Here is a 57,671-nt window from a genome sequence, read left to right on the forward strand (position 1 = left end):
GGTACGGGTGCCCGGCGGCCGCAACGCACGGTTCGACGAGCTGACCCGGCACACCCGCGACGTCGGTCCGGGCAACTACCGGAAGGAGACGGCCGACCTCAAGGACGACGGCGCGCCCATCGGGTTCGTCGTCAACTCGATGCTGCCCGCCGACGACGTCGACCAGATCCCCGAGGTGGTCCGTGCCGTCACCGAGGGACTCGCCCCGGGCACCACAGTCGCGTTCGTCTTCGGCGTCAACACCACCGCCGAGGTGCCCGACCTCGCCTTCCGGGACGCGGTCGCCCGGGCCGCCCGGCTCGCCGAGAGCCTCGACGTGCCGGTGGCGGTCAACGGCTACGCGGTCGGGACGAAGAACGGGAAGTTCCCGTACGGCCGGACCCGCAACCAGGTGCTCCGCGACCCAGACACGGTCGCCGCGATCCAGGGCCTCGCGCAGGGCGGTCCGGACGGCGAGGCCCGGCGCTACCCGTACGTGTCGATCCAGGACTTCGACATGGGCGCCCGGACGACCTCCGACGGCACCCACGTCTTCGACCGCATCGACAGCCGGACCCGCTTCGACCCGGACGCGACCGGACCGCAGGACGAGCCACCGGCCCGGCCCATGATGATCTCCGGCGGTTACCGCGTCGGCGACACCGAGGAGCTGATCCGGCGTACCCGGGAACGGCTGGAACGACGCGCACGCGACCACCGGGCGAGGATCGCCGGCCTCCCCGCGGGCAGCGAACGCACGACCGAGCAGCAGAAGCTGGCCGCCGTGCACAACGGCCTCGCCAAGCTCGACACGCAGGCCGGGCGGGACGCCTTCGTCCGGGACTTCACCACAGCCGTGGACGAGGACATGCGGTCCCGGGACCGGCAGGCCAGCGTCCACCCGATGCTGCCGTACTCGCCGGAGCCGAACCTGTTCGTCGACGGCCTGCTCACCCTGGGCCGGCCCGAGGTCCGGTTCGGCGACGCGGGCGCGGAGTTCCTCCTGCTGGCCGAGAGCCTGCACCGGGCGTACGGCGAGGAGCTCGCCGTCGCCCACGGCGCGGCGACGCCGGCCGGCCTGCCGGCGGACGTCCTCACCGTCGACGTCCAGGTCGACTCGCAGAACAACAGGCATCCCGACCGCGACCTGGCCTTCATGACGGACTTCGTGGGCGCCGCCACGCCCACCGACCTGTCCCGGCTCGCGGCCGACTTCGCCGTCGGCAACTTCCTGCCGCAGTCGCACGCCGTGCCGACGAACGTCAACCGGCAGCTGTTCTACACCGAGGGCACCGGCTTCAAGGAGTACCGGGCCGAACTGCGCAGGCCGGACCTCGCCGCCCCGAAGCCGTTCGCCGCGCCCACCGACGTGGGGCCCGGCCCGTCGTGGACGTGGCAGCAGACGCTCACGCCGCAGCAGCTGCGGCAGCTCGGCGCGCAACCACACAACAGGTACGTCACCGCCGTCTCGCTGCCGGCGCCGGACACCACCACGGCGCCGGACGTCCCACCCGAGTTCGATCCCGACCTGGACCCGGCACGGCCGGCCCGGACCGTGGGCCTGCCGGACAGCCAGCGCCTCGTCGCCGCGCACCTCGTCGCGACGTCGAACGACTCCGGGACCATCCAGCAGGAGTTCGCCGCCGCCACCGCCGTCGCCGACCGTGGCGGGCTCGACCGGCAGTCCGGCTCCCTCTACGACGCGATCGCCGCCGCGCTGCCCGACGGTGACGCCGACGCCCTGCGGATGAGCACGCTGCACGCCGGCCGGGACACGATGAGTCTCGACGAGGCCGCGGCGATGCGGCAGCGCAACCCGTACGACAACGGCCACTTCGTCCGGGCCGTACTCGCCCCCGACCCCGGGGGGCGACGCCGCGACACGCCGGTCGACGACGCCGAACGGCAGCGCAGCGCCAACGCGCACGACGTGGTCGAGTTCGCCGCCGCCCGCGGCACCCAGGTGCACCTCGTCGTGTACGACGACCCGGCCGGGACGCCGCGCGACTACCCGGTGGTCGGCGCCCGGCCCCGTGGACGGCTGGAGCTGCTCCGCACGATCGACCCGTCGGGTCACGTCACCTACGCACGCCATGTGCCACCTCCGTCGGCCCCGGCGAGCGACACCGACAGCGACAGTGACAGCGATTCCGGCGGCTTCGACCTGTTCGGCGACGACGACGGCTACGGAGGCTTCGACGGCGGCTTCGACGACGACAGAAGCGACGACAGCGACGACGGTCTCGCCACGTCCACGCCGGCCGACGACCCGGCCACCCGGTCGGCCGCCGACGACACCACCACCGCAGAAGAGACCGCCGCAGAAGAGACCACCGCCGCGGAGGACACCGCGGGCGGGACGTCGTCGGCCACCGGGACCACCTCGGCGCTGCCGTCGCCCGACGCGGTACGCCGGGGCCTGCCCTCCTACCTGCGGGAGAGCCGCACCCTCGGCCTCGCCGAACAGTTGCGCGCCACCGAGAACGCGGCGCTCGGCGCGGCGCTGCGGACCCTCGACCCCGGCCTGTCCGACGACGTGGTCGCCGCCGTGGAGGCGGACAGCCGCGACGACGTGGACCAGTTCCTCGGCGAGGGCCGCCCGTACCCGGTCACGATCGACGGGCATCCGGCCGAGCTGCGGGTCACCGCCGTCCTCGACTGGGACGCGCTCACAGTGGACCGGGCCCACGACGACCCGCGCAAGGTCTCCGCCAAGAACCGGGAGAACCTCACCCACACGCTGCGCCACAACCGGGACCGGCGGGTCGAGCCGAAGGTGACAGTCACCGCGATACCCGGTGTCGTCGTCGGCGTCGGCGGTTCGGTGCCGACGGCGCCCACCACCGAGCACTCCGCCGCCCACAAGGACACCTACACGTCCACCACCACGGTCAAGGTCACCGGGCTGACCGAGGTGACGGTGCCGATCCGGTTCGTCGCAAGGCTCGTGCGGCCCGGCCGTCCCGCCGCCGAACCGGTCGAGACGTCGGGCAGCGTCGCTCTCGCCGTACACACGGGGTTGCGGACGGCAGACGCGACAGCGCCGGCCGCCGCGGACCGTGCGCTCGGCGCGCCCGTGCCGGCCCGGTTCGGGGTGGAGAGCGTACGCAGCCGGCCGGCCGATCCGGGCGCCACGTTCTTCGACCAGGTGGAGGCGATCCTTGCCGAGGACGGCATGGCCGACCTCGTGCGGATCGGCGCGCCCGGCCGCCCGGTGATGCAGAAGCTGCTCAGCGACGCGACGTTCTCCGGCAGCCTGCCGGCGATGGTGGTCACCGACCCGGCGAACGTCCACGACGGCTGGGTCCGGTCGGGTTCGCTGCCGCGCGCCGCGCGCAGCGGCTGGCGGCGTTTCTTCCCGGGCCGCGCCCGGCAGGTCGAGGTCCGCCTGGTCGCCCGGCACGTCGAGGAGGTGGAGCGGGTCGACGGGCTCACGCACGTCGACACGTCCGCGCTCGCCGCCGAGAGCACGAGCGCCGCCGCCACCAAGCGGCAGTGGGGGCTGTGGGGCCTCGCCGGCGCCGGAGTGGACGCCGCGCCGCTGAGCCTGGTCGTCGGGCCGCGGATCGGCGGCGGCCGGGAGCGTGGCGCCACCCGGACGATCACCGAGCGGACCGGCGGCAAGCAGACGGTGACCGGCACCGCGCCGGGCGTCCGCTACCGGGTCGAGTACGGCGTCCAGGTGCGCGTCCTGGGCCGCGCGCCGCGGATGCTGTCCGGTTCCGTCGACGCGCTCCAGTGGACCACCGGCGACCGGCTGCCCGGCACCGCCCTCGACCCGGACGGCCGGGAGTGGCGCGGACGGCGCGGCACCGACCGGACCCACTTCGCACCGACGCGCATCGAGCGGGGTGAGTCGTTCGGCGGCGCGTACCTGACCCGGGTCGGCGACCGGAGCCTGTACGAGACGGTCGCCGACGCGGTGCGGTCGGTGCCCGGTCACGACCGGTTCCGCCTGGCCACCCGCGACGAGACGCTGCGGCACTTCGGCGACCAGCAGCTCGCCGACGGGCTGACCCCCGAGCTTCAGGCGGCACTGACCCGGGCCACCGACCTGCGCACGCAGCTCTCCCCCGACCAGCTGCGCCACCTGGCGGACCGGATCGTCGGCCCGGGGTTGAAGATCCCGCTGATCCGTACCGGCACGTTCCACGACCACGTCACGGTGGTGACGATCAAGGGCAGCCTCGGCGAGGTGTCCGACGGCGACCTGCTCGACCACGACAAGATCGGCACCGCCGCCAAGCGGACCGCCAGGTCCACAGTCACCAGCGCCCGCGACGACAGCCGGTCGGCCGAGCTGAGCCTGGAGCCACGCATCCTGGGCCCGCTCGGTCAGGCCGCCTCGACGCTGCTCGGCGGACCGCGCGCCGCGGTCACCTGGGGCACCACCGACGAGAGCGCCGTCACCGGCGGGCAGTCCACCGAGAGCGACCACGGGCCGGCGCTCGACGACGAGGGCAAGCCCACCGGGGTACGGCTGCGCGAGTTCGCCGCCACCCTCGACCTCACCGTCACCACCACGTCCACGGTGCGGGTCAACCAGGCGGGCCGGCAGCTGTCGTTCGGGGCGTACGGCCGGGACGTGCCCACCGTCGTAGCCGCATCAGAGCAGCGCCCCCGCACGCACCGCCTCGACGTGCGCATGCTCGTCCCGGAGTCGCGGGTCTCCCGGCAACGCCCCGGCGCGGAGCCCAGCCCGGTCCCCCGCGACGTGGAGACCATGGCGTACCCGCCGCCGCTGAGCCGGATGACCGGCGGGCCGCACGACCTCGACGGACGCCGGGTGGAGTCGTTCGTCGGCGCCGACCGGTTGCAGGACGCGGTGGTCGAGACGCTGCGCGAGGCGAGCCGGGACGACGTCTACGCGGTCGAGGACGGCCGGATCTCCACTGTGGTCGCCGACGAGCTGTCGCCCGAGCGCCTCACCGGTGACGCCGAGCTGTTCAGCCGCCCGCTGGCGCTGAGCAACCTGTGGCACGGCCGCCGGGCCGCCGACGCCCGCGCCGACGTGCGGGTACGGCTGCGCCCGACCAACCCGGCGGTGCTCGACGGCGCCGAGTTCGCGCGCGTCAAGCGGACCTTCGCCAGCGGCACCGCCCGCAAGACCACCGACGCGCGGGCGATCGAGGTGAGCGTCTCCGGCACCGGCGTCGCGTCGGTCAGCGGGCCGGTCGCCGACCACGGCGGCAGCACCGGCCGGCCCGGGGGCGCTGTCATCCTGTCCGTCACACCGTGGCGGCGGGCGTGGGGCCGGATCAGCGAGCGCAGCGCCTCCGGGGTCTCCAAGCTGCGTCTCGGCGGTGGCCGGGCCGAACGCGAGCTGCTGGTGCGGGTGGACGTCGAGGCCGAGGTGGTCGCCGAGGCCCGGCACGACAGCAACCTGCGTCCGCTGGGCCGCTGGCCCGGCACACCGGCCCGGCGGGCCGGCCGGCGGCTCACCCTGCCCGGCGCTGTCGTCATGCGGATGACCCCGGCGGAGCTGAAACGACTCCAGGACCGCGACCGCGCCCGCCGGCACGGCACCGCCGACGTGCGGCTGCACCTGCGGCACGCCGAGAACGCCGAGACGCTCCGCGCCGAGCAGCGCGAGCAGCTCGCCCGGATGGCGCGCGAACAGGCCACGGAACTCGGGAACCTGCTGCGGCGGCAGCACACCGACCTGCGTGACGTGCAGGCCTACGTGGACCGGGTCCGGCGGGACCGCCGCATCAGCCCGGCGGGCCGGCAGCTCGCCGACGACTACCTGGCCGATCTCCAGGAACGCCACCGGCGCGAACGCGAGGATCTGGCCGCGGCGCACGAGGCGGCCACGGACGCGCTGCGGACGGCGCAGGAGCGGGAGCGGGCCGAGCAGGCCGAACAGCAGCAGCGGGAACGCGACCTGGTACGCGAGGCACAGCAGCGGCAGAACGAGGACGCCGCCGGCCCCGGCGCACCGGCCCACGCGGCACAACCGGAGTTCCGGGCCGGACCGGAACGGTCCCTCGGCATCGGCGGCGTCACCACCCACATCGACCTCACCGATCGCATCCCGCACCTGCGGCGTGCCCTGGCGCGGGAGTCGAGCGAGGAGCTCGCCCAGGCGATCCTGCCGTCCACCCGGGACCGCGGCCCGGACGACCCGGTCCGAGGGCTCGGCAGCACCGGTTTCCTCGGCGCCGCCCACCTGCACCTGGCCGACGCGCTCAACGGCGGCCGGAGCGAGACGGTACGGCTGGAGCGGCGTTTCCGGGGCGCCACGTACGACGTCACGCTCACCGCCGAGCCGGTGGGCGAGCCGAGCTTCACCGGCATCGACCTTGTCGACGAACTGTCCGTCACCGACCGCGCGGTCGTCGGCGAGGCGCAGACCCGCACGACGTCGCGGACGGCGGCGCAGGTCACGCTGACCGGACGTGCGCAGGGCACCGAGACCGACCGGGTTCAGGACGACGCCACCCGCACCACCGGGCACGGCCCGGCCTCCGGCACCGTCGCCGCCGGTCTCACCGGCACCGCCGCCCTCGGCAACCAGGCCACCAAGGCGATCGAGCGCACCGGCCGCACGTACGAGCAGTCGCTGACCGTGTCCGGCCCGGTGCCCACCTACCGCGGGGCGGTCCGCCTGACCGTCACCGTCACCGGGCGCGGGCTGCCCGAGGGCGGCGTGTCGGTCCACGCGGTCCACGACGTCACCACGTACTCGGCGACCGAGGGCAGGAAACTGGCCCCGTCCGGCCCGGTCACACTGGTCGCCGCCGGGCAGACCACCGACGAGGGCCGGCGGCGATGGCGCGAGGAGGCCGGCTTCGACCGGCTGCCCGAGCCGGGCCGGTTCGCCGTCGAGGACGTCCTGGTCGACCTGCCCGGCCTGCACGATGCGGCCCGGCAGGCGCTCGTCGCCTCCGGCGCCGCACCCGGCAGGGACGTCGACGCGGCGCTGCGCGACACACTGACCGTGAGCCGGATCAAGGCGTTGCCGGCGATGTTGAACGGCGCGTTCCCGCTGCCGATGCCGGCCGGGCTGGGCCGCGACCTGTTCCTCGACGCCCGGCTGGTGGCCCGCCCGAAGCTCCTGCGCGCGGACGCCACGGTGAAGATCGGCGGCTCGGCGAAGCGCGCCGCGGACACCGAGTACGAGCAGACCGCCGGACGTTCGTTCGCGCTGAAGACGGCCGGGCCGCTCGTCGTCGGCGGCGTCGGCCATCCGGGCGGCGCGAGCCGGGTGGGCGAGCGGCAGGACTTCGCCGCCGTCAACGCGGCCACGCTGGTCGAGCAGCAGCTCTACCGGACCGACCCGGGCGCCCAGGTGAAGGACGAGGGCAAGGTCTCGGTCAGCACGACCGGCAAGCCGGCCCGGCGCACCGACCCGGACGACAAGCTCACCGCCGCGGTCGAGTACGACGTCGAGTTCCGTTTCGTCGCGCGTTCCCGCGACGCCGCAGGCAGGCACCGGGCCGGCACGGAGGTCCGGGTGCCCGGCGGTTTCGTGGTCCGGCTGGACGAGGCGGCGGCCCGGGACGTCATCGGCCGGGACCTCTCCCCCGGTCTGCGCGCGTCCGCGCTCGCCGTCGCCGACGCGGCGAAGAAGCTGTCGGCGGCGGCGGCCCGCCTGGACGGCCTGGCCTCCCGGACGGACGCGGACGCCGACGCCGCCGCCGAGGCCGAGCAGTCCGTGACGGAGGCCGAGAACGCCTGGTGGGACGCCTACCGTGCGCACGAGGCCGAGGTGGCCCCGCCACCACCGGCACCGGCTCCGCCGGTGGACGTGCCCGCCGCCGAGGTGGCCACGCCCACCGCGCAGGCCCCTGTGGTCGGCGACCCGGTCGACGTCACCACCGGCCGGGTCCTCTACACCGAGGTCGACGCCCGCCTGCCGGGGCTCACCCTGGAACGGACCCACCGCTCCGACTACCGGTGGGGCCGCTGCTTCGGCCCGACCTGGGCCTCCACGCTGGACCAGCGCGTCGTCACCGACGACACGTACGCGCGGTTCCTGGCCGCCGACGGCTCGATCCACACGTACCCGATGCCGGCCGAGGGCGACGAGGCGCTGCCGGTCGCCGGCCCCGGCGGGCCGCTGCGCCGGCTGACCGGCGGCGGCTGGCTGCTCACCGAGCCGGGCCGGTCGCTGCTGTTCGCGCCGGCCGACGCGCACGGCGACTCCTGGCTCACCGACGTGGTCACCGACCGCACCGGGTGGCGGATCGAACGCTCCGCCGACGGCACGCCCGGCCTGCTGCTCTCCGCGTCCGGCCCGGTCGTGGTGCCGCACCTGACCGGCGGCCTGGTCGTCGGCGCACACGTCCGCGCCGCCGACGGCACCGTCCACCTCCCCTCCTTCGGCTACGACGACAGGCGGCGCCTGGTCGAGGTCCGCAACTCCTCCGGCCACGAGACGCGGCTGCGCTACGACGACGCGGGCCGGCTCGTGCGCTGGCAGGACCGCAACGGCGAGTGGTTCGGCTACGACTACGACGAGGCGGGCCGCTGCGTCCGGGCCGGCGGCGGCGGCGACGTCCTGCGCTACTCCCTGCGGTACGACGACGGCGTCACGCACGTGACGAACTCGCTGGGCGAGGTGACCCGGTACGAGTTCGACGAGCGCCACCTGGTCACCGCGATCGTCGACCCGCTGGGCGGGACGGTCCGGCAGGAGTGGGACGCGGCGCACCGGCTGCTGTCGCGCACCGACCCGCTCGGTCGCGTCACCCGCTTCGACCACGAGGCGCGCACGCTCACCCTCCCGGACGGCTCGACCCACCCGGTCCCGCCGCGCCCGCCCGCGCACGCGGACGACATCGAGTTCGACGCGCTCGGACGGGTCCGGGCGACCCGGGCCCCGGACGGCGCGGTCACGACGTACGGCTGGACCGCCGAGGGGGATCTCGCGTGGCGGGTCCGCCCGGACGGCTCCACGCAACGGTGGTTCTACGACGGTGAAGGGAATCTGGTGGACGTCATCGACGCATCAGGAAGGGCGGTGAGCTTCGAGTACGGCCCCTTCGATCTACCCACGGCACGGGTGGATCAGGCGGGGAACCGCACCGAGTTCACGTACGACACGGAACTACGGCTCGTCGGGGTGACGAATCCGGCGGGCCGGACGTGGCACTACGAGTACGACGCGGCAGGCCGGCTGTGCGGGCAGACCGACTTCGACGGCCGTACCCAGCGCTACGAGCACGACGAGGCGGGCCGGCTGGTCGCGCACACCGACGCCGCCGGCACCGTCACCCGCTACCGCTGGGACGCGCGGGGCCGGGTCGTGGAACGCCGGGTCGGCGACGCCGTCACCCGCGTCGAGTACGACGCCGACGGCCACGTGGCGGCAGTGCTCAGCCCGGACGCGCAGGTGCGGTTCACCCGCGACGCCGAGGGCCGGGTGCTGTCCGAGACGATCAACGGCCGGACCGTGCGCACCTCGTACACCGCCTCCGGCACGGTCGAGGCGCGCACCACGCCGTCGGGCCGGTCGAGCCGGTGGACGTTCGACGCCGCCGGCCGCCCGGAGAGCCTGACCGCCGGGGAGCACCTGCTCGGCTTCACCCACGACGACGCCGGCCGGGAGATCGGCCGGACCGTCGGCGGCCTGGTCGCGCTGCGGCAGACCTTCGACGCGGCCGGGCGGCTCACCGGGCAGCACATCGCCGACGCCGCCGAGCGCCGCTACACCTACGACGCCGCCGACCGCGTCACCGCGATCGCCGACTCGCTCGCCGGTGACCAGTCCTTCACCGCCGACGACACCGGCCGCATCCGGGCCGTCGACGGCGACGTCCCGCAGCGGTACGACTACGACGAGGCCGGCAACCTGGTCGGCGCCGGTGGCGGGCGCTGGGAGTTCACCGGCACCATGCTCGTGCGCTCCGACGACGCGACGTTCTCCTACGACGCGAAGGGCCGCCTCACCGGCCGGGTCGACGACGCGGGCGCGTGGCGCTTCGAGTGGGACGCCGAGGACCGGATGGTCCTGGCCGTCACGCCCGGCGGTGACCGCTGGCGCTACCGCTACGACGGCTTCGGCCGGCGTATCGCCAAGCAGCGTCTCGGCGACGGCGACCGGGTGCTGGAAGAGGTGTCGTTCGCCTGGTCCGGTGACCTGATGCTGGAGCAGACGCACCGCGACGCCGCCGGCGCCACCACCACGACCACGTGGGACTACCGTCCGGACGCGGCGGTGCCGGTCGCGCAGACCGACGACGGCACGCTCCGCGCGGTGATCACCGACACCATCGGCACCCCGACCCACCTGGTCGAGCCGGGCGGCGGGCTGCGCTGGTGGTCGCGGGGCGACCTGTGGGGACGCGGCGCGGACCGGACCGCGACGCCGCTGGCCTTCCCCGGCCAGTACGTCGACGCCGAGACCGGCCTGCACTACAACCGGTTCCGCTACTACGACCCGGCCACCGGCCGGTACGTCAGCCCCGATCCGCTGGGCCTGTCCGGCGGGCCGAACCCGACCGCGTACGTCAGCAACCCGCTGACCGTGGCCGACCCGCTGGGCCTGACCAGTTGCACGCCCGCTCCGACGACGCCGCACCCGCTGGCCGCTGTGGAGCCGGCGCTCGCCGCGCCCTCCGACCAGACGCCCAGCAGCCTGCCCACGAACGCGGCGCCGCCACCGCCGAGCGCGCTCTACGGCATGCCGACCTGGGTGCGGGAGGCCAGGCGCAACCCGGACGGCACCGTCACCTACGAGTACGTGGAGCGCGACACCCCGTCGCCGCCGCCGCTGAGCACACCGGTCGGGCAGGTCACCGCGCAGGCCCAGGCCTGGTTCGACACTGTCGGTTTCGCCTCGCAGACGACGCTGGCCGACACGTCCTCGACGGCGTACCAGAGCTACCAGAGCATCCGTTCCGACCTGTACGCGAGCACCGGGCACCGCCCGCGTACCGGGCCGCGGAGCAACCGGGACGGTCACTTCAACGAGCCGATGGTCGGCAACCGCCCGTACAACAACGCGGAGGGGACCGGCCTCGGCGACCGGATCGGCGCGGAGGCAGACGGCGGTCGCCGGACCGCCGGCCAGATCGCGAACTACCTCCGTGGGTTCACGGCGCTGGACTCCATCACCAGCGCCGCCGGCCGGGAGTTCGCCACCGTGGTCACATTCGCGGAGCAGGCCCGTGGCTACGCCCAGGAGCGCCACGAGGCGGCGAACGCGCTCCAGGAGATCCACTCACTGGCGAGGAGCGAACGCGCACAGCACTACTGGGAGAACGTCGGTCACTGGTACGGCCCCGCCCGTCGTGGCTACGCCAGCGAGGAGGACTACGTTCCGCCGTCGCAGCGGCCCCGGCCCGATCAGCTGATCACCGGTACACGCAGGCCGCAGCGGACCACGACGCACGCGTTCGCCGTCGACGGCGAGCCGAGCGGCAGCCGTGACCGCAGCGACCGGTCGCGCAGCCCGCGGGACCGGAGCCGCCCCAGCGGCAGCAGCCACCGGCGAGGCCGTCGCCAGGAGTACGGCTTCCAGGGGCAGCAGACCGGCCCGGTCAGCATCGGCACCGCCTCTGCCGCGACGCAGGCGGACACCACGACGCCGCTGGCCGAGCAGCTGGCAGCGGCGCAGGGCGACCCGCAGGCACAGAACCGGATCCTCGACACCTTCCGGGACGCGCTGTCCCGGGACGTCCCGTTGAGCAACGGGTCGACGTTGCAGATCATGGCGGCGAACTCGCACGGCGGCACGGCCAACACCGCCGCCGACCTCGAGACGCTCAACGACGCGGACCGGCGGCACCTGCGGCAGATCCACCAGTCCCGCGACGCCGGCAACCAGAACGACTGCATCACGCTCACGATGGCGGTCGACAGCTACAAGCAGTCCGGGCTGATCACCCAGATCCCGTCGCAGACGCAGCCGAGGGAGCTGAGCGACCTCCAGAAGCAGTACCCGGGGCGCACCACCGAGGAGGTCGGCACCCTCCAGGGGCTGGTGGACGCGCTCGGCGCCATGCCGAACGGCACCAACGGCATCGTCGGCTTCCGCACGGGCGGTCCCGGCACCGTCGGCCACGTGGTGAACGTGTCGAAGGACTCGCGGGGCCGGGTGACGTTCGAGGACTCGCAGGTGCCCGGTCTGGCGACGCTGCCGCAGATCGGACCGGACGGCTCCGTCGTCCTGATCCGGACCAGCGACCCGGTGCCCGGCCCGTCCAGCGACGTGGACATGGCCTCGGTCCGCGACGCCGACTCCGACGTCGACATGGCCTCGGTCCGCGACGCCGACAGCGACGTCGACATGGCCTCGGTCCGCGACGCCGACAGCGACGTCGACATGGCCTCGGTCCGCGACAGCGACTCCGACGTGGACATGACGGACTTCTCGCCGACCACCGAGACGTTCGCCGGGGTGGCGCCCGAGGCGGTGGCGAAGACCACCGCGGAGACGCCGACCGTGGGTGACCCGATCGACGTCACCACCGGCCGGATGATTCTCACCCACACCGACGCCGTGATGCCGGGGCTCACGCTGGAGCGGACCTACCGCTCCGACTACCGGTGGGGCCGGTCGTTCGGCCGGGCCTGGGCCTCCACGCTCGACCAGCGGATCATCGTCGACGGCGAGCAGGTCCGGTACCTGGCCGCCGACGGCTCGCTGCTCACCTACCCGCTACCGGCGGAGGGTGAGGTGGCGCAGCCGGAGACCGGCCGGACGCTGCCGCTGCGCCGACTGGTGGGCGGCGGGTGGCTGCTGACCGATCCGACGTCCGGCCGCAGCCTGCTGTTCGCCGCGGCGTCGCGCACCGAGTCGCTGCTCACCGACGTCACCGACGGCGGCGTCCGCTGGACGATCCACCGCGACCGCCGGGGTACGCCGACGCAGCTGCTGTCGTCCACCGGGGCCACCATCGCGTTCACCTCGTCCGCCGGACTGGTCACGATGGTCTCGCTGCCCAACGCGGCGGGTGACCTGATGGCGGCGTCGCAGTTCGGCTACGACGGCGACCTCAACCTGATCGAGGTGACGAACTCCTCGGGCGACCCCGAGCGCTTCACGTACGCCGACGGGCGGCTGGTGCGATGGGAGGACCGCAACGGCGAGTGGTACACGTACACCTACGACGAGGCCGGCCGGTGCGTCGCCACCGACGGCAAGGGCGGCTACCTGCGCTACCGGTTCGACTACCAGCCGGGCCGTACGGTGGTGACCGACTCGCTCGGCGCGGTGCGCGTATACGAGCTCAACGACCGATTCCAGGTGGTCGCGGAGACCGACGCGCTCGGCGCGACCACGCGTAACGTCTGGGACGAGGCGTACCGCCTGCGGTCCACGACCGACCCGCTGGGCCGCACCACCGCGAGCGAGTACGACGCGTACGGGCGGCTGGTCGCGGTCACCCGGCCGGACGGCAGCCGGTCCGTCACCACGTACGACGAACTCGGTCGCGCGGTGTCCTGGACCGACTTCGACGGCAGCACCCGCAACCGCCAGTTCGGCCCGGACGGCCTGCTGATCGCCGAGGTGGACGCCTCCGGTGAGGTGGTCCGGTACGAGCAGCCGGCCGCCGACGGCCGGGGCACGACCACCCACGTCGGACCGACCGCCGTCGTGCACGACCCGGCCCGGCAGATCACCGCGGTGAGCACCGGGCAGGGCGAGACGGAGTACACCTACGACGCGCTCGGCCGCCTGTTCAGCATCCAGGACGACACCGGTCTCACCGAGTTCGGCTGGACGCTGGAGGGTGACCTGGCCTGGCGGGAGAACCCGGACGGTTCGGTCGAGGAGTTCCTCTACGACGGCGAGGGCAACCTGGTCGAGTGGGTCGACGCCACGGGCCGCCGGACGATCCGCGAGTACGGCGCGTTCGACCTGGTCACGGCCGAGATCGACGACGAGGGCAACCGCACCGAGTACGCGTACGACACCGAGCTGCGGCTGGTGCGTGTCACCAACCCGGCGGGTGCGACGTGGAGCTACACGTACGACCCGAACGGGCGGATGGTGTCCGAGACCGACTTCGACGGCCGCACCCAGCGGTACGTCTACGACGCCGCCGGGCAGCTCGTCGAGCGCACCGACGCGGCCGGCGAGGTCACGCACTACACGTACGACCTGCTCGGCCGGGTGGTGGAACGGCGCACCGGCGAGTCGGTGACGCGCATCGCGTACGACGCTGCGGGCCGGGTCGTCCCGGCCGAGGACGGCGGCTCGCAGGCCCGGCTGGAGCACGACGCCGCCGGCCGGGTGGCGAGCGGCGCCACAATGTCCACCTCGTCCGGCGGTTCCCTGCCGGAACCGCACACCGCTCCAGTACCCCGGCGGTGACCCGCCGCCCGCCCCGGCCGTCACGGCGGCCGGGGCGGGCATCCCGTCAGACGAACCACGACAGAGAAGGACTACCCGATGAACGCCGACGACGCCCGCACCCGGGCGCAGACCGCGCTGCGCCGGCTGGAGAACCCGGAGCAGCCGCTGACGCTGCTCGCCCCGGACGCACCGGCCGAGTACGAGTGGTGCTGGGTGTACCCGTTCAACACGGTCCGGGCCACCGAGACCGGCGACATCATGGACACGCTCGCGGTGGGCCCGCTGGTCGTGCCGAAGAACGGCGCCGAGCCGTGGGTGGCGCCGTCCGGTCCGCCGCTGGAGCGCTGGCTCAACGAGTACGCCGCGCGGGAGGGACTGCCTCCGGTGCCGGTCCCGGCCGCACCGGACCCGTTCGCCTGAGCCGGACGGACGGCCCGCCGTGACCGTACCGTCGCGGCGGGCCGCCGCCACCTGGAGGAACCATGACCCACAGCGCCGAGCCGCTCGACGTGCTGCTGCACCGGATGATGCGCGGCGACGCCGCGATCGAGCAGGTCCAGTCCGCGCTGCGCGCCTCCCCGCTCGACCTCGCGATGAACGGCGACGGCCGTCCCCTCGTCGTCCGCTCCTTCGACGACCTGCCGTGCGTGGTCGTGGCCACCTCGGCCGACGAGCGCGCCCGCACCTTCGCGCCCGGGTGGCGCCGGGTCGAGGCGGCCGAGCTGGCCGAGCTGCTTCCGGACGGCATCGACGTCCTGGTCGACCCGAACCGCCCCGAGCCGGTACGGCTGGCCGCCGCGATCGTCTGGCACGCCCTCCGGTTCGCCGACGAGGACACGGACGGATGAGCGACGACGAGTTCCTGTTCCTGCTCGACCCGCAGTGGCCGGCAGGCGAGGACGACGAACCGCCGTTCGAGGCGGTCGTCGGGGTGTGGCAGGTCGGCGCGGACGGCGAGGTGGGCGAGTTCCGGCGCAACCCGGACTACCGCCCGCACTTCCCGGACTCCCCCACCGACCCGGTCGACGCGCTGCTGCGCCTGGTCGCGGCCGGTGCGGCGCAGCCGGCTCACCTGCGGTCGGTGCTGCGCGCGTCCCCCCTGCACCTGGCCGTGAACGGCGACGGGCGGCCGCTCGTCGTCAGCGCCCCCGACGACGAGCGGTGCGTGGTGGTCGCCACCGGCGAACCCCACCGGGAGCCGGTGCCGGCGCCCGGGTGGCGGCTGCTGGACCTGGCGGAACTGGCCCGGGTGGCCGGTGACGGTGACGTGCTCGTCAACCCGGGCGGCCCGGCGCCCGCCCGGCTGGCCGCCGCCTTCCTGCACGAGACGGCGGCGACGCGATGAGCACCGGTCTGCTGCACCTGCTCTGCCTGCGTGCCGCGGGCCGGATCCCGGACGGCGACCTCGCCGGCCTGCGTGGCCTGCTCGCCCACGGCGACCACGGCGCCTGCGCCGCACGGCTGCTCGGCGCGTTCCCGCAGTCAGCGGCGGAGATCGCGGTGCTCACCGCGCTGCTGCCCCCGGAGACGCCGCTGCTGCCCGAACCGGCTGCGGACGAGAACGTGGACGCCGAACCGACGGCCCTGTTCGTCCCGTTCCCGCCGGCCGACCTGCCGCTGTACGCGACGGCCGCGCCGCCGGTGGTGGACGAGACAGCCGGTGGCACCGTGGACGACCTCGACCGGGCCCTGCTCGACGTGCTGGACCCGGCGCGCACCGCCGGGGTGTGGCGCTGCTGGCGGATCACCCGGGGGCCGGACGGCACCGTCGACGCCGTGCGGGTCTACCTGGTCGAGGCGACGGCGCCCGACGACGAACTGCCCGCGATCGCCGACCGGGGGCAGCAGGCCCTCGCCGACGCCGGGCACGCCGCGCCGGTCGAGGTGTACCGGCCCGACCTGCCGCTGCCCGCGTACCAGTGGGCGGCCCGGTCCCGGTCCGCGCTGATCTGGGCTCCTCAGCCGCCCGGCGAGGTGCACCTGGCCGCCGACGGGGACGCCCGGCTCCCGGTCGACGACGACGAGATCGCGGCGTTCGTCACCCACCTGCGGTCGGCGCCCGCCCTGACCGCGCACCTGTGCACCGACGGCACCTGGGTCTGGCCGGCCGACGTGGCCGACCGGCTGCTCGACGAGGGCGCGCTGGCCGACGAGGGTCTGCTGCGGCACCTGCGGCGGAGCCGGGCCGACCCGCCCGCGCCCGCCGACGCGGTCGCCGTCCACCGGGCGTTCGCCGCCCTGGTACGCGCGAGGGCGCTCTGACCGGTGCACGAACGCCTCGGGTCGCGGTGTCCTTCGGGCACGAGCCCCGGCGCTGCGCGGCGCTCCCGTCGGCCGCCGTGGTCGAATGCGCCGACGCCCGCCGACGAGGACGCGAGGAGGCCGGGAATGACGGACCAGGACGAGCTGCACATCGCGCTGCTGCACCTCGGTGGCCGGGTGCCGGACGCGATGCTCGCCGAGGCGCGGCTGCGGCTCGCCGACACCGGCACGGTGTCTCTCCCGGAGCCGCCCGGACCGGTCGACCTGCCGTTCACGTTCGCGTCGGCCGTACCGAATCCGCGTGTCTTCGGTGGCCGGGTGCCGCCACTGGCCGACCTCACCGGCCGCGACGGCCTGATGGACGACACCGACCGGGTCGCGGTCGCCGCGGCCCGGCAGCAGCCCGGCGCGGTGGCGCTGTGGCGCGGATGGCGGCTCGCCCCGGAGTGGGCGGCCTCGGTGATCCCGCCCGCGCCGGTCTACGTGCTGGAGACGAACGGGCCGCAGGCGGTGACGGCGGCGACAGTGATGCGGGCACTCGCCGGGGCCGGGATCTCGGCGCCGCTGGTCGAGGTGTACCGCCCCGGCGACAAGCTCCCGCCGTACGCGGCCGCGGCCCGCCGGTCCGGCGCGCTGCTCTGGGCCGGCCGGGACACCGAACCGCTGCGGATCGCCCGCGTCTTCGACGAGGTGGACGACGACGGTGCTCGCTTCGCGCCGGACCGGGAGCGGCTGTCCGGCACCGACCTCGAACGGGCGGCGGCGTACCTGGACGCGGGCACGCCGGTGCTCGCCACCACCGCGCGCGGGCCCGACGTGGTGGAGCCCGGACGCGGCCGGGTCGTGCCGATGACCTACCGCACCGACGGGCGCTGGCTCTGGCCCGAGTCCGTCGCCTACTACCTCCAGGCGTACGGGCTGGCGCCGGAGCCGGACCTCCTGGCCCACATCCGGTCACGTGGTGACCGGCTCCCGGTCACCGACCCCGCCGACGAGCACCGCGCGCTGGCGCTGCTGTTCCAGTCGTACGCCCTCGTCCCGGCGGAGGCGGACGCGGAGGCGGACGCGGAGGCGGAGGCGGACGCGTGACGATCTTCGTGGCGGTCGCGTCGTACCGGGACCGGGAACTGGTGCCGACGGTGCTGGACTGCCTGGCCAAGGCGGCGCACCCGGAGGACGTCCGCATCGGGGTGTGCTGGCAGCACCTCGGCGACGAGGACATCTCCGCCATCCGGGACCTGCCGCAGGTGGACGTGCAGGAGTACGACGCCCGGGACAGCCGCGGCGCCTGCTGGGCCCGGGACAAGACGTTCCAGCAATACCGCGGCGAGGACTGGCTGTTGCAGGTGGACAGCCACACCCGGTTCGCGCCGGGCTGGGACGTGCGGATGATCCGGATGGCGCGGGAGACGGGTGCGGCGAAGCCGGTCCTGACCGCGTACCCGGCAAGCTACGAGCCCGATCAGGAGTTTACCGGCGCGGGCGCGCCCGCCGAGATCGTCGTCAGCGACTGGACGACGTTCGGCGTACCGGTCTTCGGTCAGCGCCTGATCGAGGGGGCCGCGCCCGGCGTACCGCCCAAGCCGGCGCTGTTCCTGGCCGCCGGGTTCCTCTTCGCGCCCGGCTCGTTCGTCGCCGAGGTGCCCTACGACCCGGGCATCTACTTCCACGGCGAGGAGATCACCCTGGCCCTGCGCGCCTACACGTGGGGCTACGACCTGTTCCACCCCACCGAGGTGCTGACCTGGCACTACTACATCCGGCAGGACCGGCCGCGGCACTGGAGCGACCACGTCGAGCAGGACTGGTCCCGCTACGAGGAGCTGAGCCGTCGCCGGGTGCTCTACATGCTGCACACCCCGCCGGTCGACCGGCTCGGCATCGGGCCGGTACGCACCCTGGAGCAGTTCGTGGCGCACACCGGCTGCAACTTCACCCGGCGCACCTGGACCGACATGCTGGCCCAGGAACTCGTGCTGCTCTGATCAGCTGCCCCGCGCCGGCTCCCCGGCGCCGCTCGACCAGCGGGTCTCGGCGATGGCGGTGGCGAGCCGGTCCAGTTCCGGATGCTGCTGCGCGTACGACGTGACGTGTTCGGCCAGTTCGTGCTGGGACTGCCACCGGACCTTCCCGGCGCGCACCAGCGCCCGGTCCAGCGCGAGCGGGTCGCCGCGCAGGTGACGCCGGACGTCGACCAGGACGCCGGTGAGCGATTGCTCCTGCTCGTCGGTGCCGGGCAGCGCCGTCACCATCGCCGGCAGCGCTGCCACCGTCTCGTCGTCCATGCCCGGCACCAGGCCGATGAGCGCCTTCTCGCGCGCCTCCGGCCGGGTCTCCGCCAGGTACGCCATGCCCGCCTCGTCGGCGGCCAGGTGCCGCAGCGCGGGGTCGCGGCTCAGCTCCGCGACCGCCGCCGTCACGTCCGGGGCGGCGACGGCCGGATCGGTCGGGGGCGGGGCGGCGACGGCCGGATCGGTCCGCGTCGCGGCGGCGTCCGCCGTGACGGTGGGGACGGACGGGGCTGCCGTCCCGGTCCCGGCGGGTGCCGCCTCCGGCCGCCCGGCACCGGTCCGCGCCGACCTGCGGGCGCGCAGGCCCAGCAGGAGGGCGGCGAGCGCCGCCGGCCCGGCGAGCGTCAGCAACGCCGCCCGGCGGCCGATCCCGGCGGAGCCGGACGCCTGCGCGGCCGCCTGTGCCCGGGGCGCCTCCTCGGGCAGCACGGCGGTGACGGAGGCGGTCAGGTCGATCTCCGGCGCGACGCCGCCGGTGGTCTTCGCGGTCTTCAGCACCCGGTTGCGGACCTGCGCCGGGTCGAGATCCGGGTACGCCGACCGGATCAGCGCCGCCTGCCCCGCCACGTACGCGACGGCGAGGTGGGTGCCGGCGCCGTTCACCGGTCGCGCACCGGTGATGCCGAGGCTGGTCACGTCGACGCCGGGTGCGACCACGTCCACGCCGCCGGACCGGTAGCTGTCGGCCGTACCCCCGTCCGGCCCGATCCCCCCGACGCGCAGCACCGCGTCGTTCAGTGGCACGTCCGGGTCCGGTGGCGCCGACTCAGCGGCGGCGCCCACCACGACCACCACGCCGTCGTCGACCGCCTCGTTGACGGCGGACACCACCTCGGCCTGGCCGAGGTCCACCTGCGGCCCGAGCGCGACGACGGAGGCGCCGGAGCCGACCGCCGCCCGGATGCCCGCCACGCTCGCCGCGGTCGAGGCACCGGGTGTCCGGCCGGCTACCCGGACCGGCATGACCGCCGCGTCCGGCGCGATGCCGGCCACCGCCGACCCCTTCACCGGCTGCGCCACGATCAGCGCGGCCATCGCCGTACCGGTGCCGAGGCAGTCGGTATCACCGCGAGCGCCGCCGGTCGCCCGGTCGACACCCGTCGTCACCCGGCCGGCGAGCGGGGGCAGGCCGCCGGCGACGCCGGAGTCGACGACGGCCACGAGCTGGTCCCGGCCCCGGCTGTGCGGCCACGCCTGGTCGGCGGCGACGCGCGGACCCGCCCACTGTGACCGGGCGCGCGACGTCGCGGCGGTGCGGCACCCCTTCGGCGGGCGGACGGCCGCGTCGCCGTCGGCGGCGGGCTGCCGTCCGGCCGGCGTGGACGCGCCGGGCGCCGGCTTCGCGGCCGGCGGGACGCCCCGGCGGACCTCGCTGCCGTACGCGTCCCACGGCAGCACCAGCACCCAGCCGGCCCGGAGCCGGGAACCGTCGGTGAGGGTGGTGCCGTCCGGCTGGATCCGCCCGGCGTTGAGCGCGAACAGCTCGGCCGCCCGCGCGCCGTCGCCCAGGAACCGCTCCGCGATCTCGGTGAGGTTCTCCGGCTCGCCCTGGTGGGCCGCCTCGACCGTGTAGTACTTGACGTGGTCGCCCTCGGCGCGGGCGGCCGGCGCGAGCGGCGTCAGCGCGAGCACCGCCGACGCGACGACGGCGGCGAGCGCGGCCCGGGCGGCTGCCGGTGCGGTCCGGGTCATCCGCGACCACCTCGGCTGCCGACACCGGTCACGGGTGTGGTCCCGGACGTTGCGTGGTGCCGCGAACGCCGGGCGTCCGAACCATCCGTCATCGATCCACTCTTGAACCCGGTCGAGAAGACTGTCCTTACCAGACGGGCAGGCTAGCATCGCGGATCTCCGATGCACGAAGGGCCGCCGGAGGGTCCGGGCGCGGCATCACCGCGACCCGCTTCGGCGGACGCAGGCGAGAGGCGGCCGCCTCGGGTGCCGCGCCGTTGTGGAATTCCCACCGCGACACATTCTCGTAAACGCGTGATGACGCGTGATCGGAAGGCGGTCAATTCGGTTTCCGACAGCCGGACCGAAGAGACCACTCCGAATCATCCTTTCGATGCCGGCGATTCGCCGATAACTCATCCGCAAGCGGAGTGACAGCCGCCGGAAGGACGGTTGGCGAGTTGCGTCACACGGCATCACTGCGGGAAACGACTGTCGGCTACCGGGTAGCGCCACACGCCCTCATGGAGTAATCGCCACGAGCACGCGCCGGCCGGGCGGAGACATCCCGCGACCACCCGTCCGGCCCGGGTGAGCGGCACCTCCGGCCCGGTCCGACCCGGCAGGGTGGACAGATAGCGCGGATCCGGGTACGGACGGCCAGGTCCGACATCGCCGATCCGGACCGGGTCGGCCGGGAACACCGGAAAGGCGAGCCGGCCGCGTCCGCACGAATCGCCGCAGTGCCGCATTTCCGACTGACACGCTCAGTCGTACTGCCGTCACCCGCCGAGTCGGAAAAGCATTGACACCCCCGATCGCGGTTCGGCAAAGTTCCTTCCGCCGACCGCAACCGGAGGACACTTTCCGGCGGCTTATCGCGATCCCCGAAATCCTTTCCGCACCGATCACCATCGCCGGCGGACAACCGTGCGCCCACCCGGGCGATTCCCAGCCCGCTCGCGGGCCGGTTCCGGCCGCCTCCGAACCGAACGAAGGAGCATTTCCGTGCCCATCCAGGAATCCGAGCTCATCGACACCGTCAAGCGCGTGCTCGCCGACGTGACGCACGACGACGCCGTCCTCGAGATGGATCTCGACACCCAGCTCCGCGAGGACCTCGGGATCGACTCGATGACGTCGTTGACGTTCCTCATGGCGCTGGAGGACGCGGTCGACGGGTTCTTCGTGGACGCGACGACGCTGGAGGCCGAGCACTTCCAGACCATCGGCAGCATCTACGAGTACGTCCGGACGCAGCTGAGCACCGCGAAGATCGCCTGACCGATGACCGGCCTCTACGTACAGGCGGCGCACCACGCGGTGCTGCCCACCCGCGACGACCGGCACCCACCCCGGCCGCGCTTCGTCGAGTACCAGGCGGACCTGCACCGGATGGCCGGCGTGGTCCTCGACGAGGCCACACTCACCCGGGGCGACCAGTACACCTTCGTCGACCTGGCCGACGCGCTGGCCGACCGCACCGGACCCGGTCTCTTCCGCGACCTCGGTGTGCTCGTCACCAGCTACTGGACGCCGGAGTTCGACCCGGACGTGTCCGCGTTCGGCCCGTACCTGCACCACCGGCACCGCCTCGACTGCACCTCGTTCGACCTGGTCGACCAGGGCAGCATCTCCCCGGCGCTCGCGTTGCTGGTGCTCTGCGACTTCCTGCGGGCCGGTCCGGCGGACCGCGACGGCCTGCTGCTCAGCGTCGAGCAGACCACAGTCCCGGCCCCGGTCGGCGCCCACTTCCCCGGCCCGAGCCGGTCCACCGCCGGGGCGGTGCGGATCGGCCGCCGGCCGGCCGGAACGGAGATCCTGACCGTCACGGCGCTCGGCGAGCCGGCGGTGCTGGGCGACGACGGGGACCTGTCCCGCCTGGTCGCGCGCTGGTGCGCGGAGTACGACGTGGACCCGGCGGAGCTGACCGTGCGGGTCAACCGGGCCACGTTCCTCTACCGGCGGTGGGCCTACGCGTACGGGCCGGACTCCTGGCCGTGCCGGGTCGAGTTCCTGCCGCCCGAGCGCACCTGCACCGGGCTGTTCCGCTGGCTCGGCGCCGAGTCCACCACCCCGGCCGGCGGTTACGTCGCCTACGTCGAGGAGGACGTGGAGAGCCTGTCCGCCGCCGTGGTGCTGACCCGGGCGGTGACGCCGTGACGAACGTGCTGCGACTGCCCACCCGGCCCGCCGGGCCGGCCACCGACCCGGTCGCCGTCCGGTTCACAGTCGGCGCCGCCGTTGCCCGGGCCTGCGAGACCGGCGCGCTGCCGGCCGGATCCGGCCAGGCCGCCGGGTACGCCGGGCTGGTGCTCGCCGACCGCGACGCGGCGCCGGTGGAGGCGTTCGACCTCACCACGGGCGCCGTCCTCGGGGCGGAACGGCTCACCGTCGTACCCCATGAGCTGCTGACCCGCGCGGGCCTGGTGGTGCTGCGGTACCGGGCGGCCGGCGGACCGGCCGACGCACCGGCCCTGCGGCTGTTCCGGCAGGCCCTCGCCGACGCCGAGCGGGACGCGCTCGGCGAGGCGGTCCGCTGGTGCCGGCGGTTCCTCGCCGGCCGGCGTTCGGCCGGTCAGCGGCTCAGTGCCCACCCGGTGGTGGCCCACCAGATGGCCGGGCTGGTGGCCCGGGCCGCCGCCCTGCGCCAGACCGACGCGGCCGCCGCGCTCGCCGAACCGGCGGGCCGGGCCTGGTGGGTCCGGGAGGTCGACGGGCTGGCCCGCGACCTGATCCGGATGGCCGGCGGCCGGTCCGTCCTCGCCGGGCAGATGGCGCAGATGCGCACCGCCCTGCTCTACGCCAACCGGATCTACCTGGACGGTGCCCCGTGTTCCGACTGAATCCCGACCGCTTCGCCGCCCGCTACGGGCCGGAGTGGCTGGCCGCGGCCAGCTGGTACCGCGAGAACTCGCCGGCCGTGCCGGACGATCCCGACCTGGTGCTGCGGCACCTCGACCACCCGGCGGTCGCGCAGAAGATCGAGGCCGAGTTCGCGGCGGACACCCGCCGGCGGGCCGCGATGTTCGAGGCGCTCAGCTACGGCAGCGCGAGTTTCCTGCTCACCACCCCGGGCCCGTCGCTGTCCGGTGTGCTGCTGGACGCGCTGGGCACACCGCGGCAGCGGGCCTGGTTCCGGGAGCTGGTGTCCACCACCCGGTGCCGCACGTTCTTCGCGGTCACCGAGCCCGGACGCGGCTCCGACGCCGCCCACCTGGACACCACGCTGCGCGACGGCCGGCTGACCGGCGAGAAGCTGCTGTTCGGCAACGGGGCGGTGGCGCCCGTCGGCACCGTCCTCGCGCGCACCGGCGACGGTCCGCTGGACCTGGTGGCGGTGCTGATGACGCCGGAGCTGATCGAGTCCGGCGCGGTACGACGACGCGTGCTCCCGATGTTCGCCCTGCCCGGCGCGCAACTGTCCGAGCTGCGCGTCGACGGACTGCGGGTGCCGCCGGAGGCGGTGCTCGGCAGCCACCTGAAGGCCACCGAGCGCGGCATGATGGGCATGCTCAAGACGTTCCACCGCTTCCGGCCCGGGGTGGCGGCGATGGCGCTCGGCCACGCCCAGGCCCTCGTCGACTACGTCCGGGACCACGTCGGCGCCGCCCGCCCGGAGCTGGACCGGTTCGACCAGATGCTGGAGCGGTCGCGTGAGCTGAACGCCGCCGCCGCCCGCGAGGTCGACGAGGAGCCGCTGCGCGGCGCGCTGGTGTCGCTGGCGAAGCAGCGGGCCACAGCGGCGGCCGAGGAGGTGGCCGCGGTCCTCGCCCGGGAGCTGCCGGTGGCGGCGCTCGTCGACCACCCGTGGCTCGCCCGGTCCCTGACCGACGTGGTCGCGTACGAGTTCATGGAGGGCACCACGCCCATCCAGCTCGCCAACGTGCACGCCGGCTATCTGCGCCGGGAGGTGCCGGTATGACAGCCGTCGACCAGTCGCGCCCGGCCGGGGACAGCGCCGCGCCGCCGGTGCTCGGGCCGGTGCTGGCGATCGCGCTGCCGGTGCTGCTCGCGTCGCTGGCGAGCCTGGTGGCGCCGCTGCTGAACACCGCCGTGATCGGCCGGCACGATCCGGCCTACCTGTACCCGCTGGCGCTGGTGCTGCCGATGATCCTGTTGCAGAACTCGGTGAACGAGAGCCTGCGTGTCGCGTCGGTGGCGTTCGCCGCCCAGGCGTCGGGCAGCGGCGACCTCGACACGTACGCGCGGCGGCAGCGGACCGTGCTCGTGCTCGGCGTGGCGGTCAACCTCGGCGTGGCGCTGCTGTTCCTGGTGGCGCACCCGCTCTTCCTCGACCTGTACGCGGTGCCCGCCGGTTCGCGCACCCTGGTGTACGCGTTCGTCCAGCTCAACACGCTCACCGGCGCGGTGCTGGCGGTGAGCGTGGCGCTGATGTCGAGCCTCTACGGGCTGCGGCAGGTACGCGCGGTGACCGTCGGCACGCTGGTGAGCCTCGGCTCCGGGGTGGTGCTCACCGCCGCGCTCGTCGGCTGGCTCGGCGTGTTCGCCCTGCCGGCGGCCACCGCCACCACCGCGACCGCCACAGCGGTCTGGGCGTCCCGCCGCCTGGCCCGCTGCGGGGTGCGGCCCTGGGCCCGGATCGGGCTGCGCGCACCGGTCCGCCGGTCCTGGCGGGAGGTCTGCCGGATCAGCGTGCCGGTGAGCCTGGGCTACCTGCTGCTGTTCGGCAGCGGGCTGGTGCTGACCCGGATCCTCGCCGGCTACTCCCCGCTGACAGTGGCCGGGTACGGCGTGGCGTACCGGGTGCAGAACCTCGTGCTGCTGCCGGCCATCGCACTCGGTGTGGGCGCCGGCATCACCGTCAACCGGCTCGCCGCGCAGCGCCGGGGCGGGCGGGTCGGACCGTCGGTCGTCGCCGCGGTCGGGCTGTCGGCGGCGGTGTTCGCGGTCGTGGCCGCCCTGGTCTGGCTGCTCCGCGGGCCCGGGACCGGGCTGCTCACCGGCGATCCGGCGGTGGCCCGGGCCGCCGCCGACTACCTCGGCCACCTGGCGCCGGCCTATCTGGTCGCCGGTCCGCTGCTCACCCTGTCGATCTTCCTGGAGGAGACCGGGAACGGGGTCCGGGCGCTGGTCGTGAACGCCACGCTCACAGTCGTCCAGCTCGCCCTGGCCGCCGGGCTGGCCCGCGCCGGGCATCCGGTGTCCCACGTCTACCTCGCGCTGGCCGTGGCCCACCTGCCGGCCGTCGGCTTCGTCGTCCACGAGCTGCTCCGCGCCCGCCGCCTCGGTGGGCGGGTCAGCGCCATCCCCACGAGCTGAAGGAAACACGATGCACCGAACCCTGTACGACGTCCTCACCGCCACAGTGGACAGTCATCCCGACAAGCTCGCCCTGATCGCGGGACCGCACCGGCTGACCTACCGCGACCTGGCGGCACGCGTGGCCGGCCTGGCCGGCCGCCTCCAGGCCGACGGCGTGCGCCCCGGCGACCGGGTGGTGATCTGCGCCGGGAACCGGGTCGAGACGGTGACCGCCTTCTGGGCGGCGCTGGCCGCCGGCGGGGTGGCCGTGGTGGTCGGCCACGAGCAGCGGCCCGAGCGGGTACGCCACGTGCTGGCCGACTGCGCCGCCACCGTCCTGCTCGCGCTGGAGCCGATGGCGCGCTCCCTGACCGGCCTGGGCCTGCCGGCGTCGGTCCGGGCGGTGCTGCCGGTCGGCGCCGAGGACACCCTCTTCGCCGGTACGCCGGCACCCGTCGACGTGATCAGCGAGGATCTGGCCGCGCTGGTCTACACGTCCGGCTCCACCGGCGACGCCAAGGGCGTGATGCTCAGCCACGCGAACATGCTGACCGCGCTGGACTCGCTCAACGAGTACCTGCGCAACGGCCCGGAGGACGTGTTCCTCTGCGCCCTGCCGCTCGCCTTCGACTACGGGCTCTACCAGATGATCATGGCGTTCTCGCAGGGCGCGACGCTGGTCCTGGAGCGGGACATGAGCCTGCCGTTGCAGGTCGTCAAGGACATCGCCCGCTACCGCTGCACAGTCGTGCCCGGCGTGCCGGTGCTGTTCGAGCTGGTCGAGCAGTTCAGCCGCTTCGGCATGCCGGACGTGAGCAGCGTCCGCTGCCTGACCAACACCGGCGCCGCGCTGCTGCCCCGGCACATCGCCGCGATCCGCCGGCTGTTCCCCGGCGCGGACATCTACTCGATGTACGGCGTCACCGAGTGCAAGCGCTGCACCTACCTTCCGCCGGAGCTGCTCGACGCCAAGCCGGGCAGCGTCGGGCAGGCCATCCCGAACACCCAGATCCTGGTGGTCGACGAGCAGGACCGGCCCTGCCCGCCGTACCAGGTGGGGCAGCTCGTGGTGCGCGGCGGCACGGTGATGCAGGGCTACTGGGGACTGCCGGACGAGACCGCCCGCAAGATCCGCGAGCACCCGGTACGCGGCGGCCGCTGCCTCTACACCGGCGACTACGGCTACCTCGACGAGGACGGCCACTTCTTCTTCAAGGGCCGGATCGACGAGGTGATCAAGGTCCGGGGACGCAAACTGATCCCCCGCGACGTCGAGGAGGTCCTGCGGTCCGTGCCGGGCGTCGCCGAGGCGAGCGTGGTCTGCACCGCCCTCGACGACGGCGACCACGACATCGCCGCCTTCGTCGCCGCCGACCCGGCCGCCGTCGACGCGTCCGCGCTGCGTGCGGCCTGCCGGTCCGGCCTGGAGACCTGGCAGCGGCCCACCCGGTACGAGGTGCTCGCCACGCTGCCGCGCAACAGCAACGGCAAGGTGGACAAGCCCGAGCTGCTGCGCCGGTACCCGGTGCCCACTGCGGCCCTGGCACCGGCCGGTGCGCCGTGCTGAACCTGACCGCCGTGCAGGCCGTCGTGCCGGACGACCGGCCCAGCCTCTTCGCCCTCGCCGGCCGGTACGACATGCCGCGCGCCGAGCTGGCCGTGTTCCACCGGATCTACGGCCTCGACCGGGTACCGGTGTGGTCCGGCGACACCGCCGCCCTGGTCGAGGAGACGGTGGCGAACCTGCTCAAGGAGTCGGGTGTGGACTCCGGCCGGGTCCGCTGGCTGGTGCACGCCCACACCGGCACCCACCAGGACGTGGTGGGCCGCGCCGGCCTGGCCCGGATCTGCCGCCGGCTCGGGCTGGACCGGGCGCAGTCGTTCGGCATGACCACCAACAACTGCGCGTCGACGGTGTCCGCCATGCGGGTGGTCGACCGGCTGCTGGCCCGGGGTTCGGCCACCGACGTGGCGATCGTGGTGACAGCCGACGTCGCGTTCACCCCGATCATGCAGGTGATCCCGAACAGCTCGGTCACCGGCGACGCCGGGGTCGCCTGCCTGTTCAGCCGCCGCGACGCCGGTCACCGCGTCCTGGCCGCCCGGATCGACACGTACGGCCGGCACGCCGCCTGTCAGTGGCAGGACGAGGCGGCCAACGCCGAGTTCGAGGCCGAGTATCCGGCGCGGCTCGCCGACGTGATGCGCCGCGCGCTCGACGACGCCGGGCTGACCTGGCCGGACATCCGCATGGTGCTGCCGCACAACGTCAACACATTCTCCTGGAAGCAGGTCGCGGCGCGCGCCGGCATTCCGTTCGAGTCGGTCTACCTGGACCAGGTGCCGCACACGGCGCACTGCTTCGGCGCCGACATCTTCCTCAACCTCGCCGCCGCCGACCGCGCGGGCCTGCTGCGGCCCGGTGACCGGCTGATGCTCGCCACGGTCGGGCTCGGCGCGGTCTTCGCCGCCGTGGTGCTGGAATACGGGAGTCACACATGACCATCGGATACCGCGCCGAGCTGCGCGACCGGCTGCTGGCCGCCGCCCGGCGGCACCCGGAGCGTACGGCGCTCTGGGTCGAGGACCGCGCGTACACGTACCGGGAGCTGTTCGCCCGCGCCGACACCCTGGCCGGCCGGCTCGACGAGCGGGACGAGCCGTTCTGCCTGGTGTACTGCGGCCGGAACCTGACCCGGTACGTCGCGATCCTGGCGAGCCTGCTGGCCGGCAAGGCGTTCGTGCCGATGTGCCCCACGTCGCCGCCCGCCTACTGCGAGAAGGTGCTCAAACGGCTCGACGGACAGGTGGTCGCGGTCCTGGACAGCGGTGACCCGGACCAGGACGACCGGCTGCGGACGATGATGGCGCCGCCGGCGCCGGTGCTCGACCACGGCCCCGGGCCGCGGTGGGAGGGCGAGCCCCGGCGGCCGCAGGGCGGCGCGTACCTGATGTTCACCTCCGGCAGCACCGGGGTGCCCAAGGCCGTCCTGGTCACACTGGACAACCTCACCGCGTACCTGGACGGCGCGATCGAGCTGTTCGGCCCGACCTGCGAGGACCGGTTCGCCCAGGTCAACAACTTCACGTTCGACCTGTCGGTGCATGACATCGCGCTGCCGTGGACCGTCGGCGCGGCCGTGTACGCGCTGCCCGACCAGGCCGTCTACAAGCTCCCCGCGCTGGTACGGGAGCACGCGCTGACCTTCTGGCTGTCCGTGCCCACCACCGGCGTCAGCCTGCTCGACCTCGGCCTGCTCCGGCCAGGCGCGCTGCCCAGCCTGCGCCGGACGCTGTTCTGCGGGGAACCGCTGCCCCGGCGGCTCGCGCAGGCGTGGCACGCCGCCAACCCGGACGGGGAGCTGTTCAACGTGTACGGGCCGACCGAGTGCACGATCGCGGTGACCTCCTTCGGCTGGCGGCCGGACCAGGACCTGCCGGACGTCGTGCCGATCGGATGGCCGTACCCCCGGCAGGAGGTCCGCGTCGTCGGCGCCGACCTGGCCGGGGTGGCCGCCGGGCAGACCGGCGAGTTGCTGCTGCGTGGCAGCCAGCTCGTCCCGGGCTACCACGGCGACCCGGAGCAGACCGCGGCCCGGTTCGTCGAGCTGCCGGACGCGCCAGGACGCTGGTACCGCACCGGCGACCTGGTCGCCCACGACCCGCGCTGGGGGCTGGTGTTCAAGGGCCGCCGCGACGACCAGATGCAGGTCCGCGGGCACCGGGTGGAACGGCTCGAGGTGGAGACCCTGCTGCGGCAGGTGCTCGGCACCGAGGCCGTGGCGGTGGTCGGCTGGCCGGTGGCGCCGGGCGGCCTCGTCCAGGGGCTCGTCGCGTTCGTCGCGGACACCGCGACGCCGGTGCCCGAGATGCGCCGCCGGATCAGCCGGGAACTGCCCGAACACCTGTGGCCGAGCCGGATCCACGTCGGCCCGCTGCCGCAGAACCGCAGCCTCAAGGTGGACTACCCGCAGCTGCGGCGCCGGCTCGAGGAGGAAGCGTGACCGCCGCCGTGCGGACACCGGCCGCCGGGCTGGACCGGATGCTCGCCACCTACCGCCGGCACACCCCGATGACCGAACCCGGACCGCACGCCGAGGCGCTGCGCCGGCTGCCGGCCGACGTGCCGGCCCTCGTGGAGGTCATCGGCGGCCTCTTCGCCCACTACGAGCTGGACCCGCCCGCGGCCGGCTGGAAGCCCGGACCGGACCGGCTCGCCGAGGTCGACCTGCGCACCACCCGGCGGATGCTCGACCGGGTGCTCGCCCTCGACCCGGCGCCGCTGACCCGGGCCCGGCCGCTGCACCGCCGCTGGCTGGGCGTCTGCCGGGACGCGAGCCTGCTGCTCTGCGCCGTGCTGCGGGAGCAGGGGGTGCCGGCCCGGCTGCGGTACGGCACCGCCCACCACCTGTACGTGCCCTACCGGCCGATGCACGACCACGTGGTGGTCGAGTACTGGTCGGCCGGCGAGGGCCGGTGGCGGTACGCCGACGGCCGGATGTACCGGACCGCCCGGGACACCTTCCAACTGCCCGACCACTACCGGGACGACGTTCCGGAGTCGGTGTTCCTCACCGGCGCCCGCGCCTGGCGCCGGGCCCAGGAGGGCGAGCGTGCGGCGCTGCGCCTCAGCGGCCTGATGCTGAACGCCGACGCCGGCCGCTGGCAGGCCCGCAACCTGTTCCTGTACGACCTGGCCGCCCTCGCCGGCTGGGAACCGCTGATGTGGGACGCCTGGGGCTACATCCGCCGGGCCCGCCCGCAGTCCCGCCCGCGCGGGTTCCTCCAGTACCGCAAGCTCGGCCGGCTCGCCGCGCTCGACGACCGCGATCCGGAGCAGTGGCGCGAGCTGCTGCTCCGCTACCGGGCCACCCGCCTGGTCCGGGTGCCGGCCCGGGTGCTGTCGTGCAGCCCGGTCAACGGCCGCCGCGTCGTCGCCGCGCCGCCCGCCCGGAGGACACCCGATGATCGCGATTGACGCGGTGGTACGCGTGGAACCGGAACGACGGCTGTCGGTCACCGACGACCACGCGCTGCTCGGCCTCACCTCGGCCCGCGCCCGGGTGTACGGCCGGCTCTACGGCTACGACCGGATCCCGGTGGCCGCCGCCGGGCAGGAGTTCCCGATGCTGCTGGACGCCGTCCGGCGGCTGCTCGACGAGGCGCGCGTGACACCGGACCGCGTGGCGGTGGTGGTGCACGCGCACACCGGCCCGTACATCGGACCGGTGGGCGCCGGCCTGCCCCGGCTGGTCGCCCGGCAGCTCGGCGGCGACACGCTGTGCTTCGGCACCCAGTCCAACAAGTGCGTCTCCAGCATCAGCGCGCTGGACCTGATGGACCGGCTGCTCGCGGGGCGGCCCGGCGACGCCGTCGGCGTCCTGCTGATCGGCGAGACCGCCGACAGCCCGGATCTGCGGGTGCTGGACACCGGCATCGCCGGGGACGTGGCGTGCGCGGTGCTGCTGCGCCGAAACGGGCCCCGCGACCGGGTGCTCGCCCACGCGGTCGCCACGCACGGCCAGTACGCCGGCGGCATCTACACCGAGCCCGGCGCGCCGAGCCGCCAGGAGTACGAACGCCGCTTCCAGGAGCATCTCGGCGACGTGGTCGACCGGACGCTGCGGCGGGCCGGACGCCGTCCCGACGAGCTGACAGTCCTGTTGCCGCACAACGTCAACGTCAACGTGTGGCGGGCGGCGGCCGGCGTGATCGGCGTACCGGCCGATCGGATCGTGCTCGACAACGTGCCCCGGTACGGCCACTGCTTCGGCGCCGACATCTTCCTGAACCTGGACACCGTCCGGCCCCGGCTGCGCCCGGGTGACCTGGCCCTGATGGCGTCCGTCGGGGTCGGCGGCACGTTCGGCGCCGTCCTGCTCGAACACTGACCCGCGAGGAGAGTCGCGTGAAGAAGCTGTACGTCATCCTCATCAACGACAACGTGATCCGATCCGGCCTGGCCGACCTGGGCCGGCTCGCGGACGCGGAACTCTGGCTGGTCTCCAGCCCGCACTACGCGCGCCGGCTCACCGACGAGCAGCGCGCCGCGTACGCCCGGATCGTCGTGCCCGACGACATGGAGACGACCGACCTGGTGGCGTTGCTGGACCGGGAGCTGCCCCGCCCCCGGCCGGAGCAACTCCGGTTCCTCACCAACGACGAGTCCTGCGAGCTGATCTGCGCGCGACTCGCCGAGCACCTCGGCACGGCCGGCTGGCCGGCCGCGCGCCTGCTGCCGTTCGTGGACAAGATGGCCAGCAAGGCCGCGCTCGCCGGCAGCGGGCTGCGGCTGCCGCGGCACCTGCGCTTCGACCGCGACCGGCACGCCGCCGACCCGCGCGGCTACTGCGAGCGGATCGCCGCGGAGATCGGCTTCCCGATGGTGGTCAAGCCGGTCGACAGGTACGCCAGCATGGACGTGCGGCGGCTGGACGGGCCGGCGGCGTTGCGCGCCTGGGCGAGCTGGGCGTCCTCGCCGAAGGACCGCAACAGCTACGAGGTGGACGAGTTCGTCTCCGGCACGCTCTACAACTTCGACGCGCTGGTGCAGGACGGCCGGGTGGTGTGGAGCAACGTGTGCGCCAACCTCAACCCCTGCATGGAGTTCGCCGCCGGACGGTCGCTCGGCGTGTGGACGCTGCCCGCCGACGACCCGACGGCCGTGCGGGTGTCCGGGTTCGGCCACCGGGCGCTCGCCGCGCTGCGGCCACCGGACGGCGGCGTACACATGGAGGTGTTCGGCACGCCCGACGGCGAGCTGGTCTTCCTGGAGGTCGCGGCCCGGCCGCCCGGCGGCGAGATGCGCGCCGTCTACCTGCGCACCCACGGCGTCGACATCGACCTCGCGCACTACCTGCTGCGGGCCGGCGAGCCGTACGACGTGCGGGCCCGGCCGACCGGCGAGCTGGGGGCCTGGGTGATCACCCCTCGTCACGCCGGCCGGGTCAGCGCCGTCGACCTGCCCGCGCTGCGCAGCGAGCACACCGTGCAGGTGCACGTGTCGGTCGGCGAGACCGTCGCGCGCGCCAGCGCGCACATCGTCGAGCCGCCCTCCGCCGTGTTCATGGTCTACGGCGCCGACCGGGTCGCCTTCGGCCACGACATGGACCTGCTGCGTGACCTCACCCTCTACCGCGTGGAGCCCTGATGGACCTGAACCTCGCCGCCGACATCGCCGGCCGCACGCCCTTCTACCTGTACGACTTCGCCGCCGTCCGCCACCGGGTCGCCGAGCTGCGGGCGGCCCTGCCCGACGGTGTGCTGCTGCACTACGCGATCAAGGCCAACCCGATGCCGGCCCTGGTGCAGCGCCTCGCGCCGCTCGTCGACGGACTCGACGTGGCCAGCCACGGTGAGCTGCTGACCGCGCTCGGCACCGCCGTCGACCGGGAGCAGATCAGTTTCGCCGGGCCGGGCAAGCGCGACCCGGAGCTGGCCGCCGCGATCGCCGCCGGCGTGGTGGTCAACGTCGAGTCCGGCGACGAGCTGGCCCGGCTGCGCCGGATCGAGACGGCGGTCGGGCGGTCCGTCCGGTTCGCGCTGCGGGTCAACCCGGACTTCCAGCTCTCCGGTTCCGGGATGACGATGGGCGGCGGCGCGACCCAGTTCGGCATCGACGCCGAGGCGGTCGGCGAGGTGCTGCGCGGGCCGGGCCGGCGCGGACTGTGCGGGCTGCACATCTTCGCCGGGTCGCAGAACCTGCGCCTGGACGCGCTGACCACGGGGGTCAGCCAGACGTTCGAGCTGGCCGACCGGCTGGTACGCGAGCACCGGCTGGACCTCGCGCACGTCAACATCGGCGGCGGGCTCGGCATCCCGTACTTCCCCCGTGACGAGGCGCTGGACCTGGCCGCGTACGGCCGGCACCTGGCCGTGGAGGTGGAGCGGTGGCGCCGCCGCCACCCGGACACCGCTGTCGTGCTGGAGCTGGGGCGGTACCTGGTCGGCGAGGCGGGTGTCTTCGTCAGCCGGGTGGTCGAGCGCAAGCACTCGCGCGGCGAGACGTTCCTGGTGGTCGACGGCGGCATGCACCACCACCTCGCCGCCTCCGGCAACTTCGGCCAGGTGGTACGCCGCAACTACCCGGTGTCCGCTGTGACCGCGAAGCCGGCCGACGAGCGGGAGACGGTCACAGTGGTCGGACCGCTCTGCACGCCGCTGGACACGCTCGGCCGGCGGGTGGAGCTGCCCCGGTGCGAGGTCGGCGACCTGGTGGTGGTGCACCAGTCCGGGGCGTACGGGCCGACCGCCAGCCCGGTGCACTTCCTCGGCCATCCGGCGCCGGTCGAGGTGCTGCTCTGAGTGGGCACGGCGCTGCGCTGCACCGCGACGGCCGGCACACCCGCCAGAGCGTCCTAGGACATTGGTGTGCCGGCTGCCGCGGGAGGTCGGCCTGTGGGTAGGCGTGTTCAGACCGGCCGGACGCAGCTCACGGGCAGGGTCCGCCCGCGCAGACGTCGATCACCTTGCCGGTGAGCAGGAACACCGCCTTCTGCCGCTGCGCGCCGGGCTGAGCGCGCGGGAACTCGTGCGAGTCCTCGCCGTACTCCGGTCCGGCGGGGGCCAGGTTGGTCGGCGGCGGCGCGTACGCGGCGCCGCTGTTCCAGACCACCATGGCCGAGCCGGCGTACGGGTACCTGCGGATCGGCGCGATGCCCCAGAACGGCCGCACGTCCGGTGACCAGCCGTCGGCCAGCGCCGGGGCGTGCAGGCGGGCGCCGATGGTGCGGGCCTGGACCTCCGCCGCGGCGGTCGAGACCTGCTGGTCGGCGAAGGCCACGTGCATCAGCACCCGGTGCGCCGGGGTACGCGGCAGCGGCCGGCCGGTCATGTGCTGGGCGTACCCGTTGGCCTCGGACCGGTCCCACAGCATCTGGAGCAGACCGAAGATGAGCTGCTGGTCGATGCGGTCCGGGTAGTAGCCGTCCATCACGGACTGGAACGGGGCGAAGTCGACGCTGCGTTGCAGCAGCGTGGAGTAGTTCATCGCGGGCACGCCGAGCACCGAGCGGGTCCAGTCCTGGGCGACGGCGGTGAGCGCGCCGCCGTTGATGCCGCCCTGGCTGTTGCCGTCGTAGTGCAGCCCGCCGGCCACGTCGATCAGCGGTCGCCCGGCGGCGTCGCGGAACGCCGGGTGGGCGGCGAACCCGCTGCGGTGGATCATCGTCCGGCCCAGGAAGAGGAAGTTCAGGAAGCTCTGCTGGAGCCGGTCGGCCACCGCGGGGAAGGCGCTGAGGTCGGTGAAGGCGCCCGCCACGTACGGGACGTCGGCGGCGGCCATGCCGATCCAGCTCGTGGCGCAGAAGGTGAAGTCGTACGTCTGCGACATGGTCTTGACGTTGCCGGCGTTGACCTCGGTCGGCCGGCCGAGCAGGCCGTGGCCGTAGAGCGAGAGGTGGGCCGGCTTCGCGGCGGACGCGCTGCGCGGGATGTTGCAGACGAAGTCGGCCGCCACCGTCGTGCCGGACGGTGTGGGCAGCGCGTCCGGCGCCGGCGAGGTGCCGTCGCCGCCGGGCGGCCCGTAGTGCAGCCGGGAGCCCGGTCCGCCGTCACCGGTCAGGTAGGACGGTACGGCGACGGTGCCGGTCACCTGCCGGGCGATCAGCGGATCCTGCTCCGGCGTGTAGTCGGTGACCTGGTTGACTGTGAACGAGGGCGCGCGGCGGCCGAGCGCGGCGAACGCGCCGTCCCGGACCGCGAGCATCCGCCCGGTGAGGCCCTGCCGGCTGGCCACCGTGAAGTCCCAGGCCAGGTACAGGCTGTGCCGCTTGACACCGGCCCGGCTCAGGTCGGCGAGGATCCGCCTCATCTGCGGCGCGCGCGGGTCACGCCGGTCCAGGCCGGCGCCGGTCACGTACGCGCGGAACGCCTTCGGCGCCGGGATCAGCGCGCCGTCGCCGTCGCGCATGCCGCGCAGGCCGACGACGTACCTCGTGCCCTCGGTCAGCGCGACCGCCGGCCGGATGATCAGCGCCTGCCGGTCCGGGTTGCCGGCGGCGTGCGCGTCCAGTTCCGCCCAGTAGGGCGTGCGCCTGCCGGTGCGGGCGTCGAGCAGCACGATCGGCGCGTCCGGCGCCAGCGAGCGGCCCACGTCGGTGACCGGCGCGATCCGCGTCCGCTCGGCGTCGAGGCCGGGTACGCGCGCCAGGATCGGCGATCCGGGGCTGAACCCGTCCTGCCGGTTCCACTCCGCCGGGTCGATCGGCACGCCGAGCACGTTGGCGGGCATCGCGGAGGCCGCGAACCGGACCCGCTTGCCGGTCGGGGTGCTGCGGTCCGGGACGGTGAAGTAGTCGTTGGGGAACGGCAGCAGGCAGGCCGCCGGGTCGATCGGGTCGCAGGACCGCTGCCCGGCCGGTGCGGGAGGCGCGGACGGCGCCGCGGCGGCGCCGGAACCGAGCAGCACGGCCGATGCGGTCACCAACGCGGACACGGCGAGACGGAGCCGTCTGGGGGTGGGCACGCGTGTCTCCTTCGACAGCGGACGGTGGTGTTCTTCCTACGCCCGTGACCGGATCTCGGCAAGGGCCCGCACATCGACAGGGTCGCGAAGCACTACGTGGTGTGACGGGCGCGGCCTCCCGCCGTCCGCCTCTTCCCGGCGGCGGACGGCGGGAGGGGCGCCGGGCTAGCCGACGACCACGACGCGGCCCTGGTTCAGCGGTTGCAGGTGCGCCGGGTCGAGATCGTCCGGTGCGCCCCGGCCGCTGTCGTAGACGACGCGCCCTCCGTCGCTCTCCCAGATCCTGATCCGGAACCGGTCCACGTCACGTCCGTCCGGGGAGTCGGCGACAGTGAGCTGGTACGCGTACCCCGGCCGGCCGTTCACCGTGCCCTCACCCTGGTACCGGCCCACCGATCCGGCGACGGTCAGACGCTCGTGTGTCGTACCGGCGAACGTGAACTCGCGTCCCGGCAGCCGGAAGGTGGTCGCGCCGAACGGCGTGGGTGAACCCTTCACCAGGCCCGCGACGAAGGCGAACTCCCCCGGCCCGGTGGCGGCCACGTCGGCGCTGAGCGCGCCCGCCGGTGAGACGATCGCGCCGGCGCCGGCCACCGTCACGTCCGACGGGTCGTAGACCACGATCCGTACCGTCTGCTGCCCGGTTCCGCCGTCGTCGCCGGTCACCGTGAGGCGCGCGACGTGCACGCCGGGCCGGAGATCGCCGGTGGCGACGCAACCGCCCTCGTTGCGGTCCTCGCTGACCGCACCGGGCGTGGCCGGGGCCGGACCCCCGCCGTCCCAGTCGACCGCGCAGCGGTGGGTGTCCGGCACGCCCGGGTCGGTGAACGTGGCCCGCACGGTGACCGGACCGGCCACCCGCAACTCCTCGTCCAGTGCGATCGGGCTCACCTCGATCGGCCGGTTCGCCACGGTGACTGTCACCGTGTCGGTGGCGGTGCCGTGGCGGGCGTCGGTGGCGGTCAGTTCCAGCCGGTACGTGCCGGCCCGGTCGGCGCGGAACGACGGCGTGCGGGCCGGACCCTCCAGCCGCAGGCCGCCGCCGAGGCCGCCACCCTCCGGCTGGGCGAGCACCGTCCAGGACAGGGTCACCGGATCGCCGTCCGGGTCGGTGGTCCGGGTCGCGTCGAGGGTGACGGTGTCGCCCTCGACGGCGGTCCGGTCCGGCCCGGCGTCGGCTGTGGGCGGGCCACCGGCCGGCAGGACCCGGCCCACAGTCACCTCGGTACGCGCGGTGGCCCGCAGGCCGTCGGCGTCGGTGGCGGTGACCGTGAGGACGTGCCGTCCCTCGCTGAGCTGCCCCGGCGTACGGGTGGCGCCGGTGCCGAGGTCACCGTCACGGTCGGAGGTCCAGCGCACCGCCGACCCGTCCAGGTCGCCCTGTTCCGGGTCGGTGACGGACGCGGCGAGCGTGACCGTCTGCCCGGTGGCGAAGAACGTGCCGCCCATCGGAGCGGTGATCCGTACCGCCGGGTTCTTGCCGGCGACAGTGAGCGGACCGCTCGTCGCGTCGGCGGTGTGCACACCGTCGGTGACCCGTACCCGCAGCCGGCCGGTGGCCGCGCCGCCGGTGCCCGCGAGCTGCGCGGCGTCCAGCGTGTACGACGTCCCGGTGAGCCCGGTGGCCAGCACCCGCCAGTCGTCGGCGCCGTCCGGGCTGTACAGGACGCTCGCGGTGACCGGACCGCCGTCGGCGTCGCCGGCGCTCCAGCCCACAGTGACCGGCCCGGTGGCCGGCACCGACGCGGGCGGCGCCTCGCCCGCCAGCGCCACGACGGGCGGGTTCGCCGACACCGGGAGGGTGGCGAGGTCCCGCCCGGCGCGGGTGTCCACGAGCGTCACCCGGCGGGTGCCGGGGGCGAAGTCGACGACCTCGTGGAAGGGACGTGTCGCGGCGTGCTCGGTGGCCGCCGGGGTGAACGGGTGCTCGGCGAGCGTCGCCCCGGCGGCGTCGAGCAGCCGCAGCGCGTACGGGCCGGGCGTGGTGGCCGGGCGCTGGGTGGTGCGGGTCAGGCGCTGCCCGGTGAGGGTGGCGGTGCCGTCGCCGACGGCGCCGGACAGCGCCAGCAGGTCACCCGTCGCGCCCTGCTGGGCGGGCGGGTTCTGGACGCGGTTGCGCCACAGCCGCCACAGGTCGTCGGAGACCCAGGTGTTGCGGCAGTAGCTCATCAGGTCGGCGACCGGCGGGCTGGTGTCCGGCGCCCAGACGATCCGGCGCGGAGCGCCGACCGAGGCGTCACCGATGTCGTAGCCGGCGAAGCCGGGATTCGCCGGGTCCGGCCCGCCGATGGTGCCGCGCGGGTACGGGTAGGACCGGGGCCCGGTCTCGTCGCCGGGATTGTCCGTGCACTCCACGTGCCCGGCGCCGAGCAGGTGCCCCAGCTCGTGCAGGATGGTCGTGGGGTTGTGCGCTCCGCCGACCGCCACCCATCCGGGGATGTTCTCGGCGATGCCGCCCATCCGGTCCCGGTTCACCATGACCAGGTGGTAGACGCCGGGCTCCCGCGTCCCTGCCGTCGCCTGCCGGTAGCGGTCGAGCACCGAACGCGCGTCCTGCGCGTCGAGGAAGAAGCTGTCGTCACCGATCCAGAAGAACGGGTGGTCGTCGCGGTAGTCGGCGCGGGTGACCTCCAGCCGGCTCGTCGGCAGCGTGCGCCGCAGCAGCGACTCGGCCCGGTCCAGGTCGGACTCGGGAGGCAGCACTGTCTGTCCGTCGCGCTGGTAGCCGAACCGGATCAGCTTGACGCGAACCGGTTGGGACGCCTGGAAGCGCACCGTGCGCTCGGTCACGTTGTCCAGGTGGTCGGGCTCGGTGACCCGGCGGTCCGGGTTGATCTCGACCCGCAGCCTGACCTGGCCCTCGCTCGTCCACTGGGTGGGCAGCTCGAACAGGAACCCGCCGCCCAGTTGTCCGCGTCGCACCGTCCGGTCGGGCACCAGCAGGCGGCCCGGGTTCGCCGGGGCGAGCGGCGGGCCGAGCGACGTGCCGTCGGCCCGGAACCCGTGCAGGGCCGCGGTCACCGCGGGCGTCTGCGCGTCGGTGCCGACGTACGCCCGGACGACGGTGCGGCGGTCGGCGACCAGGTCGACGGAGTTGCCCAGGTCCTGGATGACCTGGGTGACCTCCAGCCCGCCGGCGGTCAGGTTCGGTCCGGGCGCGGTGCAGGTGTTCAGGTAGACGCGCAGGGTGTTGTCGACCTCGTCCAGGACGGCCACGTCGAGGGACTGGTTGTTGTCGAACCGCCCCACGGCCGCCTGCACCGGCTGGCTGCCCGCCGCGAGGACGGCCGGGGTGCCGAACGTGCCGTCGCCACGGCCCGGGAAGACGTAGACCGCCCGGCTGGCGTAGCCGACCACCACCAGGTCCGGACGGCCGTCCCGGTTGACGTCGGCGACGTCCACGTCGTGCGGACCCTCCCGCCCCGGGGTCAGCGGCCCCAGGTCCAGCGACGGCAACTCCCGGGGCGCCGACGGGAAGCCGCCGGACGGTGGGTCGCGGTAGTCGCTCCACAACCGGATGCGGTCCTCGCCGGGGATCGCGACGGCCGCGTCGAGCCGCCCGTCGAGGTCGAAGTCGGCGATCGCGGGCTTCCACGCCTCGCCGATCCCTTCCACCCGGGGCGCGGGGCTGTTAGCGCCGTCGCGGATCAGCGACACCGTGCCCTGTGTGCGGCTGCTGACCAGGAGATCGGGCACGCCGTTGCCGGTCAGGTCGCCGGCGGCGAGGAAGTCCGGCTGGACGTACGTCGGCTGGTCACCGAGGAGGAACCTCTGGTCGAAGCTGCCGCCGTTGAGGTTGCGGAACACCCGCACCCGGTCGTCGTCCCGGTCGGTCCGGTCCTCCGGGTCGAGGGCCGCCAGGTCGGGCAGCAGATCACGGTCGAAGTCGGCCACCGCGACGTCCGCCACGCTGCGGCCGGCCAGCACGCGCCCTCCCGGCCCGAAGCCCGGGTCTCCACCGGCGGCGCCGAACCAGACACCCACCCCGTCGGTGGTCGCGACGGCGTAGTCCGGTTTGGCGTCCCGGTTGAAGTAGCCGACGGTGACGGCGCGCGGCGTGCCCGGCGCCGGATAGACCTCCGGCGGGGCGCCGGGCCCCACCGACGTGCGGAACGTCCCGTTACCGACGGCGATGAGCTGGTGCACGTCGCCGTCACCGCTCGCCGAGGCGACGAGCAGGTCGTCGAAGCCGTTCTGGTTGGTGTCGACCGCCTCGACGTCACGGGGAGCGGCCACACCGGCGACCGCCGGCATGGCCGTGAACCCGAACGTCTCGCAGCCGGCGACGAGGCCCGCTCCCGGCGGGCCGGCGACCCGGACCGGTGCCGCGGCGCCCGGCACTGTCGCCCCGGGCCCCAGCAGGACCACCGCCAGAGCGGCCGCCACCGCGCCGGTCCACCGGCCTGATCTTCGTGAACGCATCACTGCCACCTTTCCGCGCGCACGACCGTCCGGCGCGAGGCCGGACGGCGGCGCACGATCGTCGTAGGAGAGTGGGAAGTCTCGATCGGGTCGACCGGGAGACAGCCGGCCCGGGCCGGGTGCCGCACGCGGGGCACCGCCGGTCCGGTACGAGTCTCGTCCCCGGGGGACGTCCGGCTACAGGGTCGGCGGTCCAGGGCGGCGCAACGGCGTGCCGGATCTTTCTGCCCGCGCGCAAGACAACCCCCTGCCCGTCCGGCCACATCGGGCGGCCGAGTCGGGAAGACGATTGCGCGCGGCGGTGGACGCCGAGCCGGCTCGGCACCGCCGCCGGCGGACCGCCACGGCCGGGGCCGCACGTCGGCACGCCGCGACGGCGGGCGTGGGAGATCGGCCCGGCTGCCGACGAGGGCGGTCACGACGACGAGGGCACTGCCGGCGCCGTCGCGAGTCCCGGGCCGGCCGCCCGGTTCCGGCCGCCGTCCGGCGGCGCACCGAGGGCGGCCGACAGGTCCCGTGCGGCCTGCTCGATCCCATCGGCCGTCGCCAGCGCGAACACGAACCGGTCCGGCCGCAGCACCACCAGGTCGGCGCCGTGCCGCCGCAGCCACCCGCCGAGCACCCCGTCGGCGTCCACGACGTCGATCCGGTCCGGACGGCCGTCCGCGGACGACTCCGGCAGGCCGGCGAGCGGGTCCGGCAGGCCGGCGAGCGGCGTGCCGGACGGGTGGACCGCGACGAACCGCACCGGCAACCCCTGCCACCACGCGCCGGGCGGGTCGTCCACACCGGCGCGACCCAGCACGACGAAGCCGTCGCCGAGCGCCTCGTCGAGCAGGCGCTCGCCGGGCGCACCCGGGATGAGGACCCGCGGCTGGGGGAACATGGTCCCGACCACGCCGTCCCGCCGCCCGCCGGTCATCAGGCCCCGCCGGTACGCCGGCACCGGCTTGAACTCGAAGCGCTCCACGAACCGCCGTACCCGGGGAACCGTCTGGACCGCCCGCAGCGCGGTGTCACGCAGCCAGGCGGAGATCCGGTTGCGGGCCAGGAAGACGCGTCCCAGCCGGACGCTCGTCTGTGCCATCTCCACCGTGTGCGGACGCCGCTCGGTCTCGTACGTGTCGAGCACCGCGGGATCGGCGGCGCCGGACAGCACCAGCGACAGCTTCCACGACAGGTTCGCCGCGTCGCGCAGGCCGCTGCACAGGCCCTGGCCCATGAACGGGGGCATCTGGTGGGCCGCGTCGCCGAGCAGGAACACCCGTCCCTCCCGCCACCGCTGCGCGACGAGGTGGTGGAAGGTGTAGACGACCGCCCGGGTGACGGCGAACCGGTCCGGGTCGACGTACGGCGAGACGAGCGCGGCGACGGTCTCCGGCCGCTGCACCTCGTCCTCGGTCTCGCCCGGTCGCAGCATGAACTCCATCCGGTAGCTGCCGGCCGCGCCGGGAGAGACGAACGCCGGGCGCCGCCAGTCGCACACGAACGTGGTGTCGGCCACCCGCACGGCGTCGGGCGGCACGTCGCCGGAGACCGCGAGCCACGGCTCGGCGTAGCTCGCCCCGGACAGCGGGATCCGGACGGCGGCGCGGGTGGCGCTGCGGGCGCCGTCGCAGCCGAGCACGTACCGGGCGCGGACCGCCCGCCGCTGCCCGGTGACCACGTCGGACAGGAGCACCGTCACGCCGTCCTCGTCCTGGGTCAGGCCGACCAACTCGGTGCCGAGCGCGAGCCGGACGTGCGGGAAGCGGTCCAGCCCGGCGCGCAGCGTCCGTTCCAGTCGCGGCTGGTCGAAGAAGCGCAGCGGCGCGTGCCCGTACCCGAAGTCCGTCTCGGACAGCTTCATCCGGGCGAAGACCCGGCCCGCGCCGTTGACGTACTCGACCAGCGGCGGCGCGATCGTCTCGTCGCGTACCTCGTCGAGCAGCCCGGCCTGCTGGTAGATGCGCAGCGCCTCGTCGTCACAGGAGAAGGCCCGCGGCTGACCGTGCGGCGTGGCGCTGCGCTCCACGACCAGCGTGGTGACCCCGCGGGCGCCGAGCAGGTTGGCGGTGAGCGCACCCACCGGCCCGCAGCCGACGACGGCGACCTCGACCTCCTGGACCTCCTGGTGAGCCGGCGGCTGAGCTGATCCCATGGTGGTGCCCCTTCGGAACATGGTCCCGGACGGCTCCGGCCGTCCTACCCGACACCGACCAGGGCACCAGCCGGGCGTGGAACGGCTGTGGAAAGTGTGTGGAGGCGGCGTGGAGGCGGGATTCCACGCCGGTCAGAAGACGGCGAACCGGGGCAGCAGCAGCCCGGCGCCCTGTTCGGCGGCGATCCGCGCGCCGAGGTCCCACTCCGCGCGGTCGCGCCGGGCCGCGCCGCGGATCCGGTGCAACTCCGCGACGAAGACGCGCTCGCCCACCCGGTCCGCCACTGCCAGCGCCTCCTCGGCCAGTGTCGCCGCGGTGTCCGGACGGCCGCCGGTCAGGTACGCCTCGGCCATCGCGCAGAGCGTGATGGTCCGGGTGGACCGCAGTCCGGGACGGTAGAACTCCTCGGCGGCGGCGCGCATCGCGTCGAGCCGGCCGTGGTCGCCGCCGCGCGCGGCGGCCCACTCCAGGAAGTACGCGCCGGTCGCGGTCATGTGCGGCAGGCCGGTGGCGCGGCCGACGTCCCGGCACCGTCGCCCCGCCGCGTCGGCCGCGGCGACGTCGTGTTCCTGCATCGCCAGCCAGGCGGCGTAGAGCGCCGCGTTGGCCCGGCCGTACGGATCGTCGAGTTCCTCGGCGAGGGCCTCGGCGGCGGCGATGTCCGCCCACGCGCCGGCCGGGTCGCCGCGCATCGAGCGCACGAGCGCCCGGAAGTTGTGACAGGCCAGCACCGGACGCCGGCCCACCTCGCGGCGCAGCAGCACCCGGTCGACGGTACCCAGCCGCTCGATCCCGGCGGTGAGCCGCCGCTCGCTCTCGGCCTGCCGGCCGGTGAAGTAGGCGACCGCGCCCAGCAGGTACTCACCTGCGACGGCGGTCAGCCCGCTGCCGTCCTCGGGTGCCCGGACGAGCCGCCCGGCGAGGTCGGCGCAGATCGCGAACTCGGCCCGGTTGGCGGCGAGTTCGCCGAGCGCCCAGAGCGCGTGGCGGATGTCGGCGTCCGGCCCCACGAGCGTCAGCAGTTCGCGGGCCCGGGCGCAGACCCGGTCCACCGCGTCGCTGCCGACGCCCACAGTCATCTGGAGCAGGGCCGCGCGGTGCAACTGGACGGTCAGCTCGGTGACCGCCGCGTCGGGCGTGACCCGCGCGGCCGGGGCCAGCCGGAGCGCGGCGCGTTCCAGGTGACCGAGCGCGTCCTCGTAGGCGACCCGGCGGGTGGCGTCGTCGGCGGCGCGCAGCGACCACCGCAGGTGGTCCTCGCCGTGGCCCAGCCCGACCGCCTCGCCGTAGTGGTGGGCCAGCTCCGCCGGGGAGGTGCCGGCCGACTGCTCGTACGCGGCGGCCAGCCGGGCGTGCAGCGCGGCCCGGCGCGGCGGGACCAGCTCGGCGTAGGTGACCTCGGCGATCAGCGGATGGCGGAACGCGAGCGCGCCCGGCCCGGTCTCGACCACCAGCGCGGCCGGGTAGGCCGGGGCGAGGTCATCGGCGACCGCCTCGGGGGTGCTGTCCAGTGCCGCCGCCAGCACCGCCAGGTCCAGGTCGTGTCCGGCCACGCCGAGCAGGTCGAGGCACCGCCGGGTGGGGCCGGGCAGTCCGGCGAGCCGCAGCCGCACGGTGTCCCGGATGCTCGGCGGCAGCTCCGCGCCGGCGCCCGGGCCGGTCCGGGACCGCAGCAGTTCGGTGAGGAAGAACGGGTTCCCGCCGGTCCGGGTGACCAGCCGGGTCACCACCGGCTCCGGTGGCGCCTCGCCGGTCCGGTCCCGGACCAGGTCGGCGACCGCCGAGGCGTCCAGCCCGGCGAGCCGGACCTGACCGAAGCCGCTCCCGCGCGCCAACTCGGCGACGGTCGCCACCAGGGCCGGGTCGTCGTCGTACGGCCGGAGCGTGGCGACCACCAGCGCCCGGGACGCGGGCAGGGCGGCGGCGAGGAACCGCAGCAACAGCAGCGAGTCCGGGTCGGCGGCGTGCAGGTCGTCCAGGACCACGAGCAGGCCACGTTCCCGGGCCGCCGCGTGCACCAGTTCGGCCACCGCCTCGTACACCTGGAACCGCGCCGTGGGGTCCAGACCGCGACCGTCCGCCGGCCCGGTCGGCGCGCCGGCGGCGAACCCGCCCAGCCGGCCCGCCGAGCCGGTGGCGCCGGTCTGCGGCATCGCCACCAGCGCGCGTACCACCTGGCTCCACAGCCAGAACGGCGGCGCCTGCCCGACGTCCGGACAGCGGCCCCAGACCACCGGGACGCCGGTCGCGGCGGCGCGGGCGCCGAGTGCCGCGGCGAGGCTGGTCTTGCCGATGCCGGCCTCCCCCACCAGCGTCAGCACCCGCCCGCTCTGCCCGGTGGCCGCGTCCAGCGTGTCCCGCAGCCGCTCCAGTTCCGCGTCCCGGCCCACGAGCGGTCCGCCGTCCCGCTCCGGCACCGCCCCGGCGGTCGCCGGGCCGCCGGTGTCCGCGGGACTGCTCCGATCAGGCGGTACGGCCTGCTCCAGGATCAGCCGGTGCACCGCGCGGATCTGCTCACCGGGGTCGAGCCCGTACTCGCCGGCCAGGATCCGGCGCCCCTCGTCGAAGACGGCGAGCGCCTCGGTCTGCCGCCCCGAGCGGTACAGGGCCAGCATCAGCTGCGCCCGGGCGCCCTCGCGCAGCGGGTGCGCCGAGACGAACCGGCGCAGTTCCGGCAGCAGCGTCGCGTGCCGGCCCGCGGCGACGGCGGCTGTCAGCCGCCCCTCCTCGGCGCTCAGCCGCAGCTCGGCCAGCCGGGCCGCCTCCGGACGCACCGCGGTCAGGTCGGCCACGCCCGCCAGCGGCTCGCCGCGCCACAACGCCAGCGCCTCGGTGTACGTCCGCTCGGCGGCCGCCGCCTGCCCGGCCGCGAGCGCGTCCGCAGCCCGGTCCACCAGGCCGGCGAACCGGATCGCGTCCACCGCGTCGGCGTCGACCCGCAGCTCGTACCCCCCGGGGTGGCTGCGCAGGACGCGCGCCGGCTCGCGGTGGGACCGTTGGGGTTCCACGGCCCGGCGCAGCCCGGCGACGTACGTGCGCAGCGTCGTCCGGGCGCTGGCCGGCGGTCGTGCGTCCCAGAGCGCGTCGACCAGCCAGTCGGCGGCGACGAACCGGTTCGGCCGCAGCAGGAACAGAGCCAGCAGCGCCTGCTGCTTCGGCCCGCCGAGGGGCACCACCCGCCCGTGCCGGACGACCTCCGGCGGACCCAGCACCCGGAACTGCACAGTCACCTCGACGACGACCCCATCGGGCCGAGTATGGCAGCGCCGGTCCACTCCGGACACCGGCGATCGGTCAGGGGACTGTGAGCGGGGTGCCTGCTCTGCGCACCTCCCCCATGAAGTGCAGGATCTCCTCGTGGTTCGTCGACATCACAGCGGTCATGGCGCCGGTGCGGTAGTAGATGTCGACGCGGATCGGTTCCGGCTCCAGCGAGACCGGCTCGTCGGCTCGCATCCGGGCGAGGACGCCCGGCACGTCGTAGGCCAGGGTCACGTCCGGGCGGTGGAAGTACTCGACGCCACCGATCTCGACGACGGCGAGTCCGTCCGGCTCGCAGACCGGCTGGGTCAGCAGGTCGTAGCGGTACACCTCGTCGAGGAACGGGCGGACGTCGGCCGCGAGCTGCCGCGAGACCACCTCCTGCCACCACAGCTCCAGCGCCCGCCGCCCGTCCGCCTCGGTGAAGAGGTAGCCGATGGCGGCCGCGTACGCCGGCGCGCCGCCGCCGTGACCCCGCATCGCGGCCTCCCGCAACGGGATCGCCTCCCGCGCCGTGGTGGTGTCCGCCCAGTCGGCGAGGCTGTTGAGGACCCGGGACTGCTCCCACCCGGCGAGCCGCCGCAGCGGCAGCCAGCAGTGACGCAGGACCGCGTTCTCGGCCATCACCCGGGCCCAGAACAGGAATCGCTGCATCACCGCGTTGTCCGCGAAGGTCATGGTGCGGTGGGCGAGCACGTACTCGAAGTCGTCGTTGTCGCCGCGCAGCGCGACGATGCCGTACAGCTCCTTGTTCTCCGCGTACTCGGTGTTCGGCAACAGCATGATCGGGTAGACGGCGATCCGGGACACGTGCTGGGCGAGTTCGTCGTACCCGGCCAGGAACGACTCGACGGTGTCGCCCGGCGCGCCCCAGATCAGCTCGGCATAGCAGTCCAGCCCTTCCCGGTTGAGCCACCGCACCAGGTCACGCCAGTCGTTGACCTTCATGTTCCGCCGGCGCATCAGGGTCAGGGCGTCCGGGTTGAGTGACTGGAGGGCCAGGGTGAAGGAGCTGCGCAGCCCCGCCTCCTTCATCCGCCGCACGATCTCGTAGAACACCTTCGACTTGTTCTTGGCCCACGAGCTCTCGAAGGCCAGCGGGAAGCCGTGCCGCCGCTTGATGTCGATGAGGTCGTCGACGAGTTCCAGGTCGATCGGCAGCATGCCGAAGTTGGCGTCGCAGGCGACCACTGTGTGCACGCCGCACCGGGCGAACAGTTCCAGCTCGGCGCGCAGCCGTTCCCGGGAGAACGCGCGTACCCGCTGGCCGACCGCGCCGCCCCAGTAGCAGAACGAGCACTTGTACGGGCAGCCGCGGTTGGTCTCGAACAGCGCGACGTCGTAGCGGAACCGGCCGTCGGCGTCGAGCAGATCGACGGCTCCGGTGAGGAACGGCGACGGGATGATGTCGAGATCCTCGATCCGGGGCCGGTCCGGGTTGGTGACCACGCTGCCGTCGGCGCGGTGCCAGGAGATGCCCTGCACGTCGCCGAGGGCGTCGGGGGCCACGCCGGCCAGCCGGGCGCGGAGCAGGTCGAGGAAGGTCAGCTCGCCCTCGCCGTTGACCACCACGTCGATCTCCGGGTAGAGCCGGAACACGCGGTCGGCCTGCGCGCTGACGTGGGTGCCGCCGAAGATGACCCACCCCTGCGGGTTGAGCTGCTTGTAGGTGGCGGCGAGTGCCCCGAACGCGCGCTGGCTCCAGCCGAAGACGGAGAACCCGATCACGTCGGGCAGCGGGCCGGCGAACAGCCGGGCGGCCATCTCCCCGTGCGTCACCCGCCCCCGGAAGTTGCAGATCTCCACCGACACCTGGTCGTTCAGCTCGGCGTCGCCGGACACCATCGCCTTGAGGTACGCCGAGGCGAGCGGCAGCGACTCCAGCGGCATGTCCCAGACGCCCTGCTGCACCAGGACCACCCGAAGGCGCCGGCCCGCACCGCCGGCGCTCGTCTGGCTGTGCTCCACCGATCCGCCGCTCTACTTGCGGTAGACGGTGATGTGCCGCTCGTCGGAGTCGCGCAGTGGTCGTCCGTCCCAGTGACCCCAGCGCGACTCCATGGTGAGCCCGCCGAGGCGGGCCATCAGGTCCATCTCCGACGGCATGACGGTGCGGATGCGCATCGGGAAGAACCGGATGCCGTCGGGCCGCAGAACCGCGAACTGGATCGACGAGCACTGGGAGATCCGCTCGCGCCGGGTGAACGTCATCACGACGTGGTCCTTCTCCACCCGTACGGTCTGGGTGCGCTGGTTGCGGTCGTACCGCGCCGGGTCGGGGATCGACGTCTGGATCACGAACCGCCCGCCCGGCTCCAGGACGTCGGCGACCTTCTGGAAGCAGCGGATCTGCTCCTCCTGGTCGGTGATGAACGGCAGCGTGTCGAAGACCGCGTACGCCAGCGAGAACTTGTACGGCAGCGTGAAGTCGGTGAAGTCCTGCACGTGCACGTGCACCAGTTCGCCGCCGGGTTTGTCGCGCAGCTGCGTCAGCATCCCCTCCGACGCGTCGATGCCGTGCACCTCGATGCCCCTGCGGGCCAGCGGGACGGCGACCCGGCCGGTGCCGACGCCGAGTTCGAGCACAGGCCCGCCGCCGGCGTTCTCGGCGAGCCACTCGATCGTCTCCTCGGTGTCACCCGGGTCGCCGGCCCATCCCGTCCCGTCGAAGACGTCGGCGACGGCGTCCCCGTAGGTGAAGATCTCGAAGCCTTCCACCGTGTTCTCCTCCACGCCGGTGATTGGGGTACCGGCGAATCGTGGCGGACGAGTGCGCCTGACGCTGCGCTGTTGTGAGCACGAAGTGAGGGCAACTCGATTGGTGTATCGGTGGCGCCGCCGACGGTTCAGCCGGTATGCTGCCGAACCTTCGGGGCCTGCTGTCCATTCGCAACCGTCTAATGAGCAGGCCGGTCGCGACACACCCGGCGACCGTGGCGTGGACGACGGCGGATTGCTAGGCTCGGGCCACGCTTTCGATCGGACGACAAATCTCCAGGAGACATGAATGGCTGTCGGTCGCTTGGCGGCGGTAACACTGGATTGTTCCGAAATCGCCCCGCTGGTGGCCTTCTACCGGGAAGCGGCCGGCCTCGAGCCGGTGCACGAGTCGGAGTCCGGCGCGTTCCTCAGCAACGGTGACGGCGTCGCCGTGGCGTTGCAGCGGGTGGAGAACTACCGGCGTCCGGAGTGGCCCGGGCAGACGGTTCCCCAGCAACTGCACCTCGACCTGGCCGTCGACGACATCGAGACGGCCGAGACCGAGCTGCTGCGCCTGGGTGCGACGAAGCCCGCCGACCAGCCCGGCGACGCGAAGTGGCGGGTCTTCCTCGACCCGGCCGGTCACCCGTTCTGCGCCTCGGTCTGGGACTGAAAGAGAACCACGGAAGGAATGAGACAAGGTGAGCACCGCGACTGCTTCATTTACGCTCGACTCCTGGGACGAAGACGAGTGGCAGGAGACCCCCGACGGCATGAAATTCTCGCGGGCCTCGGTCACCAAGACGTATTCCGGTGAACTCGAGGGCACCAGCCGCGCGCAGTTCCTGTTCGCCTATGGCAAGGGCGGCGCCGGATACGTCGGTCACGAAGTGATCGAGGTGTCGATCGGCGGTTCCAAGGGCAGTTTCATGCTCCAGCACCAGGCCGTCGGGTTGATGAGCGACGAGGAGGGCGGCGCCGAGTGGCACATCGTGCCGGGGACCGGCACCGAGGGGCTCGCCGGCATCCAGGGCACCGCCACCATGCGCAAGCTGGAGGACGGCAGCCACACCTTCACGCTGAACTACGAACTCCTCGACGAGCTCGTCTGACGCGCTGAGATCGAGGCGGAGGGCCGCTACCGGCTTCCCGGTAGCGGCCCTCCGCCTCGGGCTGTCACGGCACGTCCGCCACCGCCGTGACGGGCCGCGCGGCGTCCAGCAGCATCCTGCTCGCCTCGTGGCGCGGGTTGCCGAACACCTGCTCGACGGTGCCCTCCTCGACGATCCGCCCGCCGCTGAGCACGGCGACCCGGTCCGCGTTGCGGGCGATCACACCGAGGTCGTGCGTCACGATGAGCACCGCCAGGCCCAGGGTCCGCCGCAGCGAGTCGAGCAGGGCCAGGACCGAGGCCGCCACCTGGGCGTCGAGGTTCGACGTGATCTCGTCGCAGACGAGCACGTCGGCCCCGGCGGCGAGCGCGCGGGCGATCGCGACGCGTTGCCGCTGCCCGCCGGACAGCTCCCGCGGCAGCCGCGACGCCAGCTCCCCCGGCAGGCCGACGAGCCCCATCAGCCGGCGGGTCTCCGCCGCCACCGCCTCGGCCGTCATCCCACCGGCCAGGCGGACCACCCGGCCGATCGCCGCGCCCACCGGCCGCCGCGGGTTCAGCGACCCGCCGGAGTCCTGCGGGATGAGCTGCATGCGGCGTCGCTGGTGCACCGGCCGGCGCCCGAGCGTCGGCTCCAGGACCTCGCCCGACAGCGTCACCCGGCCCGAGCTGGGGCGCAGCGTCCCGACGACGGCCCGGGCGAGCGTCGTCTTGCCGCAGCCCGACGTGCCGAGCAGGGCCAGCGCCTCGCCGGCGCGCAACCGCAGGGACACGTCGTCCAGGACGACCCGCCCCCCGCGCGGCACGGTCAGCCCGGACACGGTCAGGACCTCCGCGCCCCGCACCGGCGTGGCGGCGCGGCGGCGCATCTCGGCCGGCAGGTCCGGCACCGCGGCGAGCAGGTCCCGGGTGTACGCGGCGGCCGGGCGGGCGAGCACCTGCGCTGTCGGCCCCTCCTCGACCACGACGCCGCCCCGCAGCACGATCAGGCGATCGGTCATCCGGGCGGCCGCGGCGAGGTCGTGGGTGACGAACACGACCGCCAGCCCGCGGTCGGCGGAGAGCCGGTCCAGCTGGTCGAGCACCTGCTTGCGCACCAGCCCGTCCAGGCCCGTCGTCGGCTCGTCCAGCACCAGGCCGCGCGGGTCGCCGGCCAGCAGCCGGGCCAGCGCCAGGCGTTGCTGCTGGCCGCCCGAGAGCTGGTGCGGGTACCGGCGCAGGAAGGCCCGGTCGCCCGGCAGGCCCACCTCGACCAGCCCTCGGCTCACGGCCGCGTCGGACCGGTCCGCGGCCAGTTCCCGGATCTGCGCCCGGACCCGCAGCGTCGGGCTCAGCGCCGACGGCGGGTCCTGCGGAAGGTACGCCAGCACCCGCCGCCGGACCCGGCGTACCTCGGCGCCGGAGGCCGTCAGCACGCCGTGCCCGTCGACCACGACCGTGCCCCCGGCCACCCGCAGTCCGCGCCGTACCGCGCCGACGAGGGCCATCGCCAGTGTCGTCTTGCCCGCCCCGGACTCGCCCACGACGGCGACCCGCTCACCCTCGGCGACGCGCAACGACAGGTTCTCCAGGACGGCCCGGCCGGCGGTGTCCTCGACCCGCAGCCCACTGATCTCGATCATCGCAGCACCCGCCCGACGATCCGGTCGATGCCGAGGTTCGCGGCGACGGTGAGCACACCGAGCAGGATCGCCGGCACCGCGACGCCCCACGGGGTGAGCTGGATGCCCTCGACGTTCTGGCTGATCATGGCCCCCCAGTTCGGGCCGCTGGAGCCGAAGCCGAGGAACGCCGCCGCCGCCGTCAGCGTGACCGCGATGGCGAGGCGGGTGCCGAAGTCGGCGAGCACCGGCCGGACGATGTTCGGCAGGATCTCCCGGACGATCACCGACAGGTGCGAGTCACCGCCGGCGTAGGCGGCCACCACGTACCCGTCCTCGACCGCGCGGAGCGTCTCGGCCCTGGTGACCCGGGAGACGAACGGCGTGCCGGTCAGCACCACCACGATGATCATCGTGGTGGCGCTGTACCCCCAGCCGTGCAGCAGCACCAGCAGGATCAGCACCGGCGGCAGGCCCAGCAGCAGGTAGTCCAGCCGGGACACCACGGCGTCGGTGATCCCGGCGAAGTAGCCGCCGACCAGGCCCAGCACCAGGCCGAGCACGGTGGCCAGGATCGTCGCCACCACCGGCACGGCCACCAGCGGCCGGCCACCGGCCAGCACCCGGTCCAGCACGTCCCGTCCGGCGCTGTCGGTGCCCAGCGGGCTGCCGGCCGTCGGGGCGCTGTAGGGCAACCCGACGATCCGCTCCGGCTCGCCGGCGAACAACGGGCCGAACAGCGCCACGCCCAGCACCAACAGCACCACGGCCACGGCCGTCCCGGCGAGCAGCCACCGCGCGGCCCTCATCGGGCGGCCACCCGCAGCCGGGGGTCGACCGCGAGGACGAGCAGGTCGGCCACGATGAACGAGACGAGGATGATCGCGGCGAGGAGCAGCCCGACCCCCTCCAGGACGGCGGTGTCGTGGTTGCGGACCGCCGCCACGAGCGTCTGCGACAGGCCCGGGTAGTTGAACACCACCTCGACCACCGTGGTGCCGCCGAACAGCCCGGACAGCAGCCACGCGAACGTCTGCGCGCACGGCGGCGCCGCCGCGGGCAGCAGGTGCCGCGCCACGACCACCCGCTCGGGCAGCCCGGCCAGCCGGGCCGCCTCGACGTGGGGCATCGCGTCCGCGTCGATGACAGTCGCCCGCACGATCCGGCTCGCCCACGCCGCGCCGAACAGCGTCAGCGCGACCACCGGCAGCACCAGGATCTCCGGCCGGTCCAGCGGTCCGCCGCCCAGCGGCGGCAGCGAGATCGCCGGCAGCAGCGGCCACAGGTCGGCGAACACCAGCACGAGCAGGCCGGCGGTGACGAACTGCGGGATCGACACCGCCACCACCGCGACGGCCGACACCGCCCGGTCCACCCGGCCGCCCGGCCGCAGCCCGGTGAGCAGCCCCAGTCCCATCGCCAGCGGCACCGTCACCGCCGCGGTGAGCCCGACCAGGAGGCCGGTGGCGGCCAGCGGCTCGGCCACGACGTCCACCACCGGCCGGTGCATCGAGGTGCTGGTGCCCAGGTCGAGGCGCAGCGCCGCGGTCCCCCACTCGACGAACCGCACCGGCCAGGGCCGGTCGACGCCGAGTTCGGCCCGGCGCTGCGCGACCTCCTCGATGGTGGCGTCGGGCCCGAGTGACGCCGACGCGGCGTCACCCGGGAGCACCTCCGAGCCGGCGAAGAGCACCACCGCCACCGCGAACAGCGTGGCCACCGTCGCCAGCAGCCGTCGGGCCAGGAACCCGAGCGCGGTCACGCCGGCCCGGTCGCCCGGTCGAACAGCTGGACCGACTGCATCGTGCGGACCCCGCTGATCCCCTTACGGGCGGCGTCCAACTGCTCCTGGAAGCCCCACAGCAGGTCGCCGCCCTCCTTGTAGAACTCCTCCTGCAACGCCTTGAACGCCTCGGCGCGGGCGCTGTCGTCGACAGTCGCCTGGGCCTTGGCCAGCCGCGCCTGGTAGGCCGCCGACGTGCCGGTGACGTTGAACGGCGCCTTGCCGTGGGTCACCGCCGACAGGTGCACGGCGGCTGGCCGGTTGACGTAGTAGAACGCCTGGAACGGGTGCGTGGCCAGCGTCATGAGGTCGGCGTAGTAGGCGTCGGGCGAGATCTCCTGGAGGGTCAGCTCGACGCCCGCCTCCTTGAGCTGCTGGGCCATCAGCCGGCTGGCGTTGAGCATGCCGGGGACGATCTCGCCGGTCCGCAGCGTCAGCTTCGTGATCCCGGCCTCGGCGAACAGCCGCTTCGCCTGCTCCAGGTCACGGGCGCGCGCCGGCAGGTCGGCGTAGCCGGGCAGGCTCTTGCCGACCACGTCGTCGGCCGTCGAGCCGAGCCCGAGCAGCGCGTTGTCGACGAGCGCCTGCCGGTCCACGGCGAGCCGGACCGCCTGGCGGACCCGGACGTCGTCGAACGGCGCGAGCTTCTGGTTCATCGCGAACGACAGCGCGTTGGCGTTCGCCGGACCACCGCGTACGACGGTGAGCTCGCTGCTCGCCGCCTCGGTCTTCGCGCCGGTGGAGCTGATGCTGACGGCGTAGTCGACCTGTCCCGCCTTCAGCGCCGACAGCCGGGCGCCGGCGTCGAGGATGCCGACGATCTGGAGTTCGGCGACGCTCGGCTTGCCACCCCAGTACTGCTCGTTGGCGACCAGCCGGGTCGTGGTGCCGTTGCGCTCGGCCAGCCGGTACGGGCCCGAGCCGATCGGCTTGCTGAACTCGGTCATGCCGGCCGGGAAGACCGGCGAGAAGACGACGAGGACGGCTTCCTTGAAGTCACCGCGGGGGGTCAGCAGCGGGACGGTGACGGTGCGGTCGTTGACGGCTGTCACCTTGGCGAGGTCGACGTTGGCGTAGACGGAGGCCCGGTTGCTGGGCTTGGCGCCGAGCGTACGGATGCTGTGCACCACGTCGGCCGCGGTGACCGGCTTGCCGTCGTGGAACGTCACCCCGGAGCGCAGGTTGATCGTCCACACGCTGCCGTCGGCGTTCGGCTGCACCGACTCGGCGAGCTGGTACTTGTACTCGCCGTTGTCGAGCACCATCAGCGAGTCGTACACGTGCCGCATGACGATGAGGGTCGCGCCGATGCTGGTCAGCAGCGGGTTGCCGGCTTCGGCGTCGGTGACCGCGTTCGGCGCGCCCACCTTCAGCACCGCCAGCGACCCCCCGCCGGCCGCCGCCGGCGACGGCTGCTCGTCGTCGTCGCCGCAGGCCGACAGCAGCGGCACGCCGGCCACTGCGGCGCCCGCGACGAGCCCCATCCGGAGCAGCGCGCGGCGATTGAAGGGCGAGTCGTAAGGGGTGGGCGACATGGTTCCTCCACAAAGGTCGTGCCGGTGAGGTCGGATCGCAAGACGTCTGCGGATCTGACGGTCGCCGATCACCGGCACGGGTGTCTGCTCAATAGGGCGCGGTGTCAGGGGGCCGTCGGGGCGGACATCAGCGCCATCAGTTCCGGTGTGTACAGCTCCCGCAGCGGCACGATCCCGGCCACCGCGTCGAAGTAGCGGGTGGTCAGTTCGGGGCTGCTGCCGACGGCGCGCAGCAGCGCGCGGCGCTTGTCCCGGGCCTCGGCCTGGGCCACCAGCAGGGTCGCCTGGTAGTTCTCCATCAGCCGCTGCTCGCGTTCCCGGTCGTAGTCGGCCAGCGCGGCGTCGAGCCGTGTCCGGTCGGCCAGGTGCTCGCCCACCGACTCGGCGAGCAGGTCGGCCTGCATGAACGCGTCGGAGATGCCGCGGGCGGTCAGCGAGTCCTTGTGGTGGCCGGCGTCGCCGACGAGCGCCCAGCCCGGGCCGTGCGCGCGGCGGAAGAAGTTCTGCTGGTCACCCGTGCCGTGCACGCCGCCGATCTGCCGGCCGCGCTCCATCTGCTCGTACAGCCGCGGCGCGTTGGTCCGCACGTTGTCGAGGTAGGCCGCGCGCGCGTCGTGCCGGACCTCGTCGAAGCGCTGCTGCGGGTAGTAGGCGGCGATGAGCACCGCGCCGTCGTTCGTCGGCACCGCTGACACCCAGCCGGTGTCGCCCTCGTACATCTCGAAGTGTGTCTTCGGCCCGTCCCAGAACGCGTAGTACGCGCAAGTCAGCGGCGGGTGGGACGTCGTCGTGGGCGCGCCGGTGAGCCCGGCGACGGTGGAGCGCATCCCGTCGGCGCCGACGACCAGCGCGGCCCGCTCGTCGCCGCGGTCGGTGCGCACACCGACGACCCGGTCGTCCTCCCACAGCAGGCCGGTGACCCGGCAGTCGTCGCGGAACTCGGCGCCGGCGTCGACAGCGGCGCCGGCCAGCAGCGGGTCCAGGATCGAGCGGCGGGGCGCGTACGCCGCGCGGATGCCGTCGATGCCGCTGCAGCAGCCCTCGACGCGCACGTCACCCAGCTCGTAGACGACGTGGTCCAGCGGCGGGCAGCCGGTGGCCCGAAGCGCGTCCAGCAGACCCCAGCGGGCCAGCCGCGCGACGCCCGGCTGCTGGATGTACAGCGTGGAGAGCTTGTCGGCCGGGAAGGCGCTGCGGTCCAGCAGCAGCACCCGATGGCCCTGGCGGGCCAGGAGCATGGCGGTCGGCGCGCCCGCGCAGCGGGCCCCGACGACGACGACGTCGTACATGATCGTTCAACCTCCATCGGCGGTACGGGCGAGGACCACGGCCGTGTTGATGCCCCCGAAGCCGAAGCCGGTGGACAGCGCGTACCGCAGCCGGGCGGGCTCGGGCCCGGCGCCGGCGAACCGGATCCGGGCATCGATCGGTCGGGCCAGGTTCGGGTTGGGGTGCACGAAGCCGCCGGTGAGCTGCGCGACGGTGGCGACGGCCTCGACCACCCCGGCCGAGCCGAGGCAGTGACCGGTCAGCGCCTTGGTGGCGTTCACCCACGGCCGGCCGGCGGCGGCGCCGAGCACGTCGTGCAGCGCCGCGAGTTCCGTCTCGTCGCCCAGCCGGGAACCGGTGGCGTGGGCGTTGACGTAGTCCACCTCGTGCGGGGCCAGCCCCGCGGCGGCCAGGGCGGCCCGGATCACGCGGGCCTGCCCGGCCGAGTCGGGGTCGGCGAGCCGGTTGGCGTCCAGGCCGAGGGCGTACCCGGCCACCGTCGCCAGGACCGCCGCGCCGCGCCGGGCCGCGGCGGCCGGGTGTTCCAGCACCAGCGCCGCGGCGGCCTCGCCGGGGACGAAGCCGCGCCGGTCGTGGTCGAACGGCCGGCAGGCGGCGGCCGGGTCGCCACCCGGCTCGGCGAGCGCGCCGAGCACCGCGAAACCCCGGTGGTGCATCGGTGTCAGCTCGGTGACCGCGCCGACCAGGACGCAGCAGTCCACCGCGCCGGCGGCGACCAGCCGGGCGGCGTGCACGATGCCGACGTTGCCGCTGGCCGAGGCCCCGCCGACGGTGAAACCCTCGCCGGTGGCGGACAGCACCTCGCTGAGCGTCCCGACGTGGTCGGTGTCCTGGACGTGCAGGGCGAACCGCGCCGGCAGGTACGCCGGCCGATCCTGCCAGGTCCGGTACAGCTCGTGCGTGTACCGCGCGGTCAGGTTGTGCCCGGCCACCACGATCCCGACCCGGTCGCCGGGGATCCGGGCGCCGGGCAGGCCGGCCCCGGTCCACGCCTGGAGCGCCGCCGCGACGGCGGCCCGCACCGGCTGCGGCGCGCGCGCCGCGGCCCGGACCGCCCGGCGGCGCAGCGGCTCGGGCACGCCGGCCACCGCGTCGTCGAACGACCACCCGGTGATCGGCGCGGCCAGGCCGTCAGCGGTGCCGACGACACCGCTGCGGCCCGCCCGCAGCGCCGTGGTGAACGACGGGACGTCCGCACCGATCGCGCAGACGATCCCGGTGCCGGTCACCGCGACCGTGCTCACATGTGCGTCCGCAGCAGCTCGACGATCCGGTCGAGGTCGTTGACGTCGCGGAACTCGGAGATCGGCACCACGATGCCGAGCCGCTCCATGGCCAGCGTCACGACCTCGGCCCGGTCGATGCTCGTGCAGCCGAGGTCGCTCAGCGTGCGCCCGGCGGTGACGCTCGCCGGGTCGACGTCCGGGACGACCTCGACGAGGCTCGCCTTCACGACCTCGAAGACGGTCATGCCGGTGACACCCGCGCCCCGGAGCGGTCCCGCCGGGTGAACCGGTGGCCGCGCGTGGTCTCGGTCGCCATCCGGTTGTGCGGGTTGCCGTTGTGTCCCGCGACGAGCACCGAGCCCCAGCGGTCCAGCGACACGGCGCCGCCGTACTCCTCGATGACGTCGGTGTCCGGGTAGA

At 74.3% G+C, this 57,671-nt stretch carries 36 protein-coding genes (2 of these 36 cut by a window edge); 21 read left to right on the forward strand and 15 right to left on the reverse strand.

The genetic code is table 11. The features are described from left to right. The 7 genes from MICAU_RS19120 to MICAU_RS19150 all read left to right on the forward strand — a co-directional run. A protein-coding gene (locus MICAU_RS19120) for a DUF6531 domain-containing protein (RefSeq protein WP_013286992.1) crosses the window boundary here: on the forward strand, nt 1-14,245 show its 3' portion. It extends 5,762 nt beyond the left edge of the window; only the last 14,245 of its 20,007 coding nucleotides appear in the window; its start codon lies beyond the left edge, outside the window; the stop codon is at nt 14,243-14,245. A gap of 78 nt (nt 14,246-14,323) precedes the next feature. Next, entirely contained in the window at nt 14,324-14,647 is a 324-nt protein-coding gene (locus MICAU_RS19125) for a YrhB family protein (RefSeq protein ID WP_013286993.1), read from the forward strand. A 62-nt stretch (nt 14,648-14,709) separates the two neighbouring features. Further along, complete coding sequence (locus MICAU_RS19130) at nt 14,710-15,075, forward strand: type VII secretion system-associated protein (RefSeq protein ID WP_013286994.1); 366 nt, start codon at nt 14,710-14,712, stop codon at nt 15,073-15,075. Continuing rightward, nucleotides 15,072-15,572 (forward strand): type VII secretion system-associated protein, encoded by a 501-nt coding sequence (locus tag MICAU_RS19135; protein WP_013286995.1) that lies wholly within the window; start codon nt 15,072-15,074, stop codon nt 15,570-15,572. Before MICAU_RS19130 ends, MICAU_RS19135 begins: the two co-directional genes overlap by 4 nt. Then, complete coding sequence (locus MICAU_RS19140; protein WP_013286996.1) at nt 15,569-16,489, forward strand: hypothetical protein; 921 nt, start codon at nt 15,569-15,571, stop codon at nt 16,487-16,489. The genes MICAU_RS19135 and MICAU_RS19140 overlap by 4 nt, the downstream gene beginning before the upstream one ends. Before the next feature lie 126 nt (nt 16,490-16,615). Continuing rightward, the gene (locus MICAU_RS19145) at nt 16,616-17,578 is read left to right on the forward strand and encodes a hypothetical protein (RefSeq protein ID WP_013286997.1); all 963 of its coding nucleotides are present in this window, start codon (nt 16,616-16,618) and stop codon (nt 17,576-17,578) included. After that, nucleotides 17,575-18,474 carry a GlcNAc-transferase family protein gene (locus MICAU_RS19150; protein WP_013286998.1) on the forward strand — a complete coding sequence of 300 codons (900 nt, stop codon included), beginning with the start codon at nt 17,575-17,577 and terminating at the stop codon, nt 18,472-18,474. The genes MICAU_RS19145 and MICAU_RS19150 overlap by 4 nt, the downstream gene beginning before the upstream one ends. Here MICAU_RS19150 and MICAU_RS19155 read toward each other — a convergent pair whose 3' ends face one another. Next, on the reverse strand, nt 18,475-20,472 hold the full coding sequence (locus MICAU_RS19155) for a S8 family serine peptidase (RefSeq protein WP_013286999.1): 1,998 nt from the start codon (nt 20,470-20,472) through the stop codon (nt 18,475-18,477). Nucleotides 20,473-21,459: 987 nt separating this feature from the next. Here MICAU_RS19155 and MICAU_RS19160 point away from each other — a divergent pair. The 12 genes from MICAU_RS19160 to MICAU_RS19215 are packed head-to-tail and all read left to right on the forward strand — an operon-like array spanning nt 21,460 to nt 34,020. Then, nucleotides 21,460-21,735, forward strand: coding sequence for an acyl carrier protein (locus MICAU_RS19160; protein ID WP_013287000.1), 276 nt, complete (start codon nt 21,460-21,462; stop codon nt 21,733-21,735). A gap of 3 nt (nt 21,736-21,738) precedes the next feature. Beyond that, nucleotides 21,739-22,614, forward strand: coding sequence for a hypothetical protein (locus MICAU_RS19165; RefSeq protein WP_013287001.1), 876 nt, complete (start codon nt 21,739-21,741; stop codon nt 22,612-22,614). Next, on the forward strand, nt 22,611-23,297 hold the full coding sequence (locus tag MICAU_RS19170) for a hypothetical protein (protein ID WP_013287002.1): 687 nt from the start codon (nt 22,611-22,613) through the stop codon (nt 23,295-23,297). The genes MICAU_RS19165 and MICAU_RS19170 overlap by 4 nt, the downstream gene beginning before the upstream one ends. Next, nucleotides 23,285-24,376 carry an acyl-CoA dehydrogenase family protein gene (locus MICAU_RS19175; RefSeq protein ID WP_013287003.1) on the forward strand — a complete coding sequence of 364 codons (1,092 nt, stop codon included), beginning with the start codon at nt 23,285-23,287 and terminating at the stop codon, nt 24,374-24,376. Before MICAU_RS19170 ends, MICAU_RS19175 begins: the two co-directional genes overlap by 13 nt. Next, nucleotides 24,373-25,734, forward strand: a complete 1,362-nt coding sequence (locus MICAU_RS19180) for an MATE family efflux transporter (protein ID WP_013287004.1) — start codon at nt 24,373-24,375, stop codon at nt 25,732-25,734. The genes MICAU_RS19175 and MICAU_RS19180 overlap by 4 nt, the downstream gene beginning before the upstream one ends. Nucleotides 25,735-25,744: 10 nt before the next feature. Beyond that, nucleotides 25,745-27,283 (forward strand): class I adenylate-forming enzyme family protein, encoded by a 1,539-nt coding sequence (locus MICAU_RS19185; protein WP_013287005.1) that lies wholly within the window; start codon nt 25,745-25,747, stop codon nt 27,281-27,283. Then, nucleotides 27,277-28,218 (forward strand): ketoacyl-ACP synthase III family protein, encoded by a 942-nt coding sequence (locus tag MICAU_RS19190; RefSeq protein ID WP_013287006.1) that lies wholly within the window; start codon nt 27,277-27,279, stop codon nt 28,216-28,218. The genes MICAU_RS19185 and MICAU_RS19190 overlap by 7 nt, the downstream gene beginning before the upstream one ends. Continuing rightward, complete coding sequence (locus MICAU_RS19195; RefSeq protein WP_013287007.1) at nt 28,215-29,720, forward strand: AMP-binding protein; 1,506 nt, start codon at nt 28,215-28,217, stop codon at nt 29,718-29,720. The genes MICAU_RS19190 and MICAU_RS19195 overlap by 4 nt, the downstream gene beginning before the upstream one ends. Next, a complete protein-coding gene (locus MICAU_RS19200; protein WP_013287008.1) occupies nt 29,717-30,694 on the forward strand; it encodes a transglutaminase domain-containing protein in 978 nt (325 codons plus the stop codon). The genes MICAU_RS19195 and MICAU_RS19200 overlap by 4 nt, the downstream gene beginning before the upstream one ends. Next, entirely contained in the window at nt 30,681-31,607 is a 927-nt protein-coding gene (locus MICAU_RS19205) for a 3-oxoacyl-[acyl-carrier-protein] synthase III C-terminal domain-containing protein (RefSeq protein WP_013287009.1), read from the forward strand. Before MICAU_RS19200 ends, MICAU_RS19205 begins: the two co-directional genes overlap by 14 nt. Before the next feature lie 17 nt (nt 31,608-31,624). Next, the gene (locus tag MICAU_RS19210) at nt 31,625-32,866 is read left to right on the forward strand and encodes an ATP-grasp domain-containing protein (RefSeq protein ID WP_013287010.1); all 1,242 of its coding nucleotides are present in this window, start codon (nt 31,625-31,627) and stop codon (nt 32,864-32,866) included. Continuing rightward, complete coding sequence (locus tag MICAU_RS19215) at nt 32,866-34,020, forward strand: pyridoxal-dependent decarboxylase, exosortase A system-associated (protein WP_013287011.1); 1,155 nt, start codon at nt 32,866-32,868, stop codon at nt 34,018-34,020. The genes MICAU_RS19210 and MICAU_RS19215 overlap by 1 nt, the downstream gene beginning before the upstream one ends. A 127-nt stretch (nt 34,021-34,147) precedes the next feature. Here MICAU_RS19215 and MICAU_RS19220 read toward each other — a convergent pair whose 3' ends face one another. The 6 genes from MICAU_RS19220 to MICAU_RS19245 all read right to left on the reverse strand — a co-directional run bounded on the left by MICAU_RS19220 (nt 34,148) and on the right by MICAU_RS19245 (nt 48,723). Further along, nucleotides 34,148-36,181: a hypothetical protein gene (locus MICAU_RS19220; protein WP_013287012.1), complete on the reverse strand. Its 2,034-nt coding sequence runs from the start codon at nt 36,179-36,181 to the stop codon at nt 34,148-34,150. 165 nt (nt 36,182-36,346) lie between these two features. Beyond that, on the reverse strand, nt 36,347-40,603 hold the full coding sequence (locus MICAU_RS19225) for an FG-GAP repeat domain-containing protein (protein ID WP_013287013.1): 4,257 nt from the start codon (nt 40,601-40,603) through the stop codon (nt 36,347-36,349). Nucleotides 40,604-41,018: 415 nt separating this feature from the next. Next, a complete protein-coding gene (gene mhpA / locus MICAU_RS19230; protein WP_240638068.1) occupies nt 41,019-42,743 on the reverse strand; it encodes a bifunctional 3-(3-hydroxy-phenyl)propionate/3-hydroxycinnamic acid hydroxylase MhpA in 1,725 nt (574 codons plus the stop codon). Nucleotides 42,744-42,875: 132 nt separating this feature from the next. After that, nucleotides 42,876-45,974 carry an ATP-binding protein gene (locus MICAU_RS19235; RefSeq protein ID WP_244879626.1) on the reverse strand — a complete coding sequence of 1,033 codons (3,099 nt, stop codon included), beginning with the start codon at nt 45,972-45,974 and terminating at the stop codon, nt 42,876-42,878. Between the two features lie 64 nt (nt 45,975-46,038). After that, on the reverse strand, nt 46,039-47,973 hold the full coding sequence (locus MICAU_RS19240; protein WP_013287016.1) for a KedN5 family methylcobalamin-dependent radical SAM C-methyltransferase: 1,935 nt from the start codon (nt 47,971-47,973) through the stop codon (nt 46,039-46,041). A 12-nt stretch (nt 47,974-47,985) separates the two neighbouring features. Then, entirely contained in the window at nt 47,986-48,723 is a 738-nt protein-coding gene (locus MICAU_RS19245; RefSeq protein WP_013287017.1) for a class I SAM-dependent DNA methyltransferase, read from the reverse strand. 289 nt (nt 48,724-49,012) lie between these two features. Between MICAU_RS19245 and MICAU_RS19250 the strand changes: the two genes are divergently transcribed. Together MICAU_RS19250 and MICAU_RS19255 are read left to right on the forward strand one after the other, a co-directional pair. Beyond that, nucleotides 49,013-49,378 carry a VOC family protein gene (locus MICAU_RS19250; protein WP_013287018.1) on the forward strand — a complete coding sequence of 122 codons (366 nt, stop codon included), beginning with the start codon at nt 49,013-49,015 and terminating at the stop codon, nt 49,376-49,378. A 28-nt stretch (nt 49,379-49,406) separates the two neighbouring features. Beyond that, on the forward strand, nt 49,407-49,817 hold the full coding sequence (locus MICAU_RS19255; protein ID WP_013287019.1) for a DUF3224 domain-containing protein: 411 nt from the start codon (nt 49,407-49,409) through the stop codon (nt 49,815-49,817). Nucleotides 49,818-49,881: 64 nt separating this feature from the next. On the opposite strand, the gene MICAU_RS19260 is transcribed toward MICAU_RS19255, so the two are convergent. From MICAU_RS19260 to MICAU_RS19295, 8 genes are all read right to left on the reverse strand, one after another. After that, entirely contained in the window at nt 49,882-51,438 is a 1,557-nt protein-coding gene (locus tag MICAU_RS19260) for an ABC transporter ATP-binding protein (protein ID WP_013287020.1), read from the reverse strand. Beyond that, nucleotides 51,435-52,226, reverse strand: coding sequence for an ABC transporter permease (locus tag MICAU_RS19265; protein ID WP_013287021.1), 792 nt, complete (start codon nt 52,224-52,226; stop codon nt 51,435-51,437). The genes MICAU_RS19260 and MICAU_RS19265 overlap by 4 nt, the downstream gene beginning before the upstream one ends. Continuing rightward, nucleotides 52,223-53,179 carry an ABC transporter permease gene (locus MICAU_RS19270; RefSeq protein ID WP_013287022.1) on the reverse strand — a complete coding sequence of 319 codons (957 nt, stop codon included), beginning with the start codon at nt 53,177-53,179 and terminating at the stop codon, nt 52,223-52,225. The genes MICAU_RS19265 and MICAU_RS19270 overlap by 4 nt, the downstream gene beginning before the upstream one ends. Next, on the reverse strand, nt 53,176-54,735 hold the full coding sequence (locus MICAU_RS19275; protein WP_013287023.1) for an ABC transporter substrate-binding protein: 1,560 nt from the start codon (nt 54,733-54,735) through the stop codon (nt 53,176-53,178). Before MICAU_RS19275 ends, MICAU_RS19270 begins: the two co-directional genes overlap by 4 nt. A gap of 104 nt (nt 54,736-54,839) precedes the next feature. Beyond that, a complete protein-coding gene (locus tag MICAU_RS19280; protein WP_013287024.1) occupies nt 54,840-56,024 on the reverse strand; it encodes an NAD(P)/FAD-dependent oxidoreductase in 1,185 nt (394 codons plus the stop codon). A gap of 6 nt (nt 56,025-56,030) precedes the next feature. Then, nucleotides 56,031-57,269: a beta-ketoacyl synthase N-terminal-like domain-containing protein gene (locus MICAU_RS19285; protein WP_013287025.1), complete on the reverse strand. Its 1,239-nt coding sequence runs from the start codon at nt 57,267-57,269 to the stop codon at nt 56,031-56,033. Then, nucleotides 57,266-57,496: a phosphopantetheine-binding protein gene (locus tag MICAU_RS19290; protein WP_013287026.1), complete on the reverse strand. Its 231-nt coding sequence runs from the start codon at nt 57,494-57,496 to the stop codon at nt 57,266-57,268. The genes MICAU_RS19285 and MICAU_RS19290 overlap by 4 nt, the downstream gene beginning before the upstream one ends. After that, on the reverse strand, nt 57,493-57,671 hold the end of the coding sequence (locus MICAU_RS19295) for a chlorinating enzyme (protein WP_013287027.1). It continues 787 nt past the right edge of the window; the window shows 179 of its 966 coding nt (coding positions 788-966); its start codon lies off the right edge, out of view; it ends in the stop codon at nt 57,493-57,495. Before MICAU_RS19295 ends, MICAU_RS19290 begins: the two co-directional genes overlap by 4 nt.

The organism is Micromonospora aurantiaca ATCC 27029, from assembly GCF_000145235.1.
Lineage (GTDB): Bacteria > Actinomycetota > Actinomycetes > Mycobacteriales > Micromonosporaceae > Micromonospora > Micromonospora aurantiaca.

What these genes read in the sequence shown, in the direction of transcription:
- MICAU_RS19125 (WP_013286993.1), top strand. Translation starts at nt 14,324, where the DNA reads ATGAACGCCGACGACGCCCGCACCCGGGCGCAGACCGCGCTGCGCCGG.
- MICAU_RS19130 (WP_013286994.1), top strand. Translation starts at nt 14,710, where the DNA reads ATGACCCACAGCGCCGAGCCGCTCGACGTGCTGCTGCACCGGATGATG.
- MICAU_RS19135 (WP_013286995.1), top strand. Translation starts at nt 15,072, where the DNA reads ATGAGCGACGACGAGTTCCTGTTCCTGCTCGACCCGCAGTGGCCGGCA.
- MICAU_RS19140 (WP_013286996.1), top strand. Translation starts at nt 15,569, where the DNA reads ATGAGCACCGGTCTGCTGCACCTGCTCTGCCTGCGTGCCGCGGGCCGG.
- MICAU_RS19145 (WP_013286997.1), top strand. Translation starts at nt 16,616, where the DNA reads ATGACGGACCAGGACGAGCTGCACATCGCGCTGCTGCACCTCGGTGGC.
- MICAU_RS19155 (WP_013286999.1), bottom strand. Translation starts at nt 20,472, where the DNA reads ATGACCCGGACCGCACCGGCAGCCGCCCGGGCCGCGCTCGCCGCCGTC.
- MICAU_RS19165 (WP_013287001.1), top strand. Translation starts at nt 21,739, where the DNA reads ATGACCGGCCTCTACGTACAGGCGGCGCACCACGCGGTGCTGCCCACC.
- MICAU_RS19180 (WP_013287004.1), top strand. Translation starts at nt 24,373, where the DNA reads ATGACAGCCGTCGACCAGTCGCGCCCGGCCGGGGACAGCGCCGCGCCG.
- MICAU_RS19185 (WP_013287005.1), top strand. Translation starts at nt 25,745, where the DNA reads ATGCACCGAACCCTGTACGACGTCCTCACCGCCACAGTGGACAGTCAT.
- MICAU_RS19195 (WP_013287007.1), top strand. Translation starts at nt 28,215, where the DNA reads ATGACCATCGGATACCGCGCCGAGCTGCGCGACCGGCTGCTGGCCGCC.
- MICAU_RS19205 (WP_013287009.1), top strand. Translation starts at nt 30,681, where the DNA reads ATGATCGCGATTGACGCGGTGGTACGCGTGGAACCGGAACGACGGCTG.
- MICAU_RS19215 (WP_013287011.1), top strand. Translation starts at nt 32,866, where the DNA reads ATGGACCTGAACCTCGCCGCCGACATCGCCGGCCGCACGCCCTTCTAC.
- MICAU_RS19225 (WP_013287013.1), bottom strand. Translation starts at nt 40,603, where the DNA reads ATGCGTTCACGAAGATCAGGCCGGTGGACCGGCGCGGTGGCGGCCGCT.
- mhpA (WP_240638068.1), bottom strand. Translation starts at nt 42,743, where the DNA reads ATGGGATCAGCTCAGCCGCCGGCTCACCAGGAGGTCCAGGAGGTCGAG.
- MICAU_RS19250 (WP_013287018.1), top strand. Translation starts at nt 49,013, where the DNA reads ATGGCTGTCGGTCGCTTGGCGGCGGTAACACTGGATTGTTCCGAAATC.
- MICAU_RS19260 (WP_013287020.1), bottom strand. Translation starts at nt 51,438, where the DNA reads ATGATCGAGATCAGTGGGCTGCGGGTCGAGGACACCGCCGGCCGGGCC.
- MICAU_RS19265 (WP_013287021.1), bottom strand. Translation starts at nt 52,226, where the DNA reads ATGAGGGCCGCGCGGTGGCTGCTCGCCGGGACGGCCGTGGCCGTGGTG.
- MICAU_RS19275 (WP_013287023.1), bottom strand. Translation starts at nt 54,735, where the DNA reads ATGTCGCCCACCCCTTACGACTCGCCCTTCAATCGCCGCGCGCTGCTC.
- MICAU_RS19280 (WP_013287024.1), bottom strand. Translation starts at nt 56,024, where the DNA reads ATGTACGACGTCGTCGTCGTCGGGGCCCGCTGCGCGGGCGCGCCGACC.
- MICAU_RS19290 (WP_013287026.1), bottom strand. Translation starts at nt 57,496, where the DNA reads ATGACCGTCTTCGAGGTCGTGAAGGCGAGCCTCGTCGAGGTCGTCCCG.